Genomic DNA, 56415 nt, shown 5'->3' on the forward strand with positions numbered 1-56415 from the left:
TCGGCCGTATGGGCTACACCGCCGACAACTTCGCGCAGTCGATGCGCCAGCAGCTGGTCAATCAGCAGCTGATCCAGGCCTTCGGCGAGTCCGGCTTCGTGCTGCCATCCGAATCGCAAGCTATGGCGGCGTTGGTGCTGCAGGAGCGCGACGTGCGCCTGGCGACCATCGATCTGAAGGCGCTGCAGGCGAAACAGAGCGCCGGCGACGACGAACTGAAGGCGTATTACGATCAGAACAAAAACAGCTTCATCGCACCGGAGCAGGTGAAGGTGAGCTATATCCCGCTGGACGCCGCGTCCATGCAGGACAAGGTGAAAGTGAGCGAAGAGGACATCAGCGCTTACTACGACCAGCACAAGAGCAGCTACGGCCAGCCGGAGCGTAAAAACTACAGCGTGATCCAGCTGAAAACCGAGGCGGAAGCCAACGCCGTGTTGGACGAGCTGAAGAAGGGCGCCGATTTCGCCACCCTGGCGAAAGAGAAATCCACCGATATCATCTCACGCCGTACCGGCGGCGAGCTGGGCTGGCTGGAGCCGGAAACCACCGCCGACGAGCTGAAGCAGGCTAACCTGACCGAGAAAGGGCAGCTGTCCGGCGTGGTGGAATCCTCCGTCGGCTTCCTGATCGTGCGTTTGAACGATATCGAACCTGAGAAAGTGAAGCCGCTGAGCGAAGTGCATGGCGCCATCGCCAAGCAGGTGCAGCAGGAGAAAGCGGTAGACGCGTATTACGCGCTGCAGCAGAAGGTGAGCGAAGCGGCGACCAGCGACAACGAATCGCTGGCCTCGGCTGAAGAAGCGGCAGGCGTGAAAGCGGCGCAAAGCGACTGGTTCACCCGTGACAACATTCCTGCCGCGCTGAACTTCAAGCCGGTCGTGCAGGCGATCTTCGACGGCTCGCTGATCGGCGAGAACGGCGCGCCGGGCAGCAACTCCGACGTGATCACCGTAGATGGCGACCGCGCCTTCGTGGTGCGCGTGAGCGGCCATAAGCCGGAAGGTATCGAACCATTCGACCAGGTGAAAGACCGCGTGGCCGAGCTGGTGAAGCGCAACAAAGCGGTGCAGGAAGCGAAACTGCAGGGCGAGAAGCTGCTGGTTGAGCTGAAGCAGGGCAAGGGCGACGAGGCGATGAAAGCCGCCGGCCTGAGCTTTGGCGCCGTGCAGAAGATGGCGCGCGCGCCGGAAGACAGCCAACTGGTGGAGAGCGTGTTCGCGCTGCCGCACCCGCAGGACGGCAAACCGGTGTACGGCATGTCGCAGGATCGCCAGGACAACGTGGTGCTGATCGCGCTCGATGCGGTGAAGGCAGGCACGCTGCCGGAAGACGAAATGAAAACCTTCGTCGGCAAGATGGAAGAGGGCGCGACCGGCGTTTCCTTCGATTCGCTGCTGGCGAGCCTGCGTAAAGAAGCCAAGATCAAAATGGGCGCCGCTGAGCAACAGCCTCAGTAATCGCCGCATTTTTCTGCAACGCAGTGCAACAAACAAAGGCCGCTTTCGCGGCCTTTTCCACATCTGATATCCGCCGATTGCTGAATATTCGCCGCCGCGGCAAGGTAGCCGTGCTGTCACACACAAGGAGGATACAGCATGCAACATACAGAGAAAAAATCAGCGTTATCAGGTTATCAGCATCACATGAAAGCTGCGCTGACCGCGCTGCTGTTGTGCCTGGCGGGGCCGGCCGCCGCGGTGGATAAAGCCGAGGCGCCTATGTTCTCAGCACCGGCGAGCAATGGCGGGCAAGCGATGATGACTAAGGCAACCGAAGAGGCGGCGGTCAGCATCAATCAGGCCACCGCCGAACAGCTGGCCGCCGCCTTGAGCGGCGTCGGTTTGAAGAAGGCGGAAGGCATCGTGCGCTACCGCGAACAGAACGGGCCGTTCACCCAGGTTGAGCAGTTGCAGGAGGTGCCGGGCATCGGGCCGGCGCTGTTTGAGAAGAACCGCACCCGGCTGAAAATGTGATCCCGGTCGCGGCTGCGTGGCAAAATGCCGCTGAGGCCGTCACTCCTCTGCTACATTTTACAGGTCTTACCAGTTTGGCGCGTTGACCAAACGGGCGAGGGAGTCTCCGTGGCTCCTTCTTTCTGTAATCACCAGGCAGGAGCGATCGTTCCCTATGCAAACCTTTATCAAAGTTCGCGGTTATCACCTTGATGTTTACCAGCACGTTAACAATGCCCGCTATCTGGAGTTTCTGGAAGAGGCGCGCTGGGAATGGCTGGAGAACGAGGCCGGATTCCGCTGGATGACGGAAAACAACATCGCTTTCATCGTGGTGAACATCAATATCAATTACCGCAGCCCGGCGGTATTGGGGGATAAGCTGCGTATCGACAGCCAGATGGTGCAGCTCAACGGCAAGAGCGGGGTGCTGAGCCAAAAGGTGACGCAGGATCCTGCGGGGACGCCGGTGGCCGACGCGCTGCTGACTTTCGTGTGTGTCGATCTGAAAACGCAGCGTGCGCTGCCGATCGAAGGAGAATTGCGCGAGCACCTGGAGGCGCTCACGCCGAAGGATAATCTGCAGTAAGCTCACGGGCGGCAGAGGCTGCCGCCGTCACTGCCTCAGGCCAGAGCGGCCTTCTGTTTCAACGCCGCCATCACTTCCGCCTGGTTGGCCCGGTACTGCATCAGGCCATTGGCGCGCAGGTTGCAGGCGGCACATTCGCCGCAGCCGTCACCCTTGATGCCGTTGTAGCAGGTCAGCGTATCCTGGCGTACGCGATCCAGCTGGTGGTAATAATCCGCCAGCGCCCAGGTCTCGGCCTTGTTCAGCCACATCAGCGGCGTTTCGAAGCGGATATCGCGGGCGATGCCCAGCGTCACTGCCTTGTTCAACGCTTTAACGAACTCGTCGCGGCAATCCGGATAGCCGGAGAAATCGGTTTCACACACGCCGGTGATCACCGCTTCCGCTTCCACCTGGTAGGCGTAGATCGCCGCCAGCGTCAGGAACAGGATGTTGCGGCCCGGCACGAAGGTGCTCGGCAGCGCATTTTTCTGATTGGGATCGTAGGCGGGAACCGGAATATTGTCGCGCGTCAGGCTGCTGACGGCCAGCTCATTGAGCAGCGTTACGTCCAGCACCTTGTGTGCCTTGGCGCCGAGGGCCGCCGACAGCTCTTGAGCCACTTCAATCTCGGCGCGATGGCGCTGGCCGTAATCGAACGTGACGCAGTGAACTTCATCATACTGTTGCAATGCCTGGATCAAGCAGGTCGTGGAGTCTTGTCCACCGCTGAAAACGACAACCGCGCGCTTCATAAAATCACCTTTTTGGGCTTTGGCCTCTCCCGATACACATTCGGGCGGCAGGATAAAATTGCGTTGCGGCGACAATAGTAGCAGAAAGGGCCGCCAGGCGCAGGGCGGTTCGGCTCAGGCCGGTGCGTTGTCCACCGGCGGCGGCAGCCACGCCTGGCAAAAATCGAACCAGCCGTGGGCGGTTAGCGTGACGCCATGCATGCGCGGCGGCGCGCTGATCTGATACTGGTAGTGAAACAGCGGCGTGATGATAGCGGTGGCCATCAGCCGTTGATAATAAGCCTGCAGCTGTGCGAAGCGCGGTTGCTGCGCCTGCAGCTGCTGGATCTGTCGCAGCGTGTCCTGCTGCTGCTGCCAGCGGCTTTCCGTCAGGATACCACGCCACAGCGTATCCTGCCGCAGCCAGCTCTCCAGCGTCGCCTCCGGCGCTTCACCGATCAGGTTGTCTGCCAGCAGAAGGTCGGCTTGGGCGATCTGTTCCTCGCTTTGCCAGCGTTTACCGGCGTAGTAACGCACCTCCAGCTCGCAGCCGTGCTGCGCCAGCAGCCGCTGCAGCGCGACCGTCACCGTTTCCAGCTCGACCGGCGGCCGATACAGCAGCGTCAGCCGGGCGGGCAGGGTGACATCTTCCTCAATCCGTTGGCTTGGAATACGCCAGCCAGGCAGCATTTCATGGCTGGGGGTGATCACGCTGTTGGGAATAGGCAGACGGCTCAGCAGGCCGGACTGCTGGATCAGCATCAGCAGCTTTTGCCCCTGGGCTTCGCTCAGCACGCCGTGGCGCAGGTTCAGCGCCAGATAACACCAGCCCAGGCTCATGCTGCGCTGCACCGGCCGGGCCTGCGCCAAATCGTCTTGCTGACCGATGGTGATGCGCACCGGATGCTGGCAACTGGTGTCGGCGCCGGCGGTGGGCAGGTCGGGGGTGATCCAGTACTCGATGGTGTCCAGATATGGGTGCTGCAGATGGTAACCGGCGTGCTGTTCCAGCCGCACCAGCTGCGGTTCATTCAGCGCCAGCTTGAACGGGCCGGCGCCGATGCCCGGCAGCTCCGGGTGGGTCATCAGGCAAGGCAGTTCCGCCAGCCGGTGGGCCAGCCAATAGTCCGCCAGGTGCAGATCGAACTGGATGCACAGCGGATGCGGCAGGCTGATGTGCGCGACGTTGGCCAGGCTGGGTTGGCTGCGCGGGTGGCGCTGCAGTTTTTCCAGCGTTTGCAGCAGCTGTTGGCCGGTCAGCGGTTCACCGTTATGCCAGCGCAGCTGACTGCGTAGAAAGAAGCGCCAGCGCAGGCCGTGCTCGCCAATCTGCCAGTGGTGCGCCAGATCGGGCTGCGGTTCCGGGTTACCGGTCATCAGGCGCGTCAGCCCGGCGTGCAGGGTCGATACCAGATGTTGCTCGGCGCGGCCGGTCAGCGTGAGTGGGTCGAGCGCTTCCAGCGTGCGGTAATAGGGAATGCGCAGCGTCGGGCTGCCGGCCTGCCATTGCCCGCCGAGGTGCGGGCTGAGCAGATCCTGCAGGTGCTGCGGATCGAGCTGCGCCATTTCCAGCGCCCCCTGATGGTTGCCCTGTTGCAGCAGCTGTTGCAGCAGCTGCGCGCGCAGTTCATCCGGGGTTTTCAGGCAATGCAGGCGGGCGCGTTTGCCGCGGCCGGGCTGCGAATGCCAGCTCAGCCAGCCCTGATCCTGCAGCTGTTGCACCAGCGTGCGGGCGTGCCGTTCGCTGCAGTAGAACATCGCCGCCAGCTCGCCGATGGTCACGGCGACCGGCGCGCTGCCGAGCTGTTGGTACAGGCGTTGATATTGGCTGAGACGGTGAACCAGGCGCATGGGCAGAAATCCGGAACAGTTTTCTCAAATTGTTCACTATTACTTCCGCAAATACCATCCCATACTGCACTGATTGTAATCGCGTTCACATTCAAGAGGTCTTTATGTATCGCCTGGCAGCTTTTGATATGGACGGCACGCTGTTGATGCCGGATCACCGGGTTGGCCCGGAAACGCTGGCGGTGCTGAACCAGCTGGTAGAGCGGGAAATGGTGGTGACGTTCGCCACCGGGCGGCACTACCTCGACGCGCAGCCGATCATGGCGCAGCTGGGGCTGCAGGGTTACCTGATCACCGGCAACGGCACGCGAGTGTATGACAACCGCGGCCAACAGCTGCACGCCACCGATTTGCCGGCGGCGGTCGCCGAAGAGGTGCTGCATCATCATTGGCGCACCCGCGCCAGCATGCATGTGTTCCGCGATGAAGGTTGGCTGACCGAGTTTCCCGTGCCGGAAGAGATGCTGCGAGCGCACCACCTGAGCGGCTTTCGTTTTCAGCTGGCCGACGTGCGCCGCCTGCCGGCGTTCGGCAACAGCAAGGTGTGCTTTGTCGCGCCGCATGAGGAGCTGCTGGCTTTACAGGTGCAGCTGCGGGCACAGCTGGGCGACGAGGCTGACCTGTGCTTTTCCGCTTACGACTGTCTGGAAGTGCTGCCGCTCGGTTGCAACAAAGGCACGGCGCTGGACCGGCTGAGCCGCCATCTGGGGCTGACGATGGCCGACTGCATGGCGTTCGGCGACGCGATGAACGACAAAGAGATGCTGGGGGCGGTGGGGCACGGCGTGGTGATGGGCAACGCTCTACCGCAGCTGAAATCCCTGCTGCCGCAGCTACCGGTTATCGGCCATTGCCAGCAACAGGCGGTGGCCCACTATTTACAACATTGGCTGCGTTCACCTTGCCTCACCTATTCCCCCGAAGAATGAGGTTCTCCTTACAGCCGGCCGGGTATGACTACCCGGCTTTTTTTTATCCGGAGCCTGGCGTTACAAATCCGCCAGCTGCGCCAGATACGGCTGCAGATCGCCGATGTTGTTGCTGACCCATTCCGGGTTGTAATAGGTATCCAGATAACGCTCGCCGCTGTCGCACAGCAGGGTGACGATCGACCCTTGCTCGCCGTTTTCCCGCATCTGTTTCGCCAGCTGCAGCGCACCCCAGACGTTGGTGCCGGTGGAGGCGCCAACCTTGCGGCCTAACACGCCTTCCAGCCAGTGAATGGTGGCGACGCTGGCGGCATCCGGCACCCGCAGCATGTTGTCGACCACCGACGGGATGAACGACGGCTCGGCGCGAGGGCGGCCGATGCCTTCGATACGGCTGCCGCAGCTGCCGATCAGGGTGCGATCGCCGTGGTGGAAGCAGTCATAGAACACCGAATTTTCCGGATCGACCACCGTCAATTGGGTGTCGTGCCCCTGATAGCGGATGTAGCGCCCCAGCGTGGCGGAGGTGCCGCCGGTGCCGGCGCTCATCACGATGTGTTTCGGCACCGGGAAGGGTTCACGCGCCATCTGGCGGAAAATGCTGTCGGCAATGTTGTTGTTGCCGCGCCAGTCGGTGGCGCGTTCGGCGTAGGTGAACTGATCCATATAGTGGCCGTTCAGCTCTTTCGCCAGCTGTTCGGAGGCGGCGTAGATCTGGGCGGCGTGATCGACGAAGTGACAGCGGCCGCCGTAAAAGGCGATCTGCTCCACCTTGCGGCGCGCGGTGCAGGATGGCATCACCGCGATGAACGGCAGGCCGATCAGACGAGCGAAGTAGGCTTCGGACACCGCGGTGCTGCCGGAAGAGGCCTCGATGATGGTGGTGTTCTCGGTGATCCAGCCGTTACACAGGCCATAAAGGAACAGCGAGCGTGCCAGACGGTGTTTCAGGCTGCCGGTCGGGTGGGTGCTCTCATCCTTCAGATACAGGCAGATGCCGGGAAACGCCGGCAGGTTCAGGCGGATCAGGTGCGTATCGGCGGAGCGCTGAAAATCCGCTTCTATTTCACCGATAGCATATTTTACCCAAGAGTTTGTCATGATTTGGCCTCAAAATAGGGGGCTGGTTTATGGCGTAGCATAGCCTGTCGGCAGGAAAAAAGGATTGCCATTTTCCCTGTTTAATCGCCTAATGAGAGAAAATTTTTCTCCTGGTGGCCGCTATGTTAGATAAAACAGACCGTAAGCTGCTGTGCATGCTGCAGCAAGATTGCACCCAGTCGCTGCAGGCGCTGGCCGATGCGGTCAATTTGACCTCGACGCCGTGCTGGAAACGGTTGAAGCGCCTGGAAGACGAGGGCTATATCCGCGGCCGGGTGGCGCTGCTGGATAACGAAAAGCTCGGCCTGGGGCTGACGGCGTTCGTGCTGATCAAGACCCAGCAGCACAGCAGCGAGTGGTATCAGGCGTTTGTGCAACTGACCAGCCAGATGCCCGAGGTGCTGGCGTTCTACCGCATGGCGGGGGAGTACGACTATCTGATGCAGGTCGAAGTGGCGGACATGAAAAGCTACGACGGCTTCTATAAGCGCCTGGTGAACGGCGTACCGGGCCTCATCGATGTCACCTCAAGCTTTGCCATGGAAAAAATCAAATACACCACCGCGCTACCGGTGCCGGAGTGAAAAGTTCACCGGACGGGCGGCTCAACGGTGGTATCCTGTTCTGCTGAAGCAGAAAAAGAGACAAATCCCATAAAACCCTGGAATCAAACTGCGTGAGATTATTTGCTCAAATCGGCTGGTACTTCCGCCGGGAGTGGCGCCGCTACCTCGGGGCGGTGGTGCTGCTGATCGTCATCGCCATCCTGCAACTGCTGCCGCCTAAGCTGGTCGGCATCATCGTGGACGGCGTCACCGAAAAACAAATGTCTACCGGCGTGCTGATGGCCTGGCTCGGGCTGATGATCGGCACCGCGATCGTCGTTTACCTGCTGCGCTATGTGTGGCGGGTGTTGCTGTTCGGCGCGTCCTACCAACTGGCGGTCGAGCTGCGCGAAAACTTTTACCGCCAGCTCAGCCGGCAAAACCCGGCGTTCTACCTGCGCCACCGCACCGGCGATCTGATGGCGCGCGCCACCAACGACGTGGACCGCGTGGTGTTCGCCGCCGGCGAAGGCGTGCTGACGCTGGTGGATTCGCTAGTGATGGGGCTGGTGGTGCTGGTGGTGATGAGCACCCAAATCAGCTGGCAGCTGACGGTCCTGGCGTTGATCCCGATGCCGCTGATGGCGATCGCCATCAAATATTACGGCGACCAGCTGCACCAGCGCTTTAAATCGGCGCAGGCGGCGTTTTCCAGCCTGAATGATCAGGCTCAGGAAAGCATGACCAGCATCCGCATGATCAAGGCCTTTGGGCTGGAAGATCACCAATCCAACCGCTTTGCCGAGGTGGCGGCGCAGACCGGCGCCAAGAACATGCACGTGGCGCGGGTGGATGCGCGCTTCGATCCGACCATTTATATCGCTATCGGCGCCTCTAACCTGCTGGCCATCGGCGGCGGCAGCTGGATGGTGGTGAACGGGTCGCTGACGCTCGGGCAGCTGACCAGCTTTGTGATGTATCTCGGCCTGATGATCTGGCCGATGCTGGCGCTGGCCTGGATGTTCAACATCGTCGAACGCGGCAGCGCGGCCTACAGCCGCATCCGCAGCCTGCTCGACGAGGCGCCGGCGGTGCAGGACGGCCCGCAGGCGTTGCCGGCCGGCCGCGGCGTGCTGGACGTGGATATCCGCGCGTTCCACTACCCGGAAAACCCGCATCCGGCGCTGCATGACGTGGCGCTGACGCTGAAGCCGGGGCAGATGCTGGGGCTGTGCGGGCCGACCGGCGCCGGCAAGTCGACGCTGTTGTCGCTGATCCAGCGCCAGTTCGACGTCGACCAAGGGCAGATCCGCTATCACGGCCTGCCGTTGCCGCAGGTCAAACTCGACGACTGGCGTTCGCGGCTGTCGGTGGTGAGCCAGACGCCGTTCCTGTTCTCCGATACCGTGGCGAACAATATCGCGCTGGGTCATCCGGGGGCGACGCAGGCGCAGATCGAACAGGCGGCGCGGTTGGCCAGCGTCCATGAGGACATTCTGCGGCTGCCGCAGGGCTATGACACCGAAGTGGGCGAACGCGGCGTGATGCTGTCGGGCGGGCAGAAACAACGTATCTCCATTGCGCGTGCGCTGCTGCTGGATGCGGAGATCCTGATCCTCGACGACGCGCTGTCGGCGGTGGACGGCCGTACCGAACACCAGATCCTGCACAACCTGCGCAGCTGGGGGCAAGATCGCACGGTGATCATCAGCGCGCACCGGCTGTCGGCCTTGACCGAGGCCAGCGAGATCCTGGTGATGCAGCACGGCGGCGTTGCGCAGCGCGGCGATCCGGCGGCGCTGGCGGCGCAGCCGGGCTGGTATCGCGATATGTACCGTTATCAGCAGCTGGAAGCGGCGCTGGACGAAGCGCCGGAAAACGGCGAGGAGGCGTTGGCCGATGAATAAAGTGCAAAAGCTGTGGCCGACGCTGAAGCGGCTGCTGGCCTATGGCTCGCCGTACCGCAAACCGCTGGGGTTGGCGGTGCTGATGCTGTGGATCGCGGCGGCGGCGGAAGTCGCCGGGCCGATCCTGGTGAGCTATTTTATCGATAACTACGTCGCCAAAGGGCAACTGCCGCTGACGATCGTCGGCGGGCTGGCGGCGGCTTACATTCTGCTGGAGCTGCTGGCGGCGGCGCTGCACTACTTCCAGGCGCTGCTGTTCAACCAGGCGGCGGTGGGCGTGGTGCAGCGGCTGCGCACCGACGTGATGGACGCCGCGCTGCGCCAGCCGCTCAGCGCCTTCGATACGCAGCCGGTCGGGCAATTGATCTCACGCGTCACCAACGACACCGAGGTGATCAAGGATCTGTACGTGATGGTGGTCTCCACGGTGCTGAAAAGCGCCGCGCTGATCGGCACCATGCTGGTGGCGATGTTCAGCCTCGACTGGCGCATGGCGCTGGTGGCGGTCTGCATCTTCCCGGCGGTGTTCGTGGTGATGGGCATCTATCAATACTACAGTACGCCGATCGTGCGACGGGTGCGCAGCTATCTGGCGGACATCAACGACGGTTTCAACGAAGTGATCAACGGCATGGGCGTGATTCAGCAGTTCCGCCAGCAGGTGCGCTTCGGCGAACGCATGAGCGCCGCCAGCCAGTCGCACTATCTGGCGCGCATGCAGACCCTGCGGCTCGACGGTTTCCTGCTGCGGCCGCTGCTCAGCCTGTTTTCGGCGCTGGTGCTGTGCGGATTGCTGATGCTGTTCGGCTTCAGCGGCGAGGGGGTGATTGGCGTCGGCGTGCTCTACGCCTTCATCAACTACCTGGGGCGCCTGAACGAACCGCTGATCGAGCTCACGTCGCAGCAGTCGATCCTGCAGCAGGCGGTGGTGGCCGGTGAACGCATTTTCGAGCTGATGGATCGCAGCCAGCAGAGTTACGGCGCCGACGATCGTCCGCTGGCCGGTGGCCGCATCGACATCACCGATCTGAGCTTCGCTTACCGCGCGGACAAAAAGGTGCTGCAGCACATTTCGCTGGCGGTGCCTTCGCGCGGTTTCGTGGCGCTGGTCGGGCATACCGGCAGCGGCAAGAGTACCTTGGCCAACCTGCTGATGGGCTATTACCCGGTCAGCGAGGGGGAAGTGCGCCTCGATGGCCGCCCGATCTCCAGCCTGTCGCACCGCACGCTGCGCCAGGGCGTGGCGATGGTGCAGCAGGATCCGGTGGTGATCGCCGATTCGGTGCTGGCCAACGTCACGTTGGGGCGCAACATCGAGGAAGACGCCGTGTGGCAGGCGCTGGAAACGGTGCAGCTGGCGAGTCTGGTGCGCGGCTTCCCGCAGGGAATTCACACCCGGCTGGGGGAGCAGGGCAATAACCTGTCCGTCGGGCAGAAACAGCTGCTGGCGCTGGCGCGGGTCTTGGTGCAGGCGCCGCAGATCCTGATCCTCGACGAGGCGACCGCCAATATCGACTCGGGCACCGAACAGGCGATCCAGCGCGCGCTGCGTGCGATCCGCGAGCACACCACGCTGGTGGTGATCGCCCACCGGCTGTCGACCATCGTCGATGCCGACTCCATCCTGGTGCTGCATCGCGGCCAGGCGGTAGAGCAGGGCAACCATCAGCAGCTGCTGGCGCAGCAGGGGCGCTACTACCAGATGTACCAGCTGCAGCTGGCGGGCGAGCAGCTGGCGGAAGCGGTGCGCGAAGAGAGCCAACCCGCCTGAACATGGGCCGCGCTCGCGGCCCCTCTTTCTTTCCCACGCACCACAAGCAGGCAACTCGCCTGCGCCATGCCCCCTTTCTGCACTTTTTCGACGCGATGCGCACCAAATCAGTGCGCGATATTTAATCAATTCAGGGTATCGGTATGGCGCCGCGGCCTGATGGTGCCCGCGCTCCCGCTAATCCGCTGAATCGTCATGCAAAATCAAATTTGGCACAGGCCTTGCTACATATGACGCGTACCAGGGGTGAGTTTGGGCTTAATTCGTGGAGGGGCAATATGAAGCTGGTGACCGTGGTAATCAAACCGTTCAAGCTGGAGGACGTGCGCGAGGCTCTGTCCTCCGTGGGCATTCAGGGGTTGACCGTAACCGAAGTGAAGGGCTTTGGCCGCCAGAAGGGGCACGCCGAGCTGTATCGCGGCGCCGAATATAACGTCAACTTCCTGCCCAAGGTCAAAATCGACATCGCCATCGCTGACGATCAGTTGGATGAAGTGGTTGATGTGATTAGCAAAGCCGCCTACACCGGCAAAATCGGCGACGGCAAAATTTTCGTTGCCGAGTTGCAACGCGTGATCCGCATTCGCACCGGCGAAACCGACGAATCGGCACTGTAACCGCGAACTCAGTTAAGTGATGGGGATGGATTGATAATGAAAAGACTGTTATCCATGTTGGGCCTGAGTTCGGTAACCCTGGTTCCTTCTTTGGCCCTGGCCGCCCCGGCGGTCGCCGATAAGGCCGACAACGCCTTTATGATGATCTGCACCGCGTTGGTGCTGTTCATGACGCTGCCGGGCATCGCGCTGTTTTACGGCGGCCTGCTGCGCGGCAAAAACGTGCTGTCGATGCTGACGCAGGTCACCGTCACCTTCGCGCTGGTCTGCGTGCTGTGGGTGCTGTATGGCTACAGCCTGGCGTTCAGCGAGGGCAATGCGGTGTTCGGCGGATTCGAGACGGCGATGCTGAAAGGCATCGGCATCGACAGCGTCACCGGCAGCATCAGCCAGATGATCCACGTCGCCTTCCAGGCTTCCTTCGCCTGTATCACCGTGGCGCTGGTGGTGGGCGGCTTTGCCGAACGCATTCGCTTCTCGGCGGTGCTGATCTTCGCGATTCTGTGGTTCACGCTGTCTTATCTGCCGATTGCGCACATGGTGTGGGGCGGCGGCTACCTGGCCACCGACGGCGCATTGGACTTCGCCGGCGGCACCGTGGTGCACATCAACGCCGCCAGCGCCGGGTTGGTCGGCGCCTACCTGATCGGCAAGCGCGCCGGCTTCGGTAAAGAGGCCTTCAAACCGCACAACCTGCCGATGGTGTTTACCGGGGCGTCCATCCTGTATATCGGCTGGTTCGGCTTCAACGCCGGCTCCGCCAGCGCGGCCAACGGCATTGCGGCCCTGGCATTCCTCAACACCGTGGTCGCCACCGCGGGCGCCATTCTCTCCTGGACCTTCGCCGAATGGGTGCTGCGCGGCAAGCCTTCGCTGCTGGGTGCCTGCTCCGGCATGATCGCCGGGTTGGTTGCGGTGACGCCGGCGGCGGGCACCGTGGGCGTGGGCGGGGCGTTGATCATCGGCCTGGTGGGCGGTGTCGCAGGCCTGTGGGGCGTCGTGACGCTGAAGAAATGGCTGAAGGTGGACGACACCTGTGACGTGTTTGGCGTGCACGGGGTGTGCGGCATCGTCGGCTGCCTGCTGACCGGCGTGTTCACCGCCTCTTCACTGGGCGGCACCGGCTACGCCGAAGGGGTGACGATGGGCCATCAGGTCTGGATCCAGCTGGTGAGCGTGCTGATCACGCTGGTGTGGTCGAGCGTCGCCGCTTTTATCGCCTTCAAGATCGCGGGCGCCATGGTGGGCCTGAGAGTACCGGAAGAGCAGGAACGCGAGGGGCTGGATGTCAACAGCCACGGCGAGAGCGCCTACAACCAATAAGACTCGAAGCAGGGCAGTGCGCTAAAGACTAAAATAATGATGAAGCCGACAGGGGCGATGGAAACATCGCCCCTCTCTTTATGCTGCGGATCAGGCGTCGCGCTGGCGAATCACCCCTTCCTGCACGGTGGTGGCGACCAGGACGCCGTCGCGGGTGTAGATCTGGCCGCGTACAAAGCCCCGTGCGCCGGAAGCGGAGGAGCTCTCCACCGCGTACAGCAGCCAGTCATCCATGCGGAACGGGCGGTGGAACCACATGGAGTGGTCAATGGTGGCCACTTGCATGCCAGGCTCCAGGAAGCCGACGCCGTGCGGCTGCAGCGCCGTTGGCAGGAAGTTAAAGTCCGACGCGTAGCCCAGCAGATATTGGTGGATGCGTTGATCGTCCGGCATGCTGCCGTTGGCGCGGAACCAGACGTAGCGATGCGGTTCTTCCACGCTGCCTTTCAGCGGGTTGTGGAATTTCACCGGGCGCATTTCGAGCGGCTTTTGGCCGATAAATTTTTCGCGCACTTTTTCCGGCAGCATATGCGCCAGCTTCTGGGCGATCTCTGATTCGGACAGCAGCCCTTCCGGCGGCGGCACGTCCGGCATCAGGTTCTGGTGCTCGAAACCCGCCTCCGGGCTCTGGAAGGAGGCGGTCATATAGAAGATAGGTTTACCGTGCTGGATGGCGCTGACGCGGCGCGCGCTGAAGCTGTTGCCGTCGCGCAGGGTTTCCACGTCGTAAACGATAGGCTTGCTGCTGTCGCCCGGGCGCAGGAAGTAACTGTGGAACGAATGCACGCTGCGCTCGTCCGGCACCGTCTGTTTGGCGGCGTACAGCGCCTGGCCGACCACCTGCCCGCCGAACACCTGGCGCAGCCCCAAATCTTCACTCTGGCCGCGGAACAGCCCTTCTTCGATTTTCTCCAGATCCAGCAGATCGAGGAGGTTTTGCAATGCCTGGCTCATAAAGTTGTTACCTTTCTAATAATCATTTTGCGCAGTGTGCGGAATATCACGGCGCGGCGTCAACATCTTGCGTTATGGGGCCGATGAGAATGCTCTTAATAGTGGGCGCTTTGGACAGGCTAAGTGATTAATAGGTGGAGCAAAGTGGATTTGTCAGTGTTTTGTGCTAAGTTTAATAGGTGCGGTGGTGAAAGCCACCAACATGTTGATAATAAAAAAGGAGACCGATCCATGAAACTCTGGCAAATCGTAGGCGGTGCCGCGGCACTGACGATCACGCTGGCAGGATGCGCGCAAAAGAGTGCTGATGTGCCTACACAGGCGGCCGGTAACCCGGCGGCTGCGCAAACGCAGATTCAGGGCCCGGCGGTGACAGGTTCGGTTAATATACGTCAGCGCATTGCGCTGCCGCCGGACGCCGTACTGACGGTCACCCTCTCTGACGCCTCGCTGGCGGATGCGCCGTCTAAAGTGATTGCACAGCGCGCGGTACGCACTGAAGGGCAACAGGCGCCGTTCAGCTTTACGCTGCCGTATAACCCGTCCGACATCCAACCGAATGCGCGTATCATTCTGAGCGCGGCGGTGACGGTCAACGGGCGACTGATGTTTATTACCGACACCATCCAGGAAGTGGTTAATCGCAACGGTACTCGTGCCGATCTGCTGCTGGTTCCGGTTCAGGGTGTGCCGATTCAGGCTGCGCCAACCGCTATGCAGTAATCATACTGCGGTACAGCAAGACCAAATCAACAGCCTTTGCGCTTCGGCCAAAGGCTGTTTTGTTTTACCAGCGCCAACCATAGCGATCGAAGTCGACCGTGCTGTGCGGGCCGAAAATAATTCCCTCCGCCAGCAATGCTTGCCGTTGCCGTTGAAAATCCTCCCCTTGCTGCGAGATCTGTCCGTGCCGGTTGATCACCCGGTGCCAGGGCAGCGTGCTGCCTTCCGGCAAACGCCGCAGCACGCCGCCGACCTGGCGTGCGGCACGCGGCGAACCGGCCAGTCGGGCGACTTCGCCGTAGGTGGTGACTTTGCCGTAAGGAATGGCGGCCACGATATGGAATACCCGTTGGCTGAAAGAGGCGTCTTCTGGTTGCATGTTGCTGTTCCTGCGTGAGTCAAAACCCAGGCGAAGAGTGTGCCACAATGCAGGTGGGCAAGAAAACAGCGGTTGGTCCCGGTTGGCTTGCTATTTGATGGGGCATCGCCGATAATGCCCACCGCTTCAGAGTACAGAAGCCGTCAATGGGGGCCCTGTTGGTTCTCCCGCAACACTAACTTGTGAACTCGGTCAGGTCCGGAAGGAAGCAGCCGCAGCAGGTGACGTGTGTGCCGGGATGTAGCTGGCAGGGTCCCCACCCATTTGGGCCTTCGCCAACCCGTGTTTTCGCTACTCACACCCCACTCAACGATTACCTGTCTCTGCCGTCAGAGAGAGTGACAAAACCTGTCTTTACTGCCCGCCATCAATTTTCTGGATAATGCATTAGTGGCTAATGAGAAGCGGTGAGGTAACTTATCTCGATTTTAAAGAGAATTTCTTACACTCATTATTATTGAGAGGGGAACGCAAATGAAATTTTACTGTCAATAGGAAAAGTACGTATTCAACTTGGACATTGAAGCCGATAAAGACATCGGCTCAACGCGTTGGGGGCTGATTATCTGACATATTTCCAAACGGAGGTGGGGATTTTGTCATACAGTTTGTTCATGGTGAGCTCCGCCAGACGGTGATCGGCAGCTGAGTAAAACAGCTCCAGTTCATCATCGGAAAGTTCGTACTTATTTTTCTCAATAACTCGTTCGAGAGTATCAATCGTGGTGCATTTACGTAAACGCATCAGATAGTCGGTTTTAGTCATGATGGCCTTTTAGTTTAATAACCGTAAAATAGCTCGGGAATAATTATCCCCTAAGTTTTCATTGTCGTACAGATGTCCTCTCCTGAGAACATTCTGAATAATCTCGCCTTGGTTTTTTGCCAGCGGCGCAGGTCGGAATCATTGATACCGTAGCTGCTGAATAGCGTATAGGTATCGTCGAGATATTCTTCGACTAACTCCGACAGGTCGGATTCGTCCATGTATTTAATTTTATAACTCATCACAAACGAAGCGATATGTTCGATCAACTCATTAAGCTGCAGGTTGACGGAGGATGTCGGATCGTTGACCCACCCGTGGTGGCTGTCACTCAGGGTAGCGATACCTTCATCATACAAATTTTCGCACAAGAATTTGAGCTGAGCAATGTCGTGTCGCTTAGGCGAATACTCATCCATATCATCCCCTCCGTAAGTCTTAATTGCGGTGTGATAACACTATGTGAGTAAGCTGATTTACATCATGAACGGAGGCAGCTTAACGGTGGTTAAATAAACTTCCCGTAAAATGAATATAAATCATTTTTTCGCGTTTGGCCTGTAGTTATTACGTAAACTTACAATTCATCCGCAGTTGATGGACGCGAGTTATCAATGATGTCGAAGATTAAACCCTGCTCGGTCACTTGGAACCGGGCGCTATCATTGATGGTATCTTCGCTATTGATATCCAGACAGGCATTAAAAATGCCCCACTTATAGCGATAACTCATTGAATAATCGTTGTCACCTTGTTGCACTATATCAAGTATTTCTAATGAATCCTCGGCATAGCGTGCGCTTTCAGAATAAAAACTGAGTCCGCTGGTCAGCGCCGGCACTAACTCCGCTATATTGTCATTAATCACTTTCTTTAATTTTTTAACAGAAAGTGCGTTCACTTCCAGGCTACAGGCAAGGGTAACAAGCATTAATCTCGGCCAACAGCAATGTTATCTGCTTATCTTACTCCTTTTCCACTCGCGCCGGTAAATTTTTCGATGTACTGCTGTTTTTCACCTTCCGCTAACACTTGCGTCGAACGGGAATATCCCTGAGGTTGATAAGGGGGATGGCGGTGGAAGGCCCGCCGTGCGAGCACTGTTACGTTCCGTTGCATTATTGGCAAGGCAGGGCTTGAGACACTGTAGTTATTGTGATGTTATATTATAACCATTATTCCATCGCACTGGTCACGACTTTGACTCCCACTTCACAACATGGCGCTGCGTCGTCACTGAATTCATTGTTTACTACCTCCGCCGCCGCGCGCTGTGTGGGTGCCGTTGTACTGCTGGCCCTGCTGTGGCTCGGCATCTTCTGGGCGGTGTCGCTACCATGATCACTTTGCGTCAGTTGGCGATAGGCTATGGGGCCACGCAGCTTTTTCCTCCGCTCAGCGGGCAGTTTACCGCCGGATCGTTAACCGCGGTGGTGGGTGTCAACGGGGCAGGTAAGTCGACGCTGCTGAAAACCTTCGCCGGATTGTTGCCGCCGTTGGATGGCAGCCTGAATTTTAGCGGCGGAAAGCCACCGCGCAGAGCGTATTTACCGCAGCAGGCGGAGCTGGATCGGCAGTTCCCCATCGCGGTGAGCGATCTGGTGGCGATGGGCTGTTGGCCGCAAAGCGGCATGTTCGGCGGCATGAACAAGCGTGCGGTGAGCCAGGTCAATGAGGCGCTGGCGAACGTTGGCATGAGCGCGCTCGCGCGCAGCCCGGTAGGCGAGCTGTCCGGCGGCCAGCTGCAGCGAGTGCTGTTTGCGCGCCTGTTGGTTCAACAGGCGCCGCTGATCCTGTTGGATGAGCCTTTTACCGGCATCGACAGCGCCACCACGCAAATTTTGCTGCAGGTGATTGCGCAACTGCATCGGCAAGGGAAAACGGTGATCGCTGTGCTGCACGATATGTCGATGGTTGCCGAGCATTTTCCGCAGGCGCTGTTGCTGACGCCGCAGGCTTGCCACTGGGGCGCGGCCGAGCGGGTGTTGGAACAGGTGCCGAAGTATTACGTCGCCGAACGGCAGCCTGAGCTGCGGGCGGTGGCGCCATGATGCTGTGGCATGGGCTTATCGATCCTTTCCTCTCTTTCGGTTTTATGCGCCGCGCGCTCATGGCGTGCCTGGCGTTGTCGCTCAGCGCAGCCCCGCTGGGCGTGTTTCTGCTGCTGCGTCGCATGAGCCTGGTGGGGGATGCCTTGTCCCACGCGGTGTTGCCGGGTGCGGCGATCGGCTATCTGATCTCCGGCATGTCGCTGGTGGCGATGGGCGTGGGCGGCTTTATCGCCGGGCTGGCGGTGGCGATGCTGTCCGGCCTGGTGAGCCGTCGCACGCCGCTGAAAGAGGATGCCAGCTTCGCCGGGTTCTATCTGGGATCGTTGGCGCTGGGGGTCACGCTGGTCTCGCTGCGCGGTTCCAGCGTGGATCTGCTGCACGTGCTGTTCGGTTCGATTCTGGCGGTGGATGCACAGGCCATGGTGATGGTCGGTGCGATTGCCTCGGTTTCGCTGCTGGCGCTGGCGGCGCTGTATCGTGCGTTGGTGATCGAATCCTTCGACGTGACTTTTCTGCGCGTCAACGCGCCGCGCCGCTTGGCGCTGATCCACGGCCTGTTTCTGGCGCTGGTGGTGGTCAATCTGGTGGCGGGATTCCAGATCCTCGGCACTTTAATGTCGGTGGGGCTGATGATGCTGCCCGCCGCCAGTGCACGCTTATGGGCGCGCAATCTGCCGCAGACGCTGGCGACGGCGATGGGCATCGGCGCGCTTTCCAGCGTGATGGGGCTGGTGTGGTCCTATTACGCTTCGCTGCCGGCCGGCCCGGCGATCGTGCTCAGCGCCAGCGTCATCTTTTTCGTCTCTATCCTGTTTGGAACGCGCGGAGGCATTTTTGCCTTCGCGCGCCGTTGAGAAGTGCCATTTGCAAGGAGAAAGTATGAAACGTTTACCTATATCGCTGGCGGTCGCTGCTCTGCTGGCCAGCCCATGGGCGATGGCGAAGACCGTTGACGCCGTCGCCAGCTTTTCCATTCTGGGTGATATCGTCAAACAGGTGGGAGGCGATCATGTCAAGGTCAGCACGCTGGTGGGGCCGGATGGCGATCCGCACAGTTTCGAGCCTTCGCCGCAGGACGGCAAGAAGCTGGCTCAGGCTGATGTGGTGTTCGTCAGCGGCCTGGGGCTGGAAGGGTGGATCGATCGCCTGGTCAGCGCCTCGGGTTATAAAGGGCAGGTGATCACCGCTTCACAGGGGATCAGCACCCGTCAGATGGAAGAGGACGGCAAACCGATTACCGATCCTCACGCCTGGAACAGCATGAAAAACGGCGTACAGTACGCTACCAACGTGATGAATGCCCTGATTGCCGCCGATCCCGAGGATGCCAACTATTTTCGTCAGCGCGGAGCCGACTATATTCAGCAGCTGCAAAAGCTGGATCTGTGGGCCAAGACCCAGTTCGCGGCAGTACCGCCACAGAAACGTAAGGTGCTGACCAGCCATGATGCGTTTGGCTACTTTGGGCAAGAGTATGGCGTCACCTTCCTTGCCCCGGTCGGATTTTCCACTGAGGCTGAAGCCAGCGCCAGCGACGTGGCGGGCCTGATTAAGCAGATCAAACAGGAAAAGGTTAACGCTTACTTTATCGAAAATCAGACCGATCCGCGGCTGGTGAAACAGATTGCCGCCGCCACCGGCGCCAAGGCGGGCGGCGAGCTGTACCCAGAAGCGCTCTCCCGCGCGGGCGGCCCGGCGGCCACCTATGAGCAGGCGTTTAAGCACAATGTCGATGTGCTGCTGAGCAGCATGAAGTAATCACTGTCCCCCGCCTGCCGGCGGGGGACAGCTTGCAGGCACTTTCTCGCCATAAAAAAGCCCCGTTGAGCAGCAACGGGGCTTTGCGACAGATGACACTGGGGAGTTAACGCTTTTTCTTACGTCCCTGTACCGCTTTGAATCGCGGATTGCTTTTACAGATCACATAGATGCGGCCACGACGACGCACGACTTTGCAATCCGGGTGGCGATTTTTCGCCGAACGCAATGAACTCAATACCTGCATGGGAATTCCTTGTTACTTATTGCCGATAAAGCGGCCAAAGCGCTGCTGGAAGCGCGCCGTGCTGCCTTCTTTGGAATAGTCTTTCTGCTTGCCGGTGTAATACGGATGCGAAGCGGAAGAGACGTCGAGGGTGACATACGGCCAGCTTTCGCCGTCCAGTTCGATGGTGCGATCGGTTTTGATGGTCGATCCCACTTTGAAGTAGGCATTGGCGCTGACGTCGTGGAACACCACGGTGCGGTAATCGGGGTGGATGCCGGGTTTCATAATGGCTCTCTCGTGTAATGTTATACTATAACAATAATTATGCGCCGACCTGGCATCGCGATCAAGCGCAAATTGCACACAAGAGTGAATTAATGAGAACGGTTTGCATTAAGCAACTGAAGCAAAAGAAAAAGGCCGCATGCGCGGCCTTTCGATTATCGGGTGGAGCTCACATCACTGAGCGATCAGTGGTGCTCTACCGGATGGCTGTGTTCCAGGTCCTCGTTCTTCTTGCTGAAGCGGCGACGAACCACTACGAAGAACACCGGTACGAAGAAGATCGCCAAGACGGTAGCGGTGATCATCCCGCCCATTACGCCGGTACCTACCGCGTTCTGTGCGCCAGAGCCTGCACCGCTGCTGATAACCAGCGGCAGAACCCCGAGGATGAAGGCCAGAGACGTCATCAGGATTGGACGCAGACGCATACGCACCGCTTCCAACGTCGCTTCGATCAGGCCTTTGCCTTCTTTCTCCATCAGGTCTTTGGCGAATTCCACGATCAGGATGGCGTTCTTCGCCGACAGGCCTATGGTGGTCAGCAGCCCCACCTGGAAGTACACGTCGTTGTTCATGCCGCGCATCGTCGCGGCCAGCAACGCACCGATAACCCCCAGCGGCAATACCAGCATGACCGAGAACGGCACGGACCAGCTTTCATACAGTGCCGCCAGACACAGGAACACCACCAGAATCGAGATGGCGTACAGCGCCGGCGCCTGGTTGCCTGACAGACGTTCCTGATAGGACATGCCGGTCCAGTCGTAACCGATGCCGCTTGGCAGTTTGGACGCCAGCTGTTCCATCAGGTTCATCGCTTCACCGGTACTCTTGCCCGGTGCGGCCTGGCCCAGAATTTCCATCGACGGCAAGCCGTTATAGCGTTCCAGACGCGGTGAGCCGTATTCCCATTTCGCCGAAGAGAAGGCGGAGAATGGCACCATCTGGCCGCTCGTACCGCGCACGTACCATTTGTTGATGTCTTCCGGCAGCATACGGAACGGCGCCTCGGCCTGTACGTACACTTTCTTCACACGACCGCGGTCGATGAAGTCGTTGACGTACGAACCACCCAGGGCGGTGCTCAGCGTGCTGTTGATGGTGGTTATGCTGACGCCCAGCGCCTTGGCTTTCTCCTGATCGACGATCAGTTTGAACTGCGGCGTATCTTCCAGGCCGTTCGGGCGCACGCCCACCAGCACGTCCGGATGTTGAGCAACCATGCCCAACAGCTGGTTACGTGCTTCGGTCAGTTTCTCGTGCCCCAGGCCGCCCTGGTCAATCAGCTCGAAGTCGAAGCCGGTTGCGGTACCGAGTTCGATAATCGCCGGCAGGTTGAACGGGAACACCAGGCCTTCTTTAATCTGCGAGAACGCGCCCATGGCACGGCCCGCGATCGCTTCGACCTTGTTCCCGGCCCCTGGACGCTCGCCCCAGTCTTTCAGGCTGACGAATGCCAGGCCGTTGTTCTGGCCGTTACCGTTGAAGCCGAAGCCCGCGACGGTAAACACCGAAACCACGTTGTCCTTTTCCTTGTTCAGGAAGTAGTCGGAGACTTCTTCCAGCACTTTGTTTGTGCGGGACTCGGTGGCGCCGGCAGGAAGCTGCACCATGGTCAACAGGATGCCCTGATCTTCGTCCGGCAGGAACGAGGAAGGCAGGCGCAGGAACAGCAGGCCCATGCCAACCACGATCAGCAGGTAGATGATCAGATAGCGGCCGGTGCTGCGCAGGATGTTGCCCACGCTGTCGGTATAGTGATGCGTGCTCTTCTCGAACATGCGGTTAAACCAGCCAAAGAAGCCTGTTTTAACCCCGTGATCGCCTTTCGGGATCGGTTTGAGCATGGTGGCGCACAGCGCCGGCGTCAGGATCAAGGCCACCAGCACCGACAGCGCCATCGCGGACACGATGGTGATCGAGAACTGGCGATAGATGGCACCGGTTGAACCGCCGAAGAACGCCATCGGCACAAATACTGCCGATAGCACCATGGCGATACCCACCAGCGCGCCCTGGATCTGGCCCATCGATTTACGGGTCGCTTCTTTCGGCGGCAGCCCCTCTTCGGACATGACGCGCTCGACGTTTTCCACCACCACGATGGCGTCATCCACCAGCAGGCCGATCGCCAACACCATGCCGAACATCGTCAGGGTGTTTATCGAGAAGCCGAACGCCGCAAGGATCGCAAAGGTCCCCAGCAGTACCACCGGCACCGCGATGGTTGGGATCAGCGTCGCGCGGAAGTTCTGCAGGAACAGATACATCACCAGGAATACCAGGATGATGGCTTCGATCAGCGTTTTCACCACTTCGTTGATGGAGATTTTAACGAACGGGGTGGTGTCGTACGGATAAACCACTTTCATCCCTTGCGGGAAGAATGGCGCCATCTTGGCCAACTCGTCTTTCACACCTTTGGCGGTGTTCAGGGCGTTGGCACCGGTAGCCAGTTTGATACCCAGACCGGCGGCAGGCTTGCCGTTATAGCGAGCGGTAACCGCGTAGCTTTCCGCGCCGCGCTCGATGTGAGCGACGTCGCGCAGGCGCACCTGGGAACCGTCGGTATTCACCTTCAGCAGGATCTTGCCGAACTCTTCCGGCGAAGTCAGACGGGTCTGCGCGATAATCGAGGCGTTCAACTGCTGCCCCGGCACCGGCGGCAGGCCGCCCAGCTGGCCTGCGGCGATCTGGTTGTTCTGCTCGGTGATGGCGGAGGTCACGTCCGTGGTCGTCAGCTGGTAGTTGTTCAGCTTGTTCGGATCCAGCCAGATACGCATCGCGTACTGGGCACCGAACAGCTGCACTTCACCCACGCCGGACGAACGGCTGATCGGGTCCTTGATATTGGACGCCACATAGTCCGCAATATCGTCCTGAGTCATGTTCGGATCGTCGGAAACGAAGCCGGCCACCATCAGGAAGCTGCTGCTGGATTTTTCTACTTTCAGGCCCTGTTGCTGAACTTCTTGCGGCAGCAACGGGGTGGCCAACGACAGTTTGTTCTGGACCTGAACCTGCGCGATGTCAGGATCGGTGCCGGAATCAAACGTCAGGGTAATGGTGACGCTACCAGAGGAATCACTGGTGGAGGACATGTACATCAGGTTATCGATACCGTTCATGTTCTGTTCGATAATCTGCGTGACGGTATCCTGCACCGTTTTGGCATCTGCGCCCGGGTAGTTGGCGGAAATGCTCACCGCCGGCGGTGCAATAGTGGGATACTGCGCGATAGGCAGTTTCATTATTGCAAGCACCCCCGCCAACATGACGATGATGGCGATTACCCAGGCGAAAATTGGGCGATCTATAAAGAACTTAGCCATGTATTACAGGCTCCTTTTTATGACTTCTGCGCTTCAGACTGCGGCTGTTTTTGCGCCTGAGTGTCAACTTCCTGCACTTTTACCTGCGCGCCCGGATGCACTTTCATCAGGCCGGAGACGATCACGCGATCGCCGGCTTTCAGGCCATCGGTAACCAGCCATTTGTCGCCAATCGCCTGGTCTGCCTTCAGCGTACGCAGCTCAACTTTGTCGTCTGCCCCGACCACCAACGCAGTCGCGTCGCCGCGCGGGTTGCGGGTAACGCCTTGCTGAGGCACCAGCAGCGCATCGCTGCGCACGCCTTCGTCCAGACGGGCGCGCACGAACATGCCCGGCAACAGCGTATCGTTCGGGTTAGGGAACAGGGCGCGAATGGTGATGGAGCCGGTGGTCTCATCGACGGTGACGTCAGAGAATTCCAGCGTGCCTTCCTGCGCGTATTCAGCGCCGTTTTCCAGCATCAGTTTCACCTTGGCCTTGCCGTTTTCCTGCTTCAGCGCGCCGCTGGCCAGTTCTTGCTTCAGGCGCAGGAAGTCGGTGCTCGACTGGGTGACGTCGACATACATCGGATCCAACTGTTGCACGGTAGACAGGGCGGTCGCCTGGCCGTTGCTGACCAGCGCGCCTTCGGTCACGGCGGATTTGCCGATGCGGCCGGAGATCGGGGAGGTCACCTTGGTGTACGCCAGGTTGATGCGCGCGGTTTCCACGGCGGCCTTGGCGGCCACCACGGCGGCATCCGCCTGCTGCAGCGTGGAGACGGCGTTGTCGTAGTCCTGCTTACTGATGTAGCTGGTACCCAGCAATGGCTTGTAGCGGTTTACCGTCACGCGCGCGATGGAAGCGCTGGCCTGTGCTTTGGCCAAATCGCCTTTTGCGCTGTCGTAGCTGGCCTGATAGGTGGCGGGATCGATTTGGTACAGGGACGTCCCGGCCTTGATATCGCTGCCTTCAACGAAATTGCGCTTCAGGATGATGCCGCTGACCTGAGGGCGAACTTCGGCGATACGATACGCAGCGGTACGGCCAGGAAGATCGGTAGTGATGTTGAGAGGCTCGGCCTTCAAGGTCACCACGCCCACTTCAGGAGCCTGCTGGTGGGCGCCTTGCTGTTGGGTTTCTTTATCGTTACATCCTGTTAGCACTAAGCTGCCTGAAAGCATCAGAACGGCCGCCAGAGGCGTTAACCCTCTGTTTTTGTTCATAGAAAAACCTCAAGTGTCCGATTTCAAAATGATCAATGGATCACAAGCTTTAAAACCCATTGCTGCGTTAATTATATGTGCGTGCTATGGTACATACATTCGCGAATGTATGTAAATCACACTCCCCCTAAATAACAATGCCATGGCACGAAAAACCAAACAGCAGGCGCAAGAAACCCGACAGCAAATCCTTGATGCTGCGGTGAGAGAGTTCTCTGAACGTGGCGTTGCTGCAACGTCACTGACAGATATTGCCACCGCTGCCGGGGTTACGCGTGGAGCCATCTACTGGCACTTCAAGAATAAGGTAGACCTGTTTAATGAAGTTTGGGAATCTACCGAGCCGAAAATTGACCAGCTCGAAACAGAGTATCAGGCAAAGTTTCCCGATAATCCACTGCGGGTTATCCGAGAAATTCTGATTTACATTCTGACGTCTACGGTTGAAGACGGCCGTAGACGGGCGTTGATGGAAATTATATTCCACAAATGCGAGTTTGTCGGTGAAATGATGCCGCTGCTGGATTCGCGCAAGGTGCTGTACCTCGCCGGCTACGAACGCATTGAAGCGGTGCTGTATAACTGCATTCACCACGAGCAATTGCCCGCCGATTTACATACCCGCCGTGCGGCGATCATCCTGCGCGGTTATATCACCGGCCTGATGGAAAACTGGCTGTTTATGCCGGAAAGTTTCGATCTGCGGGCCGAAGCTGAAGCGCTGGTGGACGCGTTTCTGGAGATGCTGCAGTTTTGCCCCACCTTGCGCCTCAAACCCGATGCGGCGACGCCTGACGCCGACCGCCTTCCTTTATAAGGAGAGATTTCATGTCATCCATCGTTCTCATCGCCAATGGCGCCGCCTATGGCCATGAATCCTTGTTCAATGCGCTGCGGTTGGCCATTGCCATGAAAGAGCAGCAGAGTAGCCTCGACCTGCGGCTGTTTCTGATGTCCGACGCGGTGGTGGCCGGGCTGGCCGGGCAGCAGCCGCACGAAGGGTATCACCTGCAGCAGATGCTGGAGATCCTTACCGCGCAGCAGGTGCCGGTCAAGCTGTGCAAGACCTGCGCCGACGCGCGCGGCGTCAGCCGCTTGCCGCTGGCGGACGGCGTGGCGATCGGCACGCTGGTCGAGCTGGCGCAGTGGACGCTGGCGGCGGAGAAAGTGCTGACTTTCTGATTTCGCGACAACGGGACATCACCGGCAACGCTTTTGTTGTTCGTTGCCCGCCGGCGATCGTGATAATCTTCAGGCTTCTTTACCGATCCGAAGCCAAATCATGCATCGCTGGTTGACTCTGCCTTCTCTGGCGCCGCTCACGTTTGTCGGCGCATGCCGGCGGCGCATCGCCGCCGCGACACTCCTTTTCCTGATTTTTGCGTGCTGCTTGCCGGCACAGGCGGCGCTGAACGGCGATCTGCCGCAGCGCAGCGAAGTGCAAAGCCAGCTGGAAACGCTGAACAAGCAAAAAGCCCTGACGCCGGTCGAAAAGCTCTCCCAACAGGATTTAACCCGTACGCTGGAGCTGCTGGACGCCATCGAGCGCAACCGGCAGGACGCCGCACAGCTTAAACAGCAGGTGCAGCAGGCGCCGGCGAAGCTCAATCAGGTCACCGCCGAACTGGATGCGCTGAAGCGGCCGACGGACAACGCGGCCGCGCGCGCCGCACTGTTGCCGCTGTCGCTGCGCCAGCTCGAAAGCCGGCTGTATCAAACGCTCGACGAGCTGCAAAGCGCGCAGGAGAGCCTCTCCACCTACAACAGCCAACTGGTGTCGCTGCAAACCCAGCCTGAACGGGTGCAGAGCACCATGTACGCCGCTTCGCAGCGCCTACAGGAGATCCGCAGCCAGCTCAGCGGCCAGACACCGGGGCAAGATTCGCTGCGCAACAGCCAGCAGGTGATGCTGAACACCGAACAGGCGCTGCTCAACGCGCAGCTGGAGCTGCAGCGCAAGAGCCTGGAAGCCAACACCACGCTACAAGATCTGCTGCAAAAACAGCGCGATTACACCACGGCGCATATCGACGCGCTGGATCGGTCGGTGCAGCTGCTGCAGGAGCTCGTCAACAGCAAGCGCCTGACGCTGTCTGAAAAAACCGCCAAAGAGGCGCAGAACCCAGAAGACGCCACCGATATCCAGCACGATCAGTTGGTCAGCAAGCAGTTGGACGTCAACCGCCAGCTGAGTCAGCAGCTGATCGCCGCCACCGAAGAGAGCAACACCCTGTTCCAGCAGAATATTCGGGTCAAAAACTGGCTCGATCGCGGTCTGCAGGCGGAACGTAACCTGAAAGAGCAGATTCAGGTGCTGAAGGGCAGCCTGGTGCTGTCGCGCATTCTGTATCAGCAGCAGCAGAGCCTGCCGCAGGGCACACTGCTGGCGGATATAGACACGCGCATCGCCGATCTGCGGCTGGAGCAGTTCGATATCAATCAGCAACGCGACGATCTGTTCAAGGGGGAGGATTACATCAATCAGCTGGTGGCCGAAAGCAAGGAAAAGGCCGGCCCGGAAGTGATAGACGCGCTGAACGAAATTGTCGACATGCGCCGCGAGCTGCTGGATCAGCTGAACAAGCAGCTCAGCAACCAGCTGTCGTTATCGATCAACCTGCAGATCAACCAGCAGCAGCTGACCAGCGTCTACGGTTCGTTGCAGGATACGCTGACCCAGCAGATTTTCTGGGTCAACAGCAACAAGCCGGTCGATCTGGCGTGGCTGAAGGCGATGCCTGAGGCGGTGCGCGATCAGCTCGCCGGGCTCGATATCAAATTCGATGGCGGCAAGCTATTGCAGGGCGGTTTGAATGCGCTGGTGTTCCTGATCCCGATGCTGCTGGCGATCGGGCTATTGCGCTGGCGCTACCGGCTGATCGACGGCCATCTGCAAAAGCTGGCCAACGACGTGGGGCAGCTTAAACGCGACGGCCAGCTGCATACGCCGAAGGCCATCGCGCTGACCTTGCTGAAGGTGTTGCCCGGCGCCGCGCTGCTGCTCGGCGTCGGTTTCTGGATGTATCGCGCGGACTTCGGCATCAGCGACTTTATCTGGGCGCTGTCGCAGCAGCTGGCGCTGTCATGGCTGGTGTTCGGCTTCAGCTACCGCATGCTGAAACCGGGCGGCATCGCCGAGCGGCATTTCAATTTCGGCACCAACCTGTGCGCGCATTACCGTCGCCAGACGCTGCGGCTGGGGCTGGCGCTGCAGCCGCTGATCTTCTGGTCGGTCTTGGGCGAAAAAGCGCCGCTGCGCCTGGTGGAGGACGTCATCGGCCAGATCGTGGTGATGTTGACGCTGGCGCTGCTCACGGTGCTGGTGTTCCCGCTGTGCCGCGACAGCTGGCGTGAAAAGGGCTCGCACGCCGTGCGGCTGGTGGTGGTCACCGCGCTCGCCGCCACGCCGCTGATCCTGCTGGGGCTGATGTTCGCCGGCTACTTCTATACCACGCTGCGGCTGGCCAGCCGTTGGATAGACAGCCTGTATCTGTTCTTCCTGTGGAATATCGTGTACCTGACCGCGCTGCGCGGTCTGAGCGTGGCGGCGCGGCGTCTGGCCTACCGGCGCGCGCTGGCGCGGCGGCAAAACGTGGCGAAGGAGGGGGCCGAAGGCGGCGAGCCGGTGGTGGAGGAGCCGCCGTTGGCGCTCGATCAGATCAACCAGCAGTCGCTGCGCCTGACCACCCTGGTGCTGTTTGCTATCTTCGCCAGCGCCTTCTACGCCATTTGGTCGGATCTGGTGACGGTCATCGCTTACCTGGACAGCATCACGCTGTGGCATTACACCAGCACCGTGGCGGGCAGCAGCGTGTCGCAGGCGGTGACGCTGGGCAACATGATGGTGGCGATCGCCGCGGTGATCGTCGCCTACGTGCTCACCCGCAACCTGCCCGGTTTGCTGGAGGTGGTGGTGCTGTCGCGGCTGCAGCTGCGGCAGGGGGCATCCTATGCTATCACCACCGTGCTCACTTACCTGATCACCGCCGTGGGCGCAGTAGTCGCATTGGGATCGCTGGGCGTCTCCTGGGACAAACTGCAATGGCTGGCCGCCGGTCTGACGGTCGGGCTGGGCTTCGGCCTGCAGGAAATCTTCGCCAACTTCGTCTCCGGCCTGATCATTCTGTTCGAACGCCCGATCCGCATCGGCGATACCATCACCATCGGCACCTTCTCCGGTTCGGTCAGCAAGATCCGCATTCGCGCCACTACCATTACCGACTTCGATCGCAAAGAGGTGATCATTCCGAACAAGGCGTTCGTCACCGAGCGGTTGATCAACTGGTCACTGTCCGACACCATCACCCGCGTGCTGATCAAGGTGGGCGTGGCCTACGGTTCCGATCTCGACAAGGTGAAAAAGGTGCTGCTGCAGGCGGCGCATGACAACCCGCGGGTGATGACCGATCCCGAACCGCAGGTGTTCTTCCTCAACTTCGGCGCCAGCACGCTGGATCACGAGCTGCGGCTGTATGTGCGCGAACTGCGCGATCGCAGCTACACCGTGGACGAGCTGAACCGCTCAATCGATCGTTTGTGTCGGGAAAACGACATCGACATCGCTTTCAACCAGCTGGAGGTCTATCTGCATAACCAGCAGGGCAATGAAGTGCAGGAAGTGAAAAGAACGCTGTCGCCGGATGAAGGCGGCCAGACGGCGGGCTGATAAGCGTTGAAAGACGAAAGGGACAGCGGCGCTGTCCCTGCTCACTGTCCGGCAGGCAGATAGGGAGAGGTGACGCCGGCGCGCTGCAGCTTTTCCTGATAGTCCCGTTTGACGATATCCAGCGCCGCCAGCGCGGTGGCCGGATCGATCTCGTTGCACTCCAGCAGGTAAATCAAGTCTACCGCCAGCTGCAGTTCGGGTGACGCGTTTTCCAGAGACATAGCACCTGCGCTTATATTAATTAATGGGATGAATAACTCGCGTACCGGCAGAGTATAGTGAACCCGGCGCGCAACCGGGAATAATCATTAAAATATTGTGATAAATCTTCAAAAACCGTTTTCTTTGCGCTCGATATTGCGTTCGATGCGCGCCAGCGCTTGGCGGCAGCGCATCAGTCTCCCCTCCAGCGCCGCCAGCTCGTGCTGCAGCTTTTGCTGCGCCGCCAGCGTGGTCTGGCGCCCCAGCAGGCTTTCCCGATCCTGAATCATGGCGATCAGCCGGCGTTCGTAGTCCTGATGCTCGGCCAGCTTGTGGTACAGATCGGCCTCGGGGGCTTCTTTCGGCTGGTTCTTGCGCCGCAGCGCCTGGGTTGCCAGCTCGCGCTGCAGGGCGGCGATCTGAGCCACCAGTTTTTCGGCCAGAAAGGCCACCTGGCTGGTGCGGCTGTCGTTGGCGGCGCTTTGCAGCTGGGTGAAATTCCTCTCCACCTCGGCCAGGTAATCGCGCAGCCGCGTGCCGCGATTGGCGAACAGGGCGGCGTCGAAGCGTGCCTGCGGGATCGGAACATCGCCGCGCGGGGTCACTTCGGCCGCCAGCGCCGCGATTTGCTGTGCCAACACCTGTAATAGACGCTGAGTGCTCACATAAGCTCCCTCTTGATTTCAACAGGCGTAAGCTTGCCCGCGATCCTGCCGTGAAACAAGCGCCGCACGCATATTCCGCCGGCGCGGCACCGATGCTACAGTAGGCGGCAACTGGTTGAGGAGCGAAGAGCCGCATGACGCGTGGGTTATTGATCATTTTAGGCTGGCTGGCGGTGGTGCTGGCGACGTTGGGCGTGGCGCTGCCGCTGCTGCCGACCACGCCGTTCCTGCTGTTGGCCGCCTGGTGCTTCGCCCGCTCTTCGCCGCGCTTTCATCACTGGCTGCTGCACCGCTCCTGGTTCGGTCCCTACCTGCGTCACTGGCAGCAGCATCGCGCGCTGCCGCCGGGGGCGAAGTGGAAGGCGGTGCTGGTGATCGTGCTCACCTTCGCCTGTTCGCTGTGGCTGGTGAAAATCTGGTGGGTGCGCGGACTGTTGCTGCTGATGCTGGCCATTTTGCTGACCTTTATGCTGCGCCTGCCGGTTATTGACCTGTCGCAACAAAAACAGCGCTGATTGTGCGCCGCCGGTTGCATTTGTCCGCCAGTTTGCATAGATTTGGGCGTTTTCGTGCGCGGATCGCCTGCCATTTCTTCTCCGGTGTGTTTCACCCGGGGGCGGTGGGTGAGCGGCGCGCCGGTTTTCAGGCAGTTTTATCAGGCAACAATTATGACCTCTACTGCGCAGCAGCTTCAGTTTATTAAAGACAGTATCAAAACCATCCCGGATTATCCGAAGCCGGGCATCCTGTTCCGCGACGTGACCAGCCTGCTGGAAAATCCGTTGGCCTATGCCGCCAGCATCGAGCTGCTGGTTGAGCGCTATCGCGAAGCGGGCGTGACCAAGGTGGTGGGTACCGAAGCGCGTGGTTTCCTGTTCGGCGCGCCCGTCGCGCTGGCATTGGGCGTCGGTTTCGTGCCGGTGCGCAAACCGGGCAAACTGCCGCGCGCCACGCTCAGCGAAAGCTATGAGCTGGAGTACGGCACCGACAAGCTGGAGATCCACACCGACGCCATCACCGCGGGTGACAAAGTGCTGGTGGTGGACGATCTGCTGGCGACCGGCGGCACCATCGAAGCGACCACCAAACTGATCCGCCGCTTGGGCGGTGAAGTGAAAGATGCCGCGTTCATCATCAACCTGCCGGATCTGGGCGGGGAAGCGCGTCTGAACAAGCTGGGCATCGACTGCTACTGCCTGGTGGACTTCGCCGGCCATTGAGGCGGCATCGCCCCTTGGGCACAACGGCCTCGCGGATCGCCGCGGGGCTGTGTTAGCATGACCCTCCAGATTCCTCGACTTCTCCGGTATTAATGAGCTATCAGGTTCTCGCCCGTAAGTGGCGCCCTCAAACGTTCGCAGACGTGGTCGGCCAGGAACATGTCCTGACCGCGCTGGCCAACGGCCTCTCGCTGGGGCGGATCCATCACGCCTATCTGTTCTCGGGCACCCGCGGCGTGGGGAAAACCACCATCGCGCGCCTGCTGGCCAAAGGCCTGAACTGTGAAACCGGCATCACCGCCACGCCGTGCGGCCAATGCGACAACTGCCGCGAGATCGAGCAGGGGCGCTTCGTCGATCTGATCGAGATCGACGCCGCTTCCCGAACCAAGGTGGAAGATACCCGCGATCTGCTGGACAACGTCCAGTACGCGCCGGCGCGCGGCCGCTTCAAGGTCTACCTGATCGACGAAGTGCACATGCTCTCGCGCCACAGCTTCAATGCGTTGCTGAAAACGCTGGAAGAGCCGCCGTCGCATGTCAAATTCCTGTTGGCCACCACCGATCCGCAAAAGTTGCCGGTGACCATTCTCTCGCGCTGTCTGCAGTTCCACCTCAAGGCGCTGGACGTCGATCAGATCCGCCAGCAGCTGGAAACGGTGCTGACGGCGGAGCAGATCACCAGCGACGCCCGTGCGCTGCAGCTGCTGGCGCGCGCCGCCGACGGCAGCATGCGCGATGCGCTGAGCCTGACCGATCAGGCGATCGCCATGGGGCAGGGGCAGGTGACCGCCGCCACCGTCAGCCAGATGCTCGGCACGCTCGATGACGAGCAGCCGCTGGCGATCCTCGAAGCGCTGGTCAGCGCCGACGGCGAAAAGGTGATGGCGCAGGTCGCGCAGGCCGCTTCGCGCGGCGTGGACTGGGAAAACCTGCTGGTGGAGACGCTGGCGCTGCTGCACCGCATTGCGATGGTGCAGCTGCTGCCTTCGATGCTCGACAACCACTACGCCGCCGTGGAACAACGGCTGCGCGAGCTGGCGCGCACCCTGCCGCCGGCCGATGTGCAACTTTACTACCAGACGCTGCTGGTGGGCCGCAAAGAGCTGGCCTATGCGCCGGATCGCCGCATGGGGGTTGAGATGACCCTGCTGCGCGCGCTGGCGTTTCACCCGAAAGCGGTGATCCCGGAGCCGGTGGCGTTGGTGCAGACCGCGCCGGCACCGATGGCGCAGCCGCAGGCCGCCGCACCGCAACAGCCACCGCAGTTTCAGGACGCGCCGCCGCCGCTAGGGCAGCCGGCCGCGCCACCGCGACAATCATCGACCCCATTACCGGATGCCACCGCCCAGCTGTTGAAAGCGCGGTCCCAGCTGCAGCGGCAGCAGGGAGCATCCACACCAAAAAAGAATGAGCCGGCGGCGCCAGGAATAGCGCGGCCGGCAAACTCGGCGCTGGGGCGTTTGGCTTCCGTGACCGAGCGTAGCCAGCAGCGCCTGGCAGAGAAGAAGGTGCCGGAAAAACCGGCCAAGCCGGAAGCCTATCGCTGGCGCGCGCAGACCGAGCCGGAAGCGGCGCCGGAACCGCTGGCGACGCCGAAAGCGCTGCGCACGGCGTTGGAGCACGAGAAAACGCCGGAGCTGGCCGCCAAGCTGGTGGTGGAGTCGCTGGAGCGCGACGCCTGGGCGGCGGAAATCGACAGGCTGAAGATCCCGAAACTGGTGCAGCAGCTGGCGTTGAACGCCTTCAAGCAGCAGCCGGAAGCGGGCAAGATTTGCCTTCATCTGCGGTCTTCGCAGCGTCATCTGAATTCGCCTTCGGCGCAGAAGACGTTGGCCGAAGCGCTCGGTGAGCTGTACGGCAGCCCGATCGAGCTGACCGTGATAGAGGACGATAATCCGGCGGAGCGCACCCCGCTGGAGTGGCGACAAGCCATCTATGAAGAAAAGCTGGCGCAGGCGCGCCAGTCCATCGTTGCGGATACCCATATTCAGACGCTGTGTCGGTTCTTCGACGCGGATCTGGATGAAGAGAGTATTCGCCCCCTTTAAACGCCGCGCGAGGTGCGCGGCCCTAGCGACGAGAGACGACTATGTTTGGTAAAGGCGGTCTGGGCAACCTGATGAAGCAAGCCCAGCAAATGCAAGAAAAAATGCAGCAGATGCAGGAAGAAGTCGCCAAATTGGAAGTGACCGGCGAATCTGGCGCGGGCCTGGTGAAAGTCACCATCAACGGCGCGCACAACTGCCGCCGCGTGGAGATCGATCCTAGCCTGATGGAAGATGACAAAGACATGCTGGAAGATCTGATCGCCGCCGCGTTTAACGACGCCGCGCGCCGCATCGAAGAGACCCAGAAAGAGAAAATGGCTTCCGTCTCCAGCGGCATGCAGTTGCCGCCTGGCTTCAAGATGCCGTTCTGATGCAAACCAGCCCGCTCCTTGAATCCCTGATGGAGGCGCTGCGCTGCCTGCCGGGCGTCGGCCCGAAATCGGCGCAGCGCATGGCGTTTCAGCTGCTGCAGCGCGATCGCAGCGGCGGCATGCGCCTGGCGCAGGCGTTGACGCGCGCGATGTCGGAGATCGGCCACTGCGCCGATTGCCGCACCTTCACCGAGCAGGACGTTTGCACCATCTGCGCCAATCCGCGCCGTCAGCAAAACGGCCAGATTTGCGTGGTGGAAAGCCCGGCGGATATCCACGCCATCGAGCAGACCGGCCAGTTCGCCGGGCGCTACTTTGTGCTGATGGGCCATCTGTCGCCGCTGGACGGCATCGGGCCGGGCGATATCGGTCTGGATCGCCTGGAGCAACGGCTGGAAAAGGAAAGCATCACCGAAGTGATCCTCGCCACCAACCCGACGGTGGAAGGGGAAGCGACCGCCAACTACATCGCCGAGATGTGCGGCCAGTATGGCGTGCTCGCCAGCCGTATCGCCCACGGCGTGCCGGTGGGTGGCGAGCTGGAAATGGTCGACGGCACCACGCTGTCGCATTCGCTGGCCGGGCGCCACGCCATCAAGTTCTGATGTTTTCCCGGACGGGGCCATTCGGCCCCGTCATTTTTTTGCCAAAAATCTCCCGCCGTCCGCTTGAAAAACAAGACCCTGACCCTCATCTGATCCTCATTGTTCGATTTTGGTAGCCATTGTCTTTTGAGGTAATCAATGAGTATGAAAGGTCAAGAAACCCGCGGGTTCCAGTCTGAAGTAAAACAGCTGCTTCATTTGATGATCCATTCGCTGTACTCCAACAAAGAAATTTTCCTGCGTGAGCTGATCTCCAACGCCTCTGACGCCGCCGACAAGCTGCGCTTCCGCGCCCTGTCCGCGCCAGAGCTGTACGCCGGTGACGGCGAGCTGCGCGTACGCTTGTCCTTCGATAAAGAGCAGCGCACCCTGACCATCGCCGACAACGGCATCGGCATGCGCCGCGAAGAAGTGATCGAAAACCTCGGCACCATCGCCAAGTCCGGCACCAAAGCGTTCCTGGAATCCATCGGCTCCGACCAGGCGAAAGACAGCCAGCTGATCGGCCAGTTCGGCGTCGGTTTCTACTCGGCATTCATCGTGGCGGACAAAGTGACCGTGCGCACCCGCGCCGCCGGCGCCGCCGATGACGAAGGCGTGTTCTGGGAGTCCGCCGGCGAAGGCGACTACACCATCGCCGATATCACCAAAGAGACCCGCGGCACCGAGATCACCCTGCATCTGCGCGAAGGCGAAGATGAGTACCTCGACGCCTGGCGCCTGCGCTCGGTGATCGGCAAATATTCCGATCACATCGCCTTGCCGGTAGAGATCGAAAGCAAAAACGAAGAAGACGATACCGTCACTTGGGAGAAGATCAACAAGGCGCAGGCCCTGTGGACCCGCAGCAAGGCTGACGTGACCGACGAAGAGTACAAAGAGTTCTACAAGCACATTGCCCACGACTTCACCGATCCGCTGAGCTGGAGCCACAACCGGGTAGAAGGCAAGCAGGAGTACACCAGCCTGCTATATATCCCGGCGCAGGCGCCGTGGGACATGTGGAACCGCGATCACAAGCACGGCCTGAAGCTGTACGTGCAGCGCGTGTTCATCATGGACGACGCCGAGCAGTTCATGCCGAACTACCTGCGCTTCGTGCGCGGCCTGATCGATTCCAACGATCTGCCGCTGAACGTGTCGCGCGAGATCCTGCAAGACAGCCGCGTAACGCAAAACCTGCGCGGCGCGCTGACCAAGCGCGTGCTGCAGATGCTGGATAAGCTGGCCAAAGACGACGCCGAAGGCTACCAGAAATTCTGGCAGCAGTTCGGTCTGGTGCTGAAAGAGGGCCCGGCGGAAGACAACGGCAACCAGGAAGCGATCGCCAAGCTGCTGCGCTTTGCCTCCACCCACGGCGACAGCTCGGCGCAGACCGTGTCGCTGGAAGAGTACGTCGGCCGCATGGCGGAAGGGCAGGAGAAGATTTACTACATCACCGCCGACAGCTACGCCGCCGCCAAGAGCAGCCCGCACCTGGAGCTGTTCCGCAAGAAAGGCATCGAAGTGTTGCTGCTGTCCGATCGCATCGACGAGTGGATGATGAGCTACCTGACCGAGTTCGACGGCAAGCCGTTCCAGTCGGTCAGCAAAGCGGATGAAACGCTGGATAAATTGGCGGATGAAACCGAAGAGCAGAAGGCCGCCGAGAAACAGCTGGAACCGTTCATCGAACGCGTGAAAACCCTGCTGGGCGAGCGTGTGAAGGATGTGCGCCTGACGCACCGCCTGACCGATACGCCGGCGATCGTGGTAACCGACGCCGATGAAATGAGCACCCAGATGGCCAAGCTGTTCGCCGCCGCCGGCCAGCAGGCGCCGGAAGTGAAGTACATTTTCGAACTTAACCCGGAGCATGCGTTGGTCAAACGAGCATCCGATGTGGGCGATAACGAACATTTCGCCGAATGGATCGACCTGTTATTGGATCAGGCGCTGCTGGCTGAACGCGGCACGCTGGAGGATCCGAACCTGTTCATCCGCCGCATGAATAAGTTACTGTCCGCCTAAAGCTGAAGATATGCGCCCTTAACGGCACCGTTAGGGGCGCATTGTCGATTTTTCCCCGCTTTTTCTCGCCTTTTGCTTGCCCGCTTTTTTGCACATTCCGCAATCGATTTCCTTCGCGCGCCTTGAGCCTGCCCCCCCTGAAATGGTATCGTTGAGCGTTTTCGCAATTTTATAAAAACTACATAGCAAGGGGATTTACGCAATGCGTATCATTCTGCTGGGCGCTCCGGGCGCTGGTAAAGGTACTCAGGCTCAATTCATCATGGAGAAATACGGCATTCCGCAAATCTCCACCGGTGATATGTTGCGCGCAGCCGTGAAGGCCGGCAGTGAACTGGGCAAGCAGGCGAAAGAGATCATGGACGCCGGCAAGCTGGTGACCGATGAGCTGGTGATCGCGCTGGTCAAAGAGCGCATCGCTCAGGAAGATTGCCGCAAGGGCTTCCTGCTGGACGGTTTCCCACGCACCATTCCGCAGGCTGACGCGATGAAAGAAGCCGGCATCAACGTGGACTTCGTGCTGGAGTTCGACGTGCCGGACGAGCTGATCGTTGACCGCATCGTTGGCCGCCGCGTGCACGCGCCGTCCGGCCGCGTATACCACGTGAAGTTCAATCCGCCGCAGGTGGAAGGCAAAGACGACGTGACCGGCGAAGAGCTGACCACGCGCAAGGACGATCAGGAAGAGACCGTGCGCAAGCGCCTGGTGGAATACCATCAGATGACCGCGCCGCTGATCTCTTACTACAGCAAAGAAGCGGCAGCGGGTAACACCCAATACCGCAAAATCGACGGCACCCGCAAGGTCGCCGAAGTGAGCGCAGAGCTGGCGACCATCCTCGGTTGATCGCAAGCGGATTGTGCATGACGCCGGGCCTGTGGCCCGGCGTTTTTTTTTGCCGTTTTCCCGCCAAATTGTGATCGCGGCGGCTTGTTGCGGCCGTGCCCATTAATCGCCCGCGCCAAATGGCGTATAACAAGCCTGCGTTTTCACCCTCAGCAGGGAGCCGGGCATGCTCAGACAAACCAATCTTCTGGCGGAAGCCACCGCGCGCCAGATCGTCCAGCGGGCGATGGGCATCATCAGCCATTCCGTCAACGTGATGGACAGCAACGGTGTGATCATCGCCTCCGGCAACCCGCAGCGCCTGTTCCAGCGCCATGAAGGCGCGGTGCTGGCGCTGGCCGAGAATCGGGTGGTGGAAATCGACCGCGCCACCGCCGAGCATCTGAAGGGTGTGCGGCCCGGCATCAATCTGCCGTTCAGCTTTCGCAACCAGCGGGTGGGGGTGATCGGCATCTCCGGCGAACCGGCCGAGGTGCGCGCCTACGCCGAGCTGGTGAAGATGGCGGCGGAGTTGATGGTGGAGCAGGCGGCGCTGCTGGATCAGCACCAGTGGGAAAAGCGCTACCGGGAAGAGCTGGCGAACCAGCTGCTGCAGCCGCAGCCGAACACCGCGTCGCTGCAAGCGATGGCGGCGTATCTGGGATTGGATCTGCGCCAGGCGCGCATCGTGTGGATCGTCGAGCTGCAAGAGGCGCAGCCGCACCTGCTGCGCGAGCTGCTGGCGGAGCTGGAGGCCACCCAGCGCGATGCGTTGATCGCCATTACCGGCTTCAATGAAATGACCCTGCTGCGCCCGGCCTGCATGGCGCAGGGTGAATGGAGCCTGAAGCTGGAACGCCAACAGGCGCAGCGTTTGCAAAACCAACTCAAACACCGCTTTCGGGTGCGCTTGATCGTCGGCGGTTTTTATGACGATCCGCAGAGCGCCTACCGTTCCAGCCTGACGGCGCGCGCCACCCAGGCGATGGCGCAGCGCCTGAAACTGCGTCACGCCACGCTGTTCTACCACGACTACCCGCTGCCGTCGCTGTTGTGCGATCTGGGGGAGGACTGGCGCGCGCAGGAGCTGGGGCGCCCCTGGCGGAGGCTGGGCGAACAGGACGAAAAAGGCGTGCTGCGCGGCACGCTGCGCCACTATTTTTCGCAGAATTGTGATCAGACGCAGACCGCCGCGCAGCTGCATATCCACGTCAATACCCTGCGCTATCGCCTGCAGCGCATCGAAGCGATAACCGGCATGAAAATCAATCAATTAACCGACGCTCTGCGGTTGTATATCGGCATGCTGATGCACGACTGAGTTGTGCCAACCCACAAATTCCACGCCGTTCACCCGGCGATTTTTTGTTGTTTCCCCTCAGGCCAACGCCGGGCGCGCGGGATATGTTGGCCTGCACATCAACCACGGAGAAAACAACAATGACAACCGTATCCACTCTGGGGGCGCTGGTGGCGTTAGCCGTCGCCATCGTCCTGATTCTACGCAAGGTGCCACCGGCTTACGGCATGATCGCCGGCGCGCTGGCGGGCGGGCTGTGCGGCGGCGCCGACCTGGTGCAGACCGTAACGCTGATGATCGGCGGGGCGCAGGGCATCACCAACGCCGTGATGCGCATTCTGGCGGCGGGGGTGCTGGCCGGGGTGCTGATCGAATCCGGCGCGGCGCACACCATTGCCGAAACTATCGTGCGCAAGGTGGGCGAAACCCGCGCGCTGCTGGCGCTGGCGGTGGCTACACTGATCCTGACGGCGGTGGGAGTATTTATCGACGTGGCGGTGATCACCGTCGCACCGATCGCGCTGTCGATCGCCCAGAAGGCCGGCATTTCGCGCGCGGCGATCCTGCTGGCGATGATCGGCGGCGGCAAGGCCGGCAACGTGATGTCGCCCAACCCGAACACCATTGCGGCGGCGGACAACTTCCACGTGCCGCTCACTTCGGTGATGATGGCCGGCATCGTGCCGGGGCTGTGCGGCCTGGTGGTGGCCTATCTGCTGGCGCGTCGCCTGAGCGATAAAGGCAGCAAAGTGATGGCCGAAGAGCTGACTCAGCATGCCGAAGGGGCGCGGCCGGGCTTCGCTGCGGCGATCAGCGCGCCGCTGGTGGCGATCCTGCTGCTGTCGCTGCGGCCGATCGCCGGTATCGCCGTCGATCCGCTGATCGCGCTGCCGGCCGGCGGGTTGGCGGGCGCGCTGCTGATGGGGCGTATCCGCCAGTGCAATCATTTTATGGTCTCCGGCCTGTCGCGCATGGCGCCGGTGGCGATCATGCTGCTCGGCACCGGCACGCTGGCGGGCATTATCGCCAACTCGGCGCTGAAGGATGTCTTGATTAACGGCTTAACGCACACCGGGCTGCCGGCCTGGCTGCTGGCGCCGCTGTCCGGCGCGCTGATGTCGATGGCGACCGCATCGACCACCGCCGGCACCGCCGTGGCTTCCGGGGTGTTCAGCTCTACGCTGCTCGAGCTGGGTGTGAGCGGGCTGGCCGGCGCGGCGATGATCCATGCGGGCGCCACGGTGCTGGATCACCTGCCGCACGGCAGCTTCTTCCACGCCACCGGCGGCAGCGTCAATATGGCGGTGCACGAGCGGCTGAAGCTGTTGCCGTATGAAACGCTGGTGGGATTCACCATCGCGGCAATCTCGGCGCTGATGTTTGGCGTGTTTAACCTGGCGGGATAAGGAACAGTGATGAAAACGCTGAAAAAAGTGGTTATTGCCCCGGATTCTTTCAAAGAGAGCCTGAGCGCGCTCGGCGTTGCCGACGCCATCGAGCGGGGATTTCGCCAAATTTATCCGCAGGCGCACTACGTGAAGCTGCCGATGGCGGACGGCGGCGAAGGCACGGTGGAGTCGATGGTGGCGGCCACCGGCGGTGAAATCGTCCAGGTGACGGTCACCGGGCCGCTGGGAGAGCCGGTGCAGGGGTTCTATGGCCTGCTGGGTGACGGCGAAACCGCAGTGATTGAAATGGCCGCCGCTTCCGGGCTGCACCTGGCGCCGCCCGGCCGGCGCGATCCGCGCATCACCACCAGTTACGGCACCGGCGAACTGATGCTGGCGGCGCTGGAGCGCGGCGTGAAGGCGATCATTCTCGGCATCGGCGGCAGCGCCACCAACGACGGCGGCGCCGGGATGATGCAGGCGCTGGGCGTGAAGTTGCTGGATAAGGAGCGCCTGCCGCTGCCGGTGGGCGGGGCAGCCCTGGCGCAGCTGGCGCACCTCGATCTCACCGGGCTGGATGCGCGTTGGCAACGGGTGAGCGTGACCGCCGCCTGCGACGTCGATAACCCGCTGTGTGGCGAAAAGGGCGCCTCGGCGGTGTTCGGGCCGCAGAAGGGAGCGACGCCGGAGATGGTGGCGCAGCTCGATGCGGCACTGCATCACTATGGCGAACTGCTGGAGCGGGAAACCGGCCGCGCCGTGCTCACCCAGCCGGGCGCGGGCGCGGCGGGCGGTATGGGGGCGGCGTTGCTCGGCATGCTCAGCGCGCGTTTGCGGCCGGGCATCGAGATCGTCACCGAAACGTTGCGTCTGGATGAGGCGGTGCGCGATGCCGATTTGGTGATCACCGGCGAAGGGCGGCTGGACAGCCAGTCGATCCACGGCAAAACGCCGATCGGCGTGGCGCGGGTGGCCAAGCGCCACGGGGTGCCGGTGATCGCCATCGCCGGCAGCCTGACGCCGGATTACCAGGTGGTGCATCAACACGGCATCGACGCGGCGTTTTCGGTGCTCGACCGCATCGTGACGCTGGAAGAAGCGCTGGCGGACGCCGATCGCAATCTGCAGGTGACGGCGCGCAACGTGGCGGCGGTGTGGCAACTGGCGCAAAGGGAAGGCCCACAGGCATAGCCTGTTGCTGTTATCGGTTTCGACGCAGGACTTTTCCGTTACAATAGCCGGCATTAATGGCTGCTGACATCCCGACCCAGAACGGAATGCCGGCCGGAAAGGAAATGAGGGGAACTGAGATGAAGCAAGAGAAACACGGCGTATTGCTGGTGAACCTGGGCACACCAGATGCGCCGACCTCGTCGGCGGTCAAACGCTATCTGAAGGAATTCCTCAGTGACGATCGCGTGGTCGATACGGCGCCGCTGATCTGGTGGCCGATCCTCAACGGCGCGATCTTGCCGATCCGTTCGCCGCGCGTGGCGAAGCTGTATCAGTCGGTGTGGATGGAAGAGGGCTCGCCGCTGTTGGTGTACAGCCGCCGCCAACAGCGGGCGCTGGCGGCGCGCATGCCGAATACGCCGGTGGAGCTGGGCATGAGCTACGGCTCGCCGAGCCTGGCGGAAGCCATCGACAAGCTGCTGGCGCAGGGCGTGACCAACCTGGTGGTGCTGCCGCTCTATCCGCAATATTCCTGTTCCACCAGCGCGGCGGTATGGGATGGCGTGGCGCGGGTGCTGAAAGGCTATCGCCGTTTGCCTTCTGTGGCCTTCATCCGCGATTACGCCGAACATCCGGCCTACATCGCCGCGCTGCAGCAAAGCGTGGAGCGCTCGTTCGCCGAGCACGGCCAGCCGGATCGGCTGGTGCTGTCGTTCCACGGTATTCCCAAACGTTATGCGCGCCTGGGCGACGACTACCCGCAGCGCTGCGAGGACACCCTGCGTGCGCTGAGCGCCACGCTGCCGCTGGCGCCGGAACGCGTGATGATGACGTACCAATCGCGCTTCGGCCGCGAGCCGTGGCTGACGCCGTACACCGATGAGACCCTGAAGGGGCTGCCGGCGCAGGGCGTGAAGCACATTCAGCTGATTTGCCCCGGTTTCTCGGCGGACTGCCTGGAAACGCTGGAAGAGATCAAAGAACAGAACCGCGAGATCTTCCTCAAGGCCGGCGGCGAGAAGTTTGAATATATCTCGGCGTTGAACGATGAGCCGGCGCATATCGATATGATGCAGCAACTGGTGGCGCAGCGCCTGTAATCATCCATAATCTGTATATTAGATGCATCGTGATCGGGCGGGGATGTGTTAACATTCTCCGCTTGTTAAACCGTCACCACCGCCAATCACATGAAATTTCCTGGTAAACGCAAGTCCAAACACTATTTCCCGGTGAGCGCCCGCGATCCGCTTCTGCAGCAGGCCCAGCCCGAAAGTGAAATCAGCACCTCGTATATCGTCGGCATCGATCAGACGCTGGTGGATATCGAGGCGAAGGTGGACGACGCTTTTGTCCAGCGCTACGGCCTGAGCCTGGGCCACTCTCTGGTGATCGAAGACGACGTCGCCGAGGCGCTGTATCAGGAACTGAATGAAAACAACCTGGTTACCCATCAGTTCGCCGGCGGCACCATCGGCAATACCATGCACAACTATTCGGTGCTGGCGGACGATCGCTCGGTGCTGCTCGGCGTGATGTGCAGCAACGTGAAAATCGGCAGCTATGCCTACCGTTACCTGTGCAATACCTCCAGCCGTACCGATCTTAACTATCTGCAGGGCGTTGATGGCGCCATCGGCCGCTGTTTCACGCTGATTGGCGAAAGCGGCGAGCGCACCTTCGCCATCAACCCGGGCCAGATGAACCAGCTGCGCCCGGAAAGCATTCCTGAAGAGGTGATCGCCGGCGCGTCGGCGCTGGTGCTGAGCTCTTATCTGGTGCGCTGCAAGGAAGGGGAGCCGATGAAGGCCGCCACCCTGCAGGCGATCGAATACGCCAAAAAACACGACGTGCCGGTGGTATTGACGCTGGGCACCAAGTACGTGATCGCCGACAACCCGCAGTGGTGGCGCGACTTCCTGAAGGAAAACGTGACGATTCTGGCGATGAACGAAGACGAAGCGCTGGAGCTGACCGGGCTGAGCGATCCGTTGACCGCCTCGGACATGGCGCTGGAGTGGGTGGATCTGGTGCTGTGCACCGCCGGGCCGAACGGCCTGTATATGGCGGGCTACACCGAAGAGGCCAACAAGCGCCAGACCCAGCACCCGCTGCTGCCGGGGCATATCGCCGAGTTCAACCGCTACGAATTCAGCCGCGCCATGCGCCGTGAACACTGTGAAAATCCGCTGCGCGTTTATTCGCACATCGCGCCGTATATGGGCGGGCCGGAGAGGATCATGAACACCAACGGCGCCGGCGACGGCGCGCTGTCGGCGTTGCTGCACGATATTGCCGCCAACGGCTATCACCGCCATAACGTGCCGAATTCCAGCAAGCACGTGCGCAGCTACCTGACTTATTCCTCCCTGGCGCAGGTGTGCAAATACGCCAACCGCGTCAGCTACCAGGTGTTGAACCAGCATTCGCCGCGCCTCACCCGTGGCCTGCCGGAGCGGGAAGACAGCCTGGAAGAGTCCTACTGGGAGCGTTAACCCGCTGAAAAAGAAAAGGTCCGGCAATGCCGGACCTTTTTTTGTGCGCCGTGGCGCTTCAGATCGGACAGCCGCCCATTTTTTCTTCTTCGCTCAGGGTGTCCAGCTGCAGGATGTTCAGCATGCTGTTGGCGATCTCCCGTTCGCCCATCACCACCTGATTAGCGCCGCGATCGGTGATGTAGGCCACTTCGTCGTCGTAGTGGGCGCGGGCGATGATCTCGATGTTCGGCCGCTTGGCGCGCGCCGAGGCGACGATCTCGCCGGCCTCATAGCCGTTGGGTATGGTCAGCAGCAGCCAGCGCGCGCAGTCGAGCCGCGCCAGATCCATCACTTCCGGATTGGCGGCGTTGCCCAGCACCGTCTTGATGCCCTGTTCGCGCAGCGCTTCCACCCGTGGGCGGGAGTTCTCGATCACCACCAGCGGAATGCCCGCCTCGGCCAGTTTGCCGCCCAGCAGGCTGCCGACACGGCCATAGCCGACCACCAGCGCGTGGTTGCACATGTCCACCGGGATCTGCTTCTCTTCTTCCACCGCCTCTTCGAGAATTTGCTCTTCGATGGTTTCGGTTTTGGCCAGATAGCGCTCCAGCAGGGTGAACAGCAGCGGGTTGAGCATGATGGACAGAATGGCGCCGGCCAGCACCAGATTGCGCCCGTGTTCCGACATCATGCCGAGCGCGATGCCGAGGCCCGCCAGAATAAAGGCGAACTCGCCGATCTGCGCCAGGCTGGCGGAAATGGTCAGCGCGGTGCGCTTGGAATGACCGAACATTTTCACCAGCAGGAACGCGGCGGCAGATTTGCCGAACACGATGATTGCCAGCGTCGCCAGCACCGCCAGCGGTTCGTTAATCACGATCATCGGATCGAACAGCATGCCGACCGAGACGAAGAACAGCACCGCGAACGCGTCGCGCAGCGGCAGGGTGTCGTGCGCCGCACGGTGGCTCAGTTCGGACTCGTTCAGCACCATGCCGGCGAAGAAGGCGCCCAGCGCGAAGGAGACGTCGAACAGCTTCACCGCGCCGTAGGCGATGCCGAGCGCCAGCGCCAATACCGCCAGGGTGAACAGCTCGCGCGAGCCGGTGCTGGCGGTTTTCGACAGGATCCACGGCACCAGGCGGCGGCCGACCACGATCATCAACGCAATGAAGGCGATGACCTTACCGATGGTCAGCGCCAGCTCCATCAGCAGCTGGCTGCTGCTGGCGTTGTCGTTGCCCAGCATATTGCCGAAGGCGGGCAGCAAGACCAGCGTCAGCACCATCGCCAAATCTTCTACGATCAGCCAGCCGATGGCGATTTGCCCGCGCTGGCTGTCGATCAGCTGCCGTTCCTCCAGGGCACGCAGCAGCACCACGGTGCTGGCGGTGGAGAGGCAGAGGCCGAACACCAGACCGGAGATCAGATCCCAGCCGAGCAGCTTGGACAGCCCCATGCCGAGCAGGGTAGCGACGGCTATCTGCGCCACGGCGCCGGGAATGGCGATAGATTTTACTGCGAGGAGGTCTTTCAAAGAGAAGTGCAGGCCAACACCGAACATCAACAGGATAACGCCGATTTCCGCCAGTTCCGGCGCCAGTGAGGTATCGGCGACGAAACCGGGGGTGAACGGGCCGGCGAGCACCCCTGCGGCCAGATACCCCACCAGAGGGGAGATGCGCAGGCGGTTCGCCAGCATGCCGAGGAGGAAGGCGAGTACTAACCCTCCGACGATGGTGGTGATGAGCGGTGTTGAATTATGCATCCATACTCCTTCTGGCTATGCATCGCGGCACGGGAGAAACGCAACAAAGTTACGAAAAGATACATTTAGTTTATTGCATTTGTTCGCGGCTTGCTTGGCTAATTTGGCCTTTTTTGTAAAAAAGCAGAGGATTTCACTTAAGGCGTGGCAATGAGGAGATTTTGTGTCAGATAAGCCAAATAAAATTGGTTTATCCGTGGGATAACCCGCATGAATAAATAATTTCATCCGGGCATTCAGCGGGGTTATTGCGCTTTATGCTCCATATTGGGCAGTAGCGCCGTGATAATGCCGATCAGCGGCAGGAAAGCACAGATTTGGTAGACCAGCTCGATACTGGTCAAATCGGCGACATAACCAAGAACTGCCGCACCTAACCCACCCATACCGAAAGCAAAACCGAAGAATAAGCCGGAAACCATGCCGACTTTACCGGGGATCAGCTCCTGCGCATAGACCAGGATGGCGGAGAACGCCGAGGCGAGAATAACCCCGATGATCACCGTCAAAATGCCGGTCCAATACAGGGATGCATAGGGTAAAACAAGGGTGAACGGTGCCGCACCGAGAATGGAGCCCCAAATAACATATTTGCGCCCTATCTTGTCACCGAGAGGCCCACCGATAATGGTGCCGGCCGCCACTGCGAACAGGAAGGCGAACAGGTGAATCTGTGCATTCTGCACCGAAACGCCGAACTTATGTATCAGATAAAAGGTGTAATAGCTGCTGATACTGGCCAGATAGAAGTATTTGGAGAAAATCAGCACCAGCAGGATGCCCAGCGAGTAGGCAACGGTACGTTTTGGCAGCGGTTTCAGCAGCGACGGGCTTTTCGGCTGCCCTTTAGTTGCCCGGTGCTGATGTTGATACCACTTGCTGACCTGTAGCAACACCACGATCGCCAGCAGCGCCGCCAGCGAGAACCAGGCGACGTTGCCCTTGCCGTAAGGCGCGATGATCAGCGCCGCCAGCAGCGGGCCGAGCGAGCTGCCGAAGTTGCCGCCGACCTGGAACAGCGACTGTGCCAGGCCGTGCCGGCCGCCGGAGGCCATGCGCGCCACGCGCGAGGATTCCGGGTGGAAGACCGATGAGCCGGTGCCCACCAGCGCCGCCGCCAGCAGCACCAGCGGAAAGGTGCTCGCCACCGACAGCAGCAGCAGGCCGGACAGGGTAAAGCCCATGCCGATCGGCAGCGAGTAAGGTTGCGGGTGTTTATCGGTGTAATAGCCAATCAGCGGCTGCAGCAGCGAGGCCGTCAGCTGATAGGTCAGGGTAATCATGCCGATCTGCACGAAGCTGAGGTGAAAATCGGCTTGCAGGATCGGGTAAATCGCCAGGATCAGCGACTGGATCATATCGTTGAGCAGGTGAGACACGCTGATGGCGCCAAGGATGGAGAAGGCGGTTCCCTTCACCGCGCTGCCCTTGGCGGGCGGCATCGCGCTTTGGCTACTGTCGGTCATATTATTATTAGCCTGATAAGTTGTTGAGCACAGAGATGACATCTTAGGCAGGGCGCTCAATTTTTACCATATCTGAAATAATTAGACTCACATCGCAAAAATTTGAAATCAGCTGTCATTAATTCGCGCTACAATTTCGCCCTCATCATAAAAGCCATTTAATACACGGAGATCCGCCATGCGCTTTTCGCTGAAAACCACCGCATGCGCGTTGGCCGTTTCCCTGACGTTGCTGTCGGGGGCTGCCAGTGCCTGGGAAAAGGATAAGACCTACGCCATCACCATTCTGCACACCAACGATCATCACGGTCACTTCTGGCAGAACGATCACGGCGAATACGGCCTGGGCGCGCAGAAAACGCTGGTGGACGGCATTCGTCAGGAAGTGGCGGCGCAGGGCGGCAGCCTGCTGCTGCTGTCGGGCGGCGATATCAACACCGGCGTGCCGGAATCGGATCTGCAGGACGCCGAGCCGGACTTCCGCGGCATGAACCTGGTGGGTTACGACGCGATGGCGATCGGCAACCACGAATTCGACAACCCGCTGAGCGTACTGCGCCAGCAGGAGAAGTGGGCGACCTTCCCGCTGCTGTCCGCCAACATCTATCAGAAAAGCACCGGCCAGCGGCTGTTCAAGCCTTACGCCTTGTTCGACAAGCAGGGCATCAAGATCGCGGTGATCGGCCTGACGACCGACGACACCGCGAAAATGGGCAACCCGGAGTACTTTACCGACATTGAATTCCGCGTGCCGGCGCCGGAGGCGAAGCGCGTGGTGGAGCAATTGCGCAAGGACGAGAAACCGGACGTGATCATCGCCGCTACCCACATGGGGCACTACGACAACGGTGAACACGGCTCCAACGCGCCGGGCGACGTGGAGATGGCGCGCAGCCTGCCGGCCGGGTATCTCGACATGATCGTCGGCGGCCACTCGCAGGATCCGGTGTGCATGGCCGGTGACAACCGTAAGCAGGTGGACTATGTGCCGGGCACGCCGTGCTCACCGGATCGCCAAAACGGCACCTGGATCGTGCAGGCGCATGAGTGGGGCAAATACGTGGGCCGCGCCGACTTCGAATTCCGTAACGGTGAGTTGAAGCTGGTGCATTATCAACTGATACCGGTGAACCTGAAGAAGAAGGTGGAGAAGGCGGACGGCACCAGCGAGCGCGTGTATTACACCCAGCAGATCGCGGAAGATCCGACCATGATGAAGCTGTTGACGCCGTTCCAGGAGAAGGGCAAGGAGCAGCTGAGCGTGAAGATCGGCAGCGTTAACGGCAAGCTGGAGGGCGATCGCAGCAAGGTGCGCTTCGTGCAGACCAACCTGGCGCGGGTGATGTTGGCCGCGCAGAGGGAGCGCGCCGATGCCGACTTCGCGGTGATGAGCGGCGGTGGGGTGCGCGATTCCATTGAAAGTGGCGATATCACCTACAAAAACGTGCTCAAGGTACAGCCGTTCGGCAACACCCTGGTGCATGTCGATATGAAAGGCAGCGAGATTGAGCAGTACCTGGCAGTGGTGGCCAACATGAAGCCGGACTCCGGCGCCTACGCCCAGTTCGCCAACGTCAGCCTGGTGGCGGACGGTAAGGGCGTCAGCGAGGTGAAGATCAACGGCCAGCCGCTGCAGGCGGATAAAACCTACCGCATGGCGACGCTGAACTTCAACGCGCTGGGCGGCGACGGCTATCCGAAGCTGGACGGGCTGCCGAGCTACGTCAACACCGGTTTTATCGATGCCGAGGTGCTCAAGCAGTACATCGAGAAACACTCGCCGCTGGATGCGGCGGCTTACGAACCGAAGGGCGAGATCGTTTATCGCTAATCGCCACCGCAGCGGCCTGCCCCCCGTGGGCGGGCCGCCTGTTTTCCCGCCGAAATCCGCCTTCAAACGCACGCAAAAGTCGCCGCCGCCGCCTTCCAATGATAGCCTGAGCAACAATTTGGTTTTGATAACGCAAGCTGGGAGATGACATGTTGAAAACCGCAGGCTGGCTGCTGCCCGCCATCCTGGCGCTGGCGGGGTGTTCGTCATCCGGCCAACGCCATGAGCAAACGCTCAGCCAAGCGCTGGCGGCCATCGGCCAAGACAAGGCGCTGGTTGGCGCTTCGAGCGGCGTGATGGTGCGCGATGCCGACAGCGGCACCGTGCTGTATCAGGCGCACGCGCAGCAGCGCCTGGCGCCGGCTTCCAACATGAAGATGTTCACTTCTCTGGCGGCATTCGGCGTGCTGGGGGCGGATTACCGGTTTGAAACCCGGCTGCTGACCACCGGCGAGCAGCGTGGCGACACCTTGCAGGGGGATCTCTATCTGCAGGGCAGCGGCGATCCGACGTTGCACCCTGACGATCTCGACACCTTCGCCGCCACGCTGGCGCAGCGCGGCATTCGCCATATTCATGGGCGGCTGATCCTGGACGCCAGCGCGTTCGATCAAACGCCCTTCGGCGCCGGCTGGAGCTGGGACGACGAACCCTTCGCTTTCGGCGCGCCGATCTCGGCGCTGAACTACGCCTTTACCCCCGGCGGCGATATCAACGTGGTGCGGGTGGACGTGCAGCCGGGCGCCCGCGCCGGTGCGCCAGGGCGGGTGAGTTTCTATCCCGCCAATGACGCGGTGACGCTGGTCAACCGCACCACCACCGGCGGCGACACCGCACTGACGTTCGATCGCCAGCCGGGAAGCAACCGAATCGTGGTCAGCGGCACCATCGCCGCGCAGGCGGAGACCCGCTCGCGATTGATCACCGTCGATCAACCGGCCCGCGTGATCGGCGCCTTATTGCAACATGCGCTGCGCGCGCACGGCATCACGCTGCGCGGTAACGCTGAAGAGGGCGTGACCCCTGCTGATGCCCGGTTGCTGGCCGAAAAAACCTCGCCGCCGCTCTCCCGCCTGGCCGTCACCTTCCTGAAGCTGTCCAACAACGGTTACGGCGAGGTACTGACCAAAGCGATGGGCCGCAAGACGCAGGGCAAGGGGGATTGGGCCGCCGGCCTGCAGGCGATCGGTCAGTTTGTGCAAAGCCAGGGCATCGCGGCCGGCGCGTACCGTCAGGTAGACGGTTCCGGGCTGTCGCGCATGAATCAGATCACGGCGCAGCAGCTGACGACGCTGCTGCTGGCGGCCAGGAAACAGCCGTGGTTTGCCGCCTGGTATAACGCCTTGCCCATCGCGGGCCAGCCGGGATTGCTGGTGGGCGGTACGCTGCAGAGCCGCATGGTGAAGACGGCGGCGGCGGGCCGCGCCCACGCCAAGAGCGGCTCCATGACCGGAGTATCGTCGCTCAGCGGCTATGTCGACTCGGCGACCGGACGGCCGCTGGCGTTCGCGATCATCAGCAACAACTATCTGGTGCCCGGCGCGGAGGTGAAGGTGCTGGAGGACCGCCTGGTCGAGACGCTGGCGGCCTGTGACGCCACGGTAGTGTGCCGCTGAGCGCGCGGCGTTAGTCGCGCTTGGCGATGTCGGCGAAGCTGCCGGCCAGCAGGCGGCACAGATCGGCGGCGGCCAGCTCGATGTCCAGCCCGCGTTTGCCGCCGGAAACGTAGATGGTGGCGAACGCTTGCGCCGGGCTGTCGATCACCGTCGGCAGCCGTTTTTTCTGCCCCAGCGGGCTGATGCCGCCCACCAGATACCCGGTGACGCGCTGCGCCAGCTGCGGATCGGCCATCTCGGCCTTTTTGGCGCCGAGGGCGCGGGCGACCTTTTTCAGATCCAGCTGGGTGGCGACCGGCGTGACCGCCACCGCCAGGTGTTTGGCGTCGCCGTTCAGCGCTACCAGCAAGGTTTTGTAAACCCGATCGGCATCCAGCCCCAGCTTTCTCACCGCTTCGTCGCCGAAATTAGTTTCGTCGCTGTCGTGGTGATACGGATGAAGGGTAAAGGTGACCTTTTGTTTTTCGAGCAGAACGACTGCGGGCGTCATGATGTGTTGTCCAGAATGTCCCCTGCGGGGGAAGGGTGATAACCAGCTTTAAAAATACAAAAATCCGACCTGCCCGGCAACCTGAGCGGCTGTTACATAAAGCGGGTTGCCAAGATATTCACCGGGTTGCTACCCTGTTTACTGTAACCGTTAACACGGTTGCTATGCGTATAACTAGAATACAAGAAATTCCTCTTTGACTGGCCAATAGCGATATTGGCCTCTTTTTTAGCCCTGCGGCTGCAGCATCGCCGGCAGGTTATCCTCGCCGTACAGGTGCAATGCGCCAACCGCCACCACATAGTCCCCGGCCGGCAGCGCCTCCAGCTGACGCCGCCAGTCGCGATTGCGCTGATGCATCAGCACGTCGTACAGCCCGGCGCTGAAGGTAGCGGGCAGAGTGTCCAGCGTGCCGCGCGGTTTGGCGTCCAGCCACCAGCTCACCATGGTTTGCAGCAGCCGCGCGTTGGTATGCCAGTGCTCCAGCGTATCGCGCAGCAGCGCAATGCCGCCTTCCGGCAGCTGTTCCAGCATCGCCAGCTGCTGCTGCGCCCCTTCCAGCTCGATCACCGGTTTGTCCTGCGCCCGGGCGGCCTGCAGCAACTGATAGTCCACGCCGTACTCTGCCCGCAGCCCCAGACGCTGGGCCTGGCGCGCCTGCATCATCAGCGCGACCTGCCAGCCGGGCAGGGTGGCGAAGGCGTCTGGATCGGCGCCCAGCTCATGGCACAGCGCCAGCAGCCGTTGATATTCTTCGGCGGACAGGCGCTGTTCCAGCGCCAGCTGCAGCTCGGCGTGGTCGAAAGGCGAGGCGGAATCGGTGATATCGGCTTCGACGATCAGCGCGTCGGCCTGTTGCAGCCGGGCGGCCAGTCGGGGCGGCAACGGCGACATATCGACGGTGCCCATATGGATGCTGCCCACCAGATGCAGCCGACGATCGCCCGGCAGAGTGATGTCCAACGCCGGATAAGCGTAACGTTTGGGCGAGATCAGGCCGAGAAAGGCGGCGAGGCGGCGTAACAGTTGACCCATACGGCGTGGCTCCTGAATAACGGGTGCGCGTTTCAGCATGAAAAGCGAGGGAAATCGTCATTCATGCTAAACGCTATCCGCCGCACAGGAAAGCCCGGAAAACAGCGGGGCGCCATGACGGCGCCCCGGCGATCACTTCCTGGGTTTAAAACGCAGCAGCCGGTTGGCGTTGCTGACTACGGTAATCGACGACAGCGCCATCGCCGCGCCCGCCACTACCGGGCTGAGCAGCGTGCCGGTCAGCGGGTAGAGCACGCCCGCGGCGATCGGGATACCCAGCGTATTGTAGATAAAGGCGCCGAACAGGTTCTGCTTCATGTTGCGCAGCGTGGCCTTCGACAGCGCTACCGCATCCGCCACGCCGTGCAGGCTGTGGCGCATCAGGGTGATGGCGGCGGTCTCGATGGCGATGTCGCTGCCGCCGCCCATCGCGATGCCCACGTCGGCCTGCGCCAGCGCCGGGGCGTCGTTGATGCCGTCGCCGATCATCGCCACGCGCTGGCCCTGCGCCTGCAGCTGCTTGATCGCTGCCGCTTTGCCGTCCGGCAGCACCCCGGCAATCACCCGATCGATGCCGGCCTCTTTGGCGATGGCGTTGGCGGTCACCGGGTTGTCGCCGGTCAGCATCACCAGCTGATAGCCCTGCTGGTGCAGGCGCTGCAGCGCCGCGACGCTGTCCTCGCGCAGCGGATCGCGAATGGCGAACAGCGCGGCCGGTTTACCGTCAACGGCCAGCAGCACCGGCGTCACGCCGCGTTCGGCCTGGGCGCGCATCGGCGCTTCCAGTTCGGCGGTCGCAACCTGATGCTGTTCCAACAGCGCGGCGTTGCCCAGCAGCACCTGCACGCCGTCGATTTCCCCGCTGACGCCGGCGCCGCGCAGGGTGCGGAACTGCGCGACCTGCGGCAGCGTTTGCCCGGCGGCGCGTTCCATGATGGCGCGCGCCAGCGGGTGGTTGGAACCTTGCTCCAGCGCGGCGGCCAAGCCGATCGCCTGCTGCTCGCTGACCTGATTGAAGGTCAGGATCTCCACCACCTGCGGTTTCCCTTCGGTCAGGGTGCCGGTTTTGTCGAACACCAGGGTGTCCAGCTGGCTGGCCTGCTGCAGGGCGTCGGCGTCGCGTACCAGCACGCCGAACTCCGCCGCGCGGCCCACGCCGGAGATGATCGACATCGGCGTCGCCAATCCCAATGCGCACGGGCAGGCGATGATCAGCACCGTGGTGGCGATCACCAGTGTATAGACCAGCTGCGGCTGCGGTCCGAAGAAGTACCACATCGCCGCGCTGAACAGGGCGATCGCCACCACCGCCGGCACGAACACCGCCGAGACGCGGTCGGCCAGTTGGCCAATCGCCGGTTTACTGCTCTGCGCCTGGCGCACCAGTTTGATGATGCGCGCCAGCGTGGTTTGGCTGCCGATGGCGGCGGCGCGGAACAGCACGCTGCCGTCGTCGACCACCGTCCCGGCATGCACCGTATCGCCGGGGCCTTTCTGCTGCGGTACCGCTTCGCCGGTCAGCATCGCTTCATCGAGCCAGACTTCACCCTGCACGATTTCACCGTCGACCGGCACGCGATCGCCGGTGGTCAGCCGCAGCGTCATGCCGAGCTGCACCTCCGCCAAGGGAATATCGCGCTCGCCGTCGTCGGTTACCAACCGCGCGGTAGGCGGCGTCAGATCCAGCAACCGCTCCAGCGCCTGCGAAGAACGCTGGCGAGCACGCTGCTCCAGCGCATGGCCGAGGTTGATCAAGCCGATAATCATCGCGCTGGCCTCGTAATAGAGGTGGCGCGCCTCCATCGGGAAGAAATCGGGCCAAATGTTGACGGCGATCGAGTAAAGCCAGGCGGCGCCGGTACCGAGCGCCACCAGGGTATCCATGGTGGCGCCGCCGTTCATCAGCGCACGCCAGGCGTTGCGGTAGAAGTGCCCACCGGCGAACACCATCACCGCCAGGGTGATGACGCCGACCAGCAGCCAGGGGCGCTGGGTTTCCGGCGTCAGCGTCATGCTGCCGCCGAACAGCCCCCAGGCCATCAGTGGGATACCCAACGCCAGACCCAGCGCCGCCTGCCAGCTAAAGCGCTTCATGTTGGCGCGTGCGGTCTGCTGCTGGCGCTCGCGGCGCTCGGTTTCATCCTGAATCATTTCGGCGCCGTAGCCGGCTTTTTCCACCGCCGCCACCAGCGCCTGCGCATCGGCGGCGCCGGTCACCAGTGCGCTGCGTTCCGCCAGGTTGACGCGCGCATGCTCTACGCCGGGAACGCTTTGCAGCGCCTGCTGCACTTTATTGACGCAGCTGGCGCAGGTCATGCCGCTGAGCAGCAGCTGTACGCTGTCGTCCGCGCCGTCGGTTGCCGGAAGGGGAGATTGCGCCGCTGGCTGAACGTCCGGCAACGAAGGTGTTGCGTCAGTCAACGGCTCAGTTTTTGGGGCGACGGCGCCCGCTACGCTGGCGTGATAACCGGCATCTTCCACCGCGGCGATCAGCGCCTGTGGATCGGCATCGCCGTACACTTTCGCGCCGTCGATAGCGACGTCGGCGGCGAACACGCCCGGCACCGCTTCCAGCGCCTTGCGGGTGGTGCCGACGCAGTGCATGCAGCTCAGGCCGCTCAATTGCAGTTCGGTATCGGCATGCGGCGCGACTTCGGCCTGATAACCGGCGGCGATCACGCTGTCGATCAGCGCGCCGTCCGGCGCGTCGCCGGTTACTTTGGCGTAATGCACGTTAACGTCCGCCTGTTCGACATCGCTGCGGCTTTCCAGGGCTTTTTTCACCCGCTGCGCGCAGTTCATGCAGGACAGGCCCTGCAATGCCAGCATAGTGGTGTGTGACATGATTGAACTCCTTGCTTAAAGGGCGGTGTTTAAAGGTTGACCGCCTGACCTGTTTTCACTAAGAATGGAGCTTAAACCTTCCAGCAAGGGTAAGGTCAAGGAGGGAAAATGAATATTAGCGACGTCGCGAAAAAAACCGGGCTAACCAGCAAGACGATTCGTTTTTACGAAGAGAAAGCGCTGATTACCGCCCCGATCCGCAGCGATAACGGTTACCGCCACTATTCCGCCAGGCACGTTGAAGAGCTGACGCTGCTGCGCCAGGCGCGGCAGGTGGGCTTCAACCTGGACGAGTGCCGCGAGCTGGTGGCGTTGTTCAACGATCCGGCCCGCCACAGCGCCGACGTGAAGGCGCGCACGCTGCAGAAGGTGGCGGAGATCGAAAGGCACATCAGCGAACTGGGCGAAATGCGCCAGCGCCTGCTGGCGCTGGCCGACCAATGTCCGGGCGACGAGGGGGCGGAGTGCCCCATCATCAACAACCTGGCGGGGTGTTGCCGTTCTAATTAACGCTTGATGGCGCGGATCACCAGCGTGACCCCTTCCACTGCCACCACTTCCACTTCGGTGCCGGCGGGCAGATCTTCCGCCGCCTGAGCACGCCAGCTGCTGTCGCCGATATTGATGCGCCCCATGCCGTTGTGCATTGGCTCCGTCAGCGTGGCGCGGGTGCCGATCAGCTGACGGTTGCGCTGGTTAAGCACCGGCGAGCCGCCGGATGCGGCCGTGGGGCGCCGGCGCAGCCAGTACCACCAAAGGTAGGCGACGACGACGGTCAGGGCGGCGAAGATTACGCCCTGCCACTCCCAGGAGAGCTGCGGCAGCAGCCAGATCAGAGCGCCGACCAACAGCGCCGCCACGCCGCTCCACAGCAGGTAGCCGCCGGCGCCGAGCATTTCCGCTGCCAGCAACACGCCCCCGAGAGAGAGCCAAAACCACAGCGGATTCGCCGCGATCAGTTCGAGCATGATTATTTGCCTTTGCTTTCTTTCAGCAGCTCGGTAATGCCGCCGATCGAGCCAAGCAGGCTGCTGGCGTCCAGCGGCATCATCACCACCTTGCTGTTGTTGGAGGAACCGATCTTCTGCAGCGCGTCGGTGTATTTCTGCGCCACGAAGTAGTTCACCGCCTGAATGTTGCCGCTGGCGATGGCGTCGGACACCAGCTGGGTGGCGCGTGCCTCGGCCTCGGCGGCGCGTTCACGCGCTTCCGCCTGCAGGAACGCCGACTGGCGTTCGCCCTCGGCCTTCAGGATCTGCGATTGTTTCTCCCCCTCGGCGCGCAGAATGGCCGCCTGGCGCACCCCTTCCGCCTCGAGGATGTCGGCGCGTTTGGTACGTTCGGCCTTCATCTGGGCGTTCATCGAGGCGATCAGTTCCGCCGGTGGCCGCACGTCGCGGATCTCGATACGGGTGATTTTCACCCCCCA

The 56415-nt window shown here is 61.1% G+C and carries 52 protein-coding genes, 1 other RNA gene and 1 other annotated feature (2 of these 54 only partly in view); of the genes, 32 read left to right on the plus strand and 21 right to left on the minus strand.

The genetic code is table 11. From position 1 onward, the window contains the following. The 3 genes from ppiD to ACJ8HT_RS09050 all read left to right on the plus strand — a co-directional run. On the plus strand, positions 1-1460 hold the 3' portion of the coding sequence (gene ppiD / locus ACJ8HT_RS09040) for a peptidylprolyl isomerase (protein WP_197652291.1). The gene continues 424 nt to the left of window position 1, outside the view; the window shows 1460 of its 1884 coding nt (coding positions 425-1884); its start codon lies beyond the left edge, outside the window; its stop codon occupies positions 1458-1460. A gap of 138 nt (positions 1461-1598) precedes the next feature. Further along, positions 1599-1976, plus strand: a complete 378-nt coding sequence (locus tag ACJ8HT_RS09045; RefSeq protein ID WP_197652290.1) for a ComEA family DNA-binding protein — start codon at positions 1599-1601, stop codon at positions 1974-1976. A gap of 154 nt (positions 1977-2130) precedes the next feature. Continuing rightward, a complete protein-coding gene (locus ACJ8HT_RS09050; protein ID WP_038876185.1) occupies positions 2131-2544 on the plus strand; it encodes an acyl-CoA thioesterase in 414 nt (137 codons plus the stop codon). Between the two features lie 35 nt (positions 2545-2579). Here ACJ8HT_RS09050 and queC read toward each other — a convergent pair whose 3' ends face one another. Together queC and ACJ8HT_RS09060 are read right to left on the minus strand one after the other, a co-directional pair. Further along, complete coding sequence (queC, locus tag ACJ8HT_RS09055; RefSeq protein WP_197652289.1) at positions 2580-3278, minus strand: 7-cyano-7-deazaguanine synthase QueC; 699 nt, start codon at positions 3276-3278, stop codon at positions 2580-2582. A gap of 114 nt (positions 3279-3392) precedes the next feature. After that, positions 3393-5108 (minus strand): SgrR family transcriptional regulator, encoded by a 1716-nt coding sequence (locus ACJ8HT_RS09060; RefSeq protein ID WP_197652288.1) that lies wholly within the window; start codon positions 5106-5108, stop codon positions 3393-3395. A 104-nt stretch (positions 5109-5212) separates the two neighbouring features. Here ACJ8HT_RS09060 and cof point away from each other — a divergent pair, with 104 nt between their 5' ends. Continuing rightward, complete coding sequence (gene cof, locus ACJ8HT_RS09065; protein ID WP_033647299.1) at positions 5213-6037, plus strand: HMP-PP phosphatase; 825 nt, start codon at positions 5213-5215, stop codon at positions 6035-6037. 60 nt (positions 6038-6097) lie between these two features. Here cof and ACJ8HT_RS09070 read toward each other — a convergent pair whose 3' ends face one another. Further along, positions 6098-7138: a PLP-dependent cysteine synthase family protein gene (locus ACJ8HT_RS09070; RefSeq protein ID WP_015376851.1), complete on the minus strand. Its 1041-nt coding sequence runs from the start codon at positions 7136-7138 to the stop codon at positions 6098-6100. Positions 7139-7260: 122 nt separating this feature from the next. Here ACJ8HT_RS09070 and ACJ8HT_RS09075 point away from each other — a divergent pair, with 122 nt between their 5' ends. The 5 genes from ACJ8HT_RS09075 (at position 7261) to amtB (ending at position 13301) form a co-directional block, all read left to right on the plus strand. After that, positions 7261-7722 carry an Lrp/AsnC family transcriptional regulator gene (locus tag ACJ8HT_RS09075; protein WP_004940330.1) on the plus strand — a complete coding sequence of 154 codons (462 nt, stop codon included), beginning with the start codon at positions 7261-7263 and terminating at the stop codon, positions 7720-7722. 92 nt (positions 7723-7814) lie between these two features. Next, positions 7815-9590 carry a multidrug efflux ABC transporter permease/ATP-binding subunit SmdA gene (smdA, locus tag ACJ8HT_RS09080; RefSeq protein WP_038876191.1) on the plus strand — a complete coding sequence of 592 codons (1776 nt, stop codon included), beginning with the start codon at positions 7815-7817 and terminating at the stop codon, positions 9588-9590. Beyond that, entirely contained in the window at positions 9583-11361 is a 1779-nt protein-coding gene (gene smdB, locus ACJ8HT_RS09085) for a multidrug efflux ABC transporter permease/ATP-binding subunit SmdB (protein WP_197652287.1), read from the plus strand. Before smdA ends, smdB begins: the two co-directional genes overlap by 8 nt. Positions 11362-11639: 278 nt before the next feature. Beyond that, a complete protein-coding gene (gene glnK, locus ACJ8HT_RS09090; RefSeq protein WP_004940327.1) occupies positions 11640-11978 on the plus strand; it encodes a P-II family nitrogen regulator in 339 nt (112 codons plus the stop codon). Between the two features lie 36 nt (positions 11979-12014). Further along, a complete protein-coding gene (gene amtB / locus ACJ8HT_RS09095; protein ID WP_197652286.1) occupies positions 12015-13301 on the plus strand; it encodes an ammonium transporter AmtB in 1287 nt (428 codons plus the stop codon). Between the two features lie 90 nt (positions 13302-13391). On the opposite strand, the gene tesB is transcribed toward amtB, so the two are convergent. Continuing rightward, a complete protein-coding gene (gene tesB, locus ACJ8HT_RS09100; protein WP_197652285.1) occupies positions 13392-14255 on the minus strand; it encodes an acyl-CoA thioesterase II in 864 nt (287 codons plus the stop codon). Between the two features lie 231 nt (positions 14256-14486). On the opposite strand from tesB, the gene ACJ8HT_RS09105 reads away from it, so the two are divergent. Then, positions 14487-14978, plus strand: a complete 492-nt coding sequence (locus ACJ8HT_RS09105; protein WP_016928846.1) for a YbaY family lipoprotein — start codon at positions 14487-14489, stop codon at positions 14976-14978. Between the two features lie 64 nt (positions 14979-15042). Here ACJ8HT_RS09105 and ACJ8HT_RS09110 read toward each other — a convergent pair whose 3' ends face one another. Next, positions 15043-15357 (minus strand): MGMT family protein, encoded by a 315-nt coding sequence (locus ACJ8HT_RS09110; RefSeq protein ID WP_033642088.1) that lies wholly within the window; start codon positions 15355-15357, stop codon positions 15043-15045. Positions 15358-15513: 156 nt separating this feature from the next. Between ACJ8HT_RS09110 and ffs the strand changes: the two genes are divergently transcribed. Next, positions 15514-15610, plus strand: an RNA gene (ffs, locus tag ACJ8HT_RS09115) — signal recognition particle sRNA small type. Positions 15611-15919: 309 nt separating this feature from the next. On the opposite strand, the gene ACJ8HT_RS09120 is transcribed toward ffs, so the two are convergent. From ACJ8HT_RS09120 to ACJ8HT_RS09130, 3 genes are all read right to left on the minus strand, one after another. Then, the gene (locus ACJ8HT_RS09120) at positions 15920-16123 is read right to left on the minus strand and encodes an HHA domain-containing protein (RefSeq protein ID WP_004940313.1); all 204 of its coding nucleotides are present in this window, start codon (positions 16121-16123) and stop codon (positions 15920-15922) included. Between the two features lie 50 nt (positions 16124-16173). Continuing rightward, entirely contained in the window at positions 16174-16542 is a 369-nt protein-coding gene (gene tomB / locus ACJ8HT_RS09125; RefSeq protein WP_049199903.1) for an Hha toxicity modulator TomB, read from the minus strand. Between the two features lie 158 nt (positions 16543-16700). After that, entirely contained in the window at positions 16701-17054 is a 354-nt protein-coding gene (locus ACJ8HT_RS09130; RefSeq protein WP_049199904.1) for a hypothetical protein, read from the minus strand. Positions 17055-17460: 406 nt separating this feature from the next. Between ACJ8HT_RS09130 and ACJ8HT_RS09135 the strand changes: the two genes are divergently transcribed. From ACJ8HT_RS09135 to ACJ8HT_RS09145, 3 genes are read left to right on the plus strand one after another with little or no spacing between them, the layout of a single operon-like run. Beyond that, complete coding sequence (locus ACJ8HT_RS09135) at positions 17461-18174, plus strand: metal ABC transporter ATP-binding protein (RefSeq protein ID WP_197652284.1); 714 nt, start codon at positions 17461-17463, stop codon at positions 18172-18174. Then, on the plus strand, positions 18171-19028 hold the full coding sequence (locus ACJ8HT_RS09140; RefSeq protein ID WP_194573008.1) for a metal ABC transporter permease: 858 nt from the start codon (positions 18171-18173) through the stop codon (positions 19026-19028). Before ACJ8HT_RS09135 ends, ACJ8HT_RS09140 begins: the two co-directional genes overlap by 4 nt. Before the next feature lie 25 nt (positions 19029-19053). Beyond that, a complete protein-coding gene (locus tag ACJ8HT_RS09145; protein WP_195879876.1) occupies positions 19054-19932 on the plus strand; it encodes a metal ABC transporter substrate-binding protein in 879 nt (292 codons plus the stop codon). A 106-nt stretch (positions 19933-20038) separates the two neighbouring features. On the opposite strand, the gene ykgO is transcribed toward ACJ8HT_RS09145, so the two are convergent. The 4 genes from ykgO to sdeX all read right to left on the minus strand — a co-directional run bounded on the left by ykgO (position 20039) and on the right by sdeX (position 24983). After that, a complete protein-coding gene (gene ykgO, locus ACJ8HT_RS09150; RefSeq protein WP_004940304.1) occupies positions 20039-20179 on the minus strand; it encodes a type B 50S ribosomal protein L36 in 141 nt (46 codons plus the stop codon). A gap of 12 nt (positions 20180-20191) precedes the next feature. Then, the gene (locus ACJ8HT_RS09155; RefSeq protein ID WP_004940303.1) at positions 20192-20446 is read right to left on the minus strand and encodes a type B 50S ribosomal protein L31; all 255 of its coding nucleotides are present in this window, start codon (positions 20444-20446) and stop codon (positions 20192-20194) included. Between the two features lie 185 nt (positions 20447-20631). After that, the gene (gene sdeY, locus ACJ8HT_RS09160; RefSeq protein ID WP_060423439.1) at positions 20632-23778 is read right to left on the minus strand and encodes a multidrug efflux RND transporter permease subunit SdeY; all 3147 of its coding nucleotides are present in this window, start codon (positions 23776-23778) and stop codon (positions 20632-20634) included. A gap of 17 nt (positions 23779-23795) precedes the next feature. After that, positions 23796-24983, minus strand: coding sequence for a multidrug efflux RND transporter periplasmic adaptor subunit SdeX (gene sdeX / locus ACJ8HT_RS09165; protein WP_049199912.1), 1188 nt, complete (start codon positions 24981-24983; stop codon positions 23796-23798). Positions 24984-25125: 142 nt separating this feature from the next. On the opposite strand from sdeX, the gene acrR reads away from it, so the two are divergent. The 3 genes from acrR (at position 25126) to mscK (ending at position 29649) form a co-directional block, all read left to right on the plus strand. Further along, positions 25126-25800, plus strand: coding sequence for a multidrug efflux transporter transcriptional repressor AcrR (acrR, locus tag ACJ8HT_RS09170; protein ID WP_049235198.1), 675 nt, complete (start codon positions 25126-25128; stop codon positions 25798-25800). A gap of 11 nt (positions 25801-25811) precedes the next feature. After that, a complete protein-coding gene (locus tag ACJ8HT_RS09175) occupies positions 25812-26165 on the plus strand; it encodes a DsrE/DsrF/TusD sulfur relay family protein (protein WP_033647269.1) in 354 nt (117 codons plus the stop codon). Positions 26166-26265: 100 nt separating this feature from the next. After that, positions 26266-29649 (plus strand): mechanosensitive channel MscK, encoded by a 3384-nt coding sequence (gene mscK, locus ACJ8HT_RS09180; RefSeq protein WP_197652283.1) that lies wholly within the window; start codon positions 26266-26268, stop codon positions 29647-29649. Positions 29650-29690: 41 nt separating this feature from the next. Here mscK and rsmS read toward each other — a convergent pair whose 3' ends face one another. Together rsmS and priC are read right to left on the minus strand one after the other, a co-directional pair. Then, complete coding sequence (gene rsmS, locus ACJ8HT_RS09185) at positions 29691-29870, minus strand: pleiotropic regulatory protein RsmS (RefSeq protein WP_016928837.1); 180 nt, start codon at positions 29868-29870, stop codon at positions 29691-29693. A gap of 108 nt (positions 29871-29978) precedes the next feature. Further along, positions 29979-30515 carry a primosomal replication protein PriC gene (gene priC / locus ACJ8HT_RS09190; protein ID WP_194571121.1) on the minus strand — a complete coding sequence of 179 codons (537 nt, stop codon included), beginning with the start codon at positions 30513-30515 and terminating at the stop codon, positions 29979-29981. Positions 30516-30649: 134 nt separating this feature from the next. On the opposite strand from priC, the gene ACJ8HT_RS09195 reads away from it, so the two are divergent. From ACJ8HT_RS09195 to ACJ8HT_RS09250, 12 genes are all read left to right on the plus strand, one after another. Further along, positions 30650-31030 carry a DUF454 family protein gene (locus ACJ8HT_RS09195; RefSeq protein WP_194571123.1) on the plus strand — a complete coding sequence of 127 codons (381 nt, stop codon included), beginning with the start codon at positions 30650-30652 and terminating at the stop codon, positions 31028-31030. A 153-nt stretch (positions 31031-31183) separates the two neighbouring features. Continuing rightward, complete coding sequence (apt, locus tag ACJ8HT_RS09200) at positions 31184-31735, plus strand: adenine phosphoribosyltransferase (RefSeq protein WP_197652282.1); 552 nt, start codon at positions 31184-31186, stop codon at positions 31733-31735. A gap of 92 nt (positions 31736-31827) precedes the next feature. Continuing rightward, a complete protein-coding gene (dnaX, locus tag ACJ8HT_RS09205; RefSeq protein ID WP_197652281.1) occupies positions 31828-33786 on the plus strand; it encodes a DNA polymerase III subunit gamma/tau in 1959 nt (652 codons plus the stop codon). Further along, positions 33119-33183 (plus strand) — a sequence feature (DnaX frameshifting element). (Overlaps the previous gene by 65 nt.) A gap of 41 nt (positions 33787-33827) precedes the next feature. After that, positions 33828-34157, plus strand: coding sequence for a YbaB/EbfC family nucleoid-associated protein (locus ACJ8HT_RS09210; RefSeq protein WP_025301790.1), 330 nt, complete (start codon positions 33828-33830; stop codon positions 34155-34157). Then, positions 34157-34762 carry a recombination mediator RecR gene (recR, locus tag ACJ8HT_RS09215; RefSeq protein WP_004940263.1) on the plus strand — a complete coding sequence of 202 codons (606 nt, stop codon included), beginning with the start codon at positions 34157-34159 and terminating at the stop codon, positions 34760-34762. The genes ACJ8HT_RS09210 and recR overlap by 1 nt, the downstream gene beginning before the upstream one ends. 144 nt (positions 34763-34906) lie before the next feature. Continuing rightward, positions 34907-36772 (plus strand): molecular chaperone HtpG, encoded by a 1866-nt coding sequence (gene htpG, locus ACJ8HT_RS09220; RefSeq protein ID WP_049199924.1) that lies wholly within the window; start codon positions 34907-34909, stop codon positions 36770-36772. Positions 36773-36974: 202 nt separating this feature from the next. Further along, positions 36975-37619 (plus strand): adenylate kinase, encoded by a 645-nt coding sequence (gene adk / locus ACJ8HT_RS09225; RefSeq protein WP_004940261.1) that lies wholly within the window; start codon positions 36975-36977, stop codon positions 37617-37619. 166 nt (positions 37620-37785) lie between these two features. After that, positions 37786-38919 (plus strand): sugar diacid recognition domain-containing protein, encoded by a 1134-nt coding sequence (locus ACJ8HT_RS09230; protein ID WP_197652280.1) that lies wholly within the window; start codon positions 37786-37788, stop codon positions 38917-38919. Between the two features lie 119 nt (positions 38920-39038). Beyond that, the gene (locus tag ACJ8HT_RS09235) at positions 39039-40304 is read left to right on the plus strand and encodes a GntP family permease (protein WP_038875012.1); all 1266 of its coding nucleotides are present in this window, start codon (positions 39039-39041) and stop codon (positions 40302-40304) included. 9 nt (positions 40305-40313) lie between these two features. Beyond that, on the plus strand, positions 40314-41477 hold the full coding sequence (locus ACJ8HT_RS09240) for a glycerate kinase (RefSeq protein ID WP_197652279.1): 1164 nt from the start codon (positions 40314-40316) through the stop codon (positions 41475-41477). Positions 41478-41596: 119 nt separating this feature from the next. Further along, positions 41597-42559, plus strand: a complete 963-nt coding sequence (gene hemH, locus ACJ8HT_RS09245) for a ferrochelatase (RefSeq protein WP_004940253.1) — start codon at positions 41597-41599, stop codon at positions 42557-42559. Positions 42560-42649: 90 nt separating this feature from the next. Next, on the plus strand, positions 42650-43954 hold the full coding sequence (locus ACJ8HT_RS09250) for an inosine/guanosine kinase (RefSeq protein ID WP_025301797.1): 1305 nt from the start codon (positions 42650-42652) through the stop codon (positions 43952-43954). 58 nt (positions 43955-44012) lie between these two features. Here the strand turns inward: ACJ8HT_RS09250 and ybaL are convergent, their stop codons facing one another. After that, a complete protein-coding gene (ybaL, locus tag ACJ8HT_RS09255) occupies positions 44013-45704 on the minus strand; it encodes a YbaL family putative K(+) efflux transporter (RefSeq protein ID WP_004940247.1) in 1692 nt (563 codons plus the stop codon). A gap of 245 nt (positions 45705-45949) precedes the next feature. After that, positions 45950-47170, minus strand: a complete 1221-nt coding sequence (locus ACJ8HT_RS09260; RefSeq protein WP_049272288.1) for an MFS transporter — start codon at positions 47168-47170, stop codon at positions 45950-45952. Positions 47171-47348: 178 nt separating this feature from the next. On the opposite strand from ACJ8HT_RS09260, the gene ushA reads away from it, so the two are divergent. Next, positions 47349-49001: a bifunctional UDP-sugar hydrolase/5'-nucleotidase UshA gene (gene ushA, locus ACJ8HT_RS09265; RefSeq protein ID WP_194571505.1), complete on the plus strand. Its 1653-nt coding sequence runs from the start codon at positions 47349-47351 to the stop codon at positions 48999-49001. Positions 49002-49150: 149 nt separating this feature from the next. Continuing rightward, positions 49151-50617, plus strand: coding sequence for a D-alanyl-D-alanine carboxypeptidase/D-alanyl-D-alanine endopeptidase (dacB, locus tag ACJ8HT_RS09270; RefSeq protein ID WP_197652278.1), 1467 nt, complete (start codon positions 49151-49153; stop codon positions 50615-50617). Between the two features lie 10 nt (positions 50618-50627). On the opposite strand, the gene ybaK is transcribed toward dacB, so the two are convergent. The 3 genes from ybaK to copA form a co-directional block, all read right to left on the minus strand. After that, the gene (gene ybaK, locus ACJ8HT_RS09275; RefSeq protein ID WP_049272291.1) at positions 50628-51107 is read right to left on the minus strand and encodes a Cys-tRNA(Pro)/Cys-tRNA(Cys) deacylase YbaK; all 480 of its coding nucleotides are present in this window, start codon (positions 51105-51107) and stop codon (positions 50628-50630) included. A gap of 228 nt (positions 51108-51335) precedes the next feature. Next, entirely contained in the window at positions 51336-52142 is an 807-nt protein-coding gene (locus tag ACJ8HT_RS09280) for a TraB/GumN family protein (RefSeq protein ID WP_197652277.1), read from the minus strand. A gap of 132 nt (positions 52143-52274) precedes the next feature. Next, positions 52275-54986: a copper-exporting P-type ATPase CopA gene (gene copA, locus ACJ8HT_RS09285; protein ID WP_197652276.1), complete on the minus strand. Its 2712-nt coding sequence runs from the start codon at positions 54984-54986 to the stop codon at positions 52275-52277. Between the two features lie 108 nt (positions 54987-55094). Here copA and cueR point away from each other — a divergent pair, with 108 nt between their 5' ends. Beyond that, positions 55095-55496, plus strand: coding sequence for a Cu(I)-responsive transcriptional regulator (gene cueR, locus ACJ8HT_RS09290; protein WP_047728634.1), 402 nt, complete (start codon positions 55095-55097; stop codon positions 55494-55496). On the opposite strand, the gene ACJ8HT_RS09295 is transcribed toward cueR, so the two are convergent. Then, positions 55493-55954, minus strand: a complete 462-nt coding sequence (locus tag ACJ8HT_RS09295) for an NfeD family protein (protein ID WP_126180097.1) — start codon at positions 55952-55954, stop codon at positions 55493-55495. The genes cueR and ACJ8HT_RS09295 overlap by 4 nt on opposite strands. Before the next feature lie 2 nt (positions 55955-55956). Then, positions 55957-56415: the 3' portion of an SPFH domain-containing protein gene (locus tag ACJ8HT_RS09300; RefSeq protein ID WP_004940203.1), read on the minus strand. Its footprint extends 447 nt past the window's final position; 459 of the gene's 906 nt are visible here — the last part of the coding sequence; its start codon lies off the right edge, out of view — the gene reads right to left on this strand; the stop codon is at positions 55957-55959.

This window comes from Serratia sp. CY44782, assembly GCF_052168715.1.
Taxonomy (GTDB): Bacteria; Pseudomonadota; Gammaproteobacteria; order Enterobacterales; family Enterobacteriaceae; genus Serratia; species Serratia nevei.

Bases quoted from the DNA above. Each gene is read 5' to 3' on its own strand.
- ACJ8HT_RS09045 (WP_197652290.1), top strand. From the start codon at position 1,599: ATGCAACATACAGAGAAAAAATCAGCGTTATCAGGTTATCAGCATCAC.
- ACJ8HT_RS09050 (WP_038876185.1), top strand. From the start codon at position 2,131: ATGCAAACCTTTATCAAAGTTCGCGGTTATCACCTTGATGTTTACCAG.
- queC (WP_197652289.1), bottom strand. From the start codon at position 3,278: ATGAAGCGCGCGGTTGTCGTTTTCAGCGGTGGACAAGACTCCACGACC.
- ACJ8HT_RS09060 (WP_197652288.1), bottom strand. From the start codon at position 5,108: ATGCGCCTGGTTCACCGTCTCAGCCAATATCAACGCCTGTACCAACAG.
- cof (WP_033647299.1), top strand. From the start codon at position 5,213: ATGTATCGCCTGGCAGCTTTTGATATGGACGGCACGCTGTTGATGCCG.
- ACJ8HT_RS09070 (WP_015376851.1), bottom strand. From the start codon at position 7,138: ATGACAAACTCTTGGGTAAAATATGCTATCGGTGAAATAGAAGCGGAT.
- ACJ8HT_RS09075 (WP_004940330.1), top strand. From the start codon at position 7,261: ATGTTAGATAAAACAGACCGTAAGCTGCTGTGCATGCTGCAGCAAGAT.
- smdB (WP_197652287.1), top strand. From the start codon at position 9,583: ATGAATAAAGTGCAAAAGCTGTGGCCGACGCTGAAGCGGCTGCTGGCC.
- glnK (WP_004940327.1), top strand. From the start codon at position 11,640: ATGAAGCTGGTGACCGTGGTAATCAAACCGTTCAAGCTGGAGGACGTG.
- amtB (WP_197652286.1), top strand. From the start codon at position 12,015: ATGAAAAGACTGTTATCCATGTTGGGCCTGAGTTCGGTAACCCTGGTT.
- tesB (WP_197652285.1), bottom strand. From the start codon at position 14,255: ATGAGCCAGGCATTGCAAAACCTCCTCGATCTGCTGGATCTGGAGAAA.
- ACJ8HT_RS09105 (WP_016928846.1), top strand. From the start codon at position 14,487: ATGAAACTCTGGCAAATCGTAGGCGGTGCCGCGGCACTGACGATCACG.
- ACJ8HT_RS09110 (WP_033642088.1), bottom strand. From the start codon at position 15,357: ATGCAACCAGAAGACGCCTCTTTCAGCCAACGGGTATTCCATATCGTG.
- ACJ8HT_RS09120 (WP_004940313.1), bottom strand. From the start codon at position 16,123: ATGACTAAAACCGACTATCTGATGCGTTTACGTAAATGCACCACGATT.
- tomB (WP_049199903.1), bottom strand. From the start codon at position 16,542: ATGGATGAGTATTCGCCTAAGCGACACGACATTGCTCAGCTCAAATTC.
- ACJ8HT_RS09130 (WP_049199904.1), bottom strand. From the start codon at position 17,054: ATGCTTGTTACCCTTGCCTGTAGCCTGGAAGTGAACGCACTTTCTGTT.
- ACJ8HT_RS09135 (WP_197652284.1), top strand. From the start codon at position 17,461: ATGATCACTTTGCGTCAGTTGGCGATAGGCTATGGGGCCACGCAGCTT.
- ACJ8HT_RS09140 (WP_194573008.1), top strand. From the start codon at position 18,171: ATGATGCTGTGGCATGGGCTTATCGATCCTTTCCTCTCTTTCGGTTTT.
- ACJ8HT_RS09145 (WP_195879876.1), top strand. From the start codon at position 19,054: ATGAAACGTTTACCTATATCGCTGGCGGTCGCTGCTCTGCTGGCCAGC.
- ykgO (WP_004940304.1), bottom strand. From the start codon at position 20,179: ATGCAGGTATTGAGTTCATTGCGTTCGGCGAAAAATCGCCACCCGGAT.
- ACJ8HT_RS09155 (WP_004940303.1), bottom strand. From the start codon at position 20,446: ATGAAACCCGGCATCCACCCCGATTACCGCACCGTGGTGTTCCACGAC.
- sdeY (WP_060423439.1), bottom strand. From the start codon at position 23,778: ATGGCTAAGTTCTTTATAGATCGCCCAATTTTCGCCTGGGTAATCGCC.
- sdeX (WP_049199912.1), bottom strand. From the start codon at position 24,983: ATGAACAAAAACAGAGGGTTAACGCCTCTGGCGGCCGTTCTGATGCTT.
- acrR (WP_049235198.1), top strand. From the start codon at position 25,126: ATGGCACGAAAAACCAAACAGCAGGCGCAAGAAACCCGACAGCAAATC.
- ACJ8HT_RS09175 (WP_033647269.1), top strand. From the start codon at position 25,812: ATGTCATCCATCGTTCTCATCGCCAATGGCGCCGCCTATGGCCATGAA.
- mscK (WP_197652283.1), top strand. From the start codon at position 26,266: ATGCATCGCTGGTTGACTCTGCCTTCTCTGGCGCCGCTCACGTTTGTC.
- rsmS (WP_016928837.1), bottom strand. From the start codon at position 29,870: ATGTCTCTGGAAAACGCGTCACCCGAACTGCAGCTGGCGGTAGACTTG.
- ACJ8HT_RS09195 (WP_194571123.1), top strand. From the start codon at position 30,650: ATGACGCGTGGGTTATTGATCATTTTAGGCTGGCTGGCGGTGGTGCTG.
- apt (WP_197652282.1), top strand. From the start codon at position 31,184: ATGACCTCTACTGCGCAGCAGCTTCAGTTTATTAAAGACAGTATCAAA.
- dnaX (WP_197652281.1), top strand. From the start codon at position 31,828: ATGAGCTATCAGGTTCTCGCCCGTAAGTGGCGCCCTCAAACGTTCGCA.
- ACJ8HT_RS09210 (WP_025301790.1), top strand. From the start codon at position 33,828: ATGTTTGGTAAAGGCGGTCTGGGCAACCTGATGAAGCAAGCCCAGCAA.
- recR (WP_004940263.1), top strand. From the start codon at position 34,157: ATGCAAACCAGCCCGCTCCTTGAATCCCTGATGGAGGCGCTGCGCTGC.
- htpG (WP_049199924.1), top strand. From the start codon at position 34,907: ATGAAAGGTCAAGAAACCCGCGGGTTCCAGTCTGAAGTAAAACAGCTG.
- adk (WP_004940261.1), top strand. From the start codon at position 36,975: ATGCGTATCATTCTGCTGGGCGCTCCGGGCGCTGGTAAAGGTACTCAG.
- ACJ8HT_RS09230 (WP_197652280.1), top strand. From the start codon at position 37,786: ATGCTCAGACAAACCAATCTTCTGGCGGAAGCCACCGCGCGCCAGATC.
- ACJ8HT_RS09235 (WP_038875012.1), top strand. From the start codon at position 39,039: ATGACAACCGTATCCACTCTGGGGGCGCTGGTGGCGTTAGCCGTCGCC.
- ACJ8HT_RS09240 (WP_197652279.1), top strand. From the start codon at position 40,314: ATGAAAACGCTGAAAAAAGTGGTTATTGCCCCGGATTCTTTCAAAGAG.
- hemH (WP_004940253.1), top strand. From the start codon at position 41,597: ATGAAGCAAGAGAAACACGGCGTATTGCTGGTGAACCTGGGCACACCA.
- ACJ8HT_RS09250 (WP_025301797.1), top strand. From the start codon at position 42,650: ATGAAATTTCCTGGTAAACGCAAGTCCAAACACTATTTCCCGGTGAGC.
- ybaL (WP_004940247.1), bottom strand. From the start codon at position 45,704: ATGCATAATTCAACACCGCTCATCACCACCATCGTCGGAGGGTTAGTA.
- ACJ8HT_RS09260 (WP_049272288.1), bottom strand. From the start codon at position 47,170: ATGACCGACAGTAGCCAAAGCGCGATGCCGCCCGCCAAGGGCAGCGCG.
- ushA (WP_194571505.1), top strand. From the start codon at position 47,349: ATGCGCTTTTCGCTGAAAACCACCGCATGCGCGTTGGCCGTTTCCCTG.
- dacB (WP_197652278.1), top strand. From the start codon at position 49,151: ATGTTGAAAACCGCAGGCTGGCTGCTGCCCGCCATCCTGGCGCTGGCG.
- ybaK (WP_049272291.1), bottom strand. From the start codon at position 51,107: ATGACGCCCGCAGTCGTTCTGCTCGAAAAACAAAAGGTCACCTTTACC.
- ACJ8HT_RS09280 (WP_197652277.1), bottom strand. From the start codon at position 52,142: ATGGGTCAACTGTTACGCCGCCTCGCCGCCTTTCTCGGCCTGATCTCG.
- copA (WP_197652276.1), bottom strand. From the start codon at position 54,986: ATGTCACACACCACTATGCTGGCATTGCAGGGCCTGTCCTGCATGAAC.
- cueR (WP_047728634.1), top strand. From the start codon at position 55,095: ATGAATATTAGCGACGTCGCGAAAAAAACCGGGCTAACCAGCAAGACG.
- ACJ8HT_RS09295 (WP_126180097.1), bottom strand. From the start codon at position 55,954: ATGCTCGAACTGATCGCGGCGAATCCGCTGTGGTTTTGGCTCTCTCTC.